34 protein-coding genes (2 of these 34 running past the window's edge) are annotated in these 57,671 nt (G+C 75.5%); 9 read left to right on the forward strand and 25 right to left on the reverse strand.

Features of this window, described 5'->3' with window-relative positions; genetic code table 11:
* From mnmA to Ae717Ps2_RS20895, 6 genes are all read right to left on the reverse strand, one after another.
* Positions 1–929, reverse strand: the 5' portion of a protein-coding gene (mnmA, locus tag Ae717Ps2_RS20870) for a tRNA 2-thiouridine(34) synthase MnmA (RefSeq protein WP_075333795.1). The gene continues 154 nt to the left of window position 1, outside the view; only the first 929 of its 1,083 coding nucleotides appear in the window; the start codon lies at positions 927–929; the stop codon falls past the left edge of the window.
* Between the two features lie 3 nt (positions 930–932).
* Positions 933–2,141, reverse strand: a complete 1,209-nt coding sequence (locus Ae717Ps2_RS20875; RefSeq protein ID WP_075333796.1) for a cysteine desulfurase family protein — start codon at positions 2,139–2,141, stop codon at positions 933–935.
* Between the two features lie 67 nt (positions 2,142–2,208).
* Positions 2,209–3,318: a 1-acyl-sn-glycerol-3-phosphate acyltransferase gene (locus Ae717Ps2_RS20880; RefSeq protein ID WP_075310624.1), complete on the reverse strand. Its 1,110-nt coding sequence runs from the start codon at positions 3,316–3,318 to the stop codon at positions 2,209–2,211.
* Positions 3,315–4,091: a GNAT family N-acetyltransferase gene (locus tag Ae717Ps2_RS20885; protein ID WP_075310622.1), complete on the reverse strand. Its 777-nt coding sequence runs from the start codon at positions 4,089–4,091 to the stop codon at positions 3,315–3,317. The genes Ae717Ps2_RS20880 and Ae717Ps2_RS20885 overlap by 4 nt, the downstream gene beginning before the upstream one ends.
* A gap of 187 nt (positions 4,092–4,278) precedes the next feature.
* Positions 4,279–5,226 (reverse strand): electron transfer flavoprotein subunit alpha/FixB family protein, encoded by a 948-nt coding sequence (locus Ae717Ps2_RS20890; RefSeq protein WP_075333797.1) that lies wholly within the window; start codon positions 5,224–5,226, stop codon positions 4,279–4,281.
* Positions 5,227–5,268: 42 nt separating this feature from the next.
* A complete protein-coding gene (locus Ae717Ps2_RS20895) occupies positions 5,269–6,054 on the reverse strand; it encodes an electron transfer flavoprotein subunit beta/FixA family protein (RefSeq protein ID WP_020626655.1) in 786 nt (261 codons plus the stop codon).
* A gap of 391 nt (positions 6,055–6,445) precedes the next feature.
* On the opposite strand from Ae717Ps2_RS20895, the gene Ae717Ps2_RS20900 reads away from it, so the two are divergent.
* Positions 6,446–6,742, forward strand: coding sequence for a hypothetical protein (locus tag Ae717Ps2_RS20900; RefSeq protein ID WP_075310618.1), 297 nt, complete (start codon positions 6,446–6,448; stop codon positions 6,740–6,742).
* A 7-nt stretch (positions 6,743–6,749) separates the two neighbouring features.
* Here the strand turns inward: Ae717Ps2_RS20900 and Ae717Ps2_RS20905 are convergent, their stop codons facing one another.
* The 4 genes from Ae717Ps2_RS20905 to Ae717Ps2_RS20920 form a co-directional block, all read right to left on the reverse strand.
* On the reverse strand, positions 6,750–8,162 hold the full coding sequence (locus tag Ae717Ps2_RS20905) for an NAD(P)/FAD-dependent oxidoreductase (protein WP_075310616.1): 1,413 nt from the start codon (positions 8,160–8,162) through the stop codon (positions 6,750–6,752).
* A gap of 221 nt (positions 8,163–8,383) precedes the next feature.
* Positions 8,384–9,154 carry an SDR family NAD(P)-dependent oxidoreductase gene (locus tag Ae717Ps2_RS20910; protein ID WP_075310614.1) on the reverse strand — a complete coding sequence of 257 codons (771 nt, stop codon included), beginning with the start codon at positions 9,152–9,154 and terminating at the stop codon, positions 8,384–8,386.
* A gap of 82 nt (positions 9,155–9,236) precedes the next feature.
* Complete coding sequence (locus Ae717Ps2_RS20915) at positions 9,237–11,039, reverse strand: DUF3556 domain-containing protein (protein ID WP_075310612.1); 1,803 nt, start codon at positions 11,037–11,039, stop codon at positions 9,237–9,239.
* A gap of 138 nt (positions 11,040–11,177) precedes the next feature.
* Positions 11,178–12,623 (reverse strand): class I adenylate-forming enzyme family protein, encoded by a 1,446-nt coding sequence (locus Ae717Ps2_RS20920; protein ID WP_075333798.1) that lies wholly within the window; start codon positions 12,621–12,623, stop codon positions 11,178–11,180.
* A 340-nt stretch (positions 12,624–12,963) separates the two neighbouring features.
* Between Ae717Ps2_RS20920 and Ae717Ps2_RS20925 the strand changes: the two genes are divergently transcribed.
* Positions 12,964–14,751 carry an acyl-CoA dehydrogenase gene (locus Ae717Ps2_RS20925; RefSeq protein ID WP_075333799.1) on the forward strand — a complete coding sequence of 596 codons (1,788 nt, stop codon included), beginning with the start codon at positions 12,964–12,966 and terminating at the stop codon, positions 14,749–14,751.
* A gap of 10 nt (positions 14,752–14,761) precedes the next feature.
* Complete coding sequence (locus tag Ae717Ps2_RS20930; RefSeq protein WP_020625246.1) at positions 14,762–15,982, forward strand: helix-turn-helix domain-containing protein; 1,221 nt, start codon at positions 14,762–14,764, stop codon at positions 15,980–15,982.
* 27 nt (positions 15,983–16,009) lie between these two features.
* Here the strand turns inward: Ae717Ps2_RS20930 and Ae717Ps2_RS20935 are convergent, their stop codons facing one another.
* Positions 16,010–16,216 (reverse strand): hypothetical protein, encoded by a 207-nt coding sequence (locus Ae717Ps2_RS20935; protein ID WP_020625245.1) that lies wholly within the window; start codon positions 16,214–16,216, stop codon positions 16,010–16,012.
* Between the two features lie 179 nt (positions 16,217–16,395).
* Complete coding sequence (locus tag Ae717Ps2_RS20940; protein ID WP_020625244.1) at positions 16,396–16,620, reverse strand: hypothetical protein; 225 nt, start codon at positions 16,618–16,620, stop codon at positions 16,396–16,398.
* Positions 16,621–16,772: 152 nt separating this feature from the next.
* Here Ae717Ps2_RS20940 and Ae717Ps2_RS20945 point away from each other — a divergent pair, with 152 nt between their 5' ends.
* The 3 genes from Ae717Ps2_RS20945 to Ae717Ps2_RS20955 all read left to right on the forward strand — a co-directional run bounded on the left by Ae717Ps2_RS20945 (position 16,773) and on the right by Ae717Ps2_RS20955 (position 20,509).
* Positions 16,773–17,522 (forward strand): bifunctional 2-polyprenyl-6-hydroxyphenol methylase/3-demethylubiquinol 3-O-methyltransferase UbiG, encoded by a 750-nt coding sequence (locus Ae717Ps2_RS20945; protein WP_020625243.1) that lies wholly within the window; start codon positions 16,773–16,775, stop codon positions 17,520–17,522.
* Positions 17,519–19,093, forward strand: coding sequence for a glycoside hydrolase family 57 protein (locus Ae717Ps2_RS20950; RefSeq protein WP_020625242.1), 1,575 nt, complete (start codon positions 17,519–17,521; stop codon positions 19,091–19,093). The genes Ae717Ps2_RS20945 and Ae717Ps2_RS20950 overlap by 4 nt, the downstream gene beginning before the upstream one ends.
* A 180-nt stretch (positions 19,094–19,273) precedes the next feature.
* The gene (locus Ae717Ps2_RS20955; RefSeq protein WP_075310606.1) at positions 19,274–20,509 is read left to right on the forward strand and encodes a glycosyltransferase family 4 protein; all 1,236 of its coding nucleotides are present in this window, start codon (positions 19,274–19,276) and stop codon (positions 20,507–20,509) included.
* Between the two features lie 13 nt (positions 20,510–20,522).
* Here the strand turns inward: Ae717Ps2_RS20955 and Ae717Ps2_RS20960 are convergent, their stop codons facing one another.
* A complete protein-coding gene (locus tag Ae717Ps2_RS20960) occupies positions 20,523–21,242 on the reverse strand; it encodes an acyltransferase (protein ID WP_020624509.1) in 720 nt (239 codons plus the stop codon).
* 80 nt (positions 21,243–21,322) lie between these two features.
* On the opposite strand from Ae717Ps2_RS20960, the gene Ae717Ps2_RS20965 reads away from it, so the two are divergent.
* Both Ae717Ps2_RS20965 and Ae717Ps2_RS20970 read left to right on the forward strand, forming a co-directional pair.
* On the forward strand, positions 21,323–21,526 hold the full coding sequence (locus tag Ae717Ps2_RS20965) for a hypothetical protein (protein WP_075310605.1): 204 nt from the start codon (positions 21,323–21,325) through the stop codon (positions 21,524–21,526).
* A 33-nt stretch (positions 21,527–21,559) separates the two neighbouring features.
* Positions 21,560–22,498, forward strand: a complete 939-nt coding sequence (locus tag Ae717Ps2_RS20970; protein ID WP_075310603.1) for a nucleoside hydrolase — start codon at positions 21,560–21,562, stop codon at positions 22,496–22,498.
* A gap of 37 nt (positions 22,499–22,535) precedes the next feature.
* On the opposite strand, the gene Ae717Ps2_RS20975 is transcribed toward Ae717Ps2_RS20970, so the two are convergent.
* The 9 genes from Ae717Ps2_RS20975 to Ae717Ps2_RS21015 all read right to left on the reverse strand — a co-directional run bounded on the left by Ae717Ps2_RS20975 (position 22,536) and on the right by Ae717Ps2_RS21015 (position 32,431).
* A complete protein-coding gene (locus tag Ae717Ps2_RS20975) occupies positions 22,536–24,017 on the reverse strand; it encodes a serine hydrolase (RefSeq protein WP_075333800.1) in 1,482 nt (493 codons plus the stop codon).
* A gap of 11 nt (positions 24,018–24,028) precedes the next feature.
* On the reverse strand, positions 24,029–24,529 hold the full coding sequence (locus Ae717Ps2_RS20980; RefSeq protein ID WP_020624505.1) for a helix-turn-helix transcriptional regulator: 501 nt from the start codon (positions 24,527–24,529) through the stop codon (positions 24,029–24,031).
* Between the two features lie 43 nt (positions 24,530–24,572).
* Positions 24,573–25,187 carry a response regulator transcription factor gene (locus tag Ae717Ps2_RS20985; RefSeq protein WP_075333801.1) on the reverse strand — a complete coding sequence of 205 codons (615 nt, stop codon included), beginning with the start codon at positions 25,185–25,187 and terminating at the stop codon, positions 24,573–24,575.
* 135 nt (positions 25,188–25,322) lie between these two features.
* On the reverse strand, positions 25,323–25,928 hold the full coding sequence (locus Ae717Ps2_RS20990; RefSeq protein ID WP_020624503.1) for a DedA family protein: 606 nt from the start codon (positions 25,926–25,928) through the stop codon (positions 25,323–25,325).
* A 137-nt stretch (positions 25,929–26,065) separates the two neighbouring features.
* On the reverse strand, positions 26,066–26,719 hold the full coding sequence (locus tag Ae717Ps2_RS20995; protein WP_020624502.1) for a response regulator transcription factor: 654 nt from the start codon (positions 26,717–26,719) through the stop codon (positions 26,066–26,068).
* Complete coding sequence (macS, locus tag Ae717Ps2_RS21000) at positions 26,716–27,891, reverse strand: MacS family sensor histidine kinase (protein WP_075310595.1); 1,176 nt, start codon at positions 27,889–27,891, stop codon at positions 26,716–26,718. Before macS ends, Ae717Ps2_RS20995 begins: the two co-directional genes overlap by 4 nt.
* The gene (locus Ae717Ps2_RS21005) at positions 27,888–28,844 is read right to left on the reverse strand and encodes a class I SAM-dependent methyltransferase (RefSeq protein WP_020624500.1); all 957 of its coding nucleotides are present in this window, start codon (positions 28,842–28,844) and stop codon (positions 27,888–27,890) included. The genes macS and Ae717Ps2_RS21005 overlap by 4 nt, the downstream gene beginning before the upstream one ends.
* A 79-nt stretch (positions 28,845–28,923) precedes the next feature.
* A complete protein-coding gene (locus Ae717Ps2_RS21010) occupies positions 28,924–29,703 on the reverse strand; it encodes an enoyl-CoA hydratase/isomerase family protein (RefSeq protein WP_020624499.1) in 780 nt (259 codons plus the stop codon).
* A gap of 10 nt (positions 29,704–29,713) precedes the next feature.
* Entirely contained in the window at positions 29,714–32,431 is a 2,718-nt protein-coding gene (locus Ae717Ps2_RS21015) for a helix-turn-helix transcriptional regulator (RefSeq protein ID WP_075310591.1), read from the reverse strand.
* 223 nt (positions 32,432–32,654) lie between these two features.
* Between Ae717Ps2_RS21015 and Ae717Ps2_RS21020 the strand changes: the two genes are divergently transcribed.
* Positions 32,655–35,315 (forward strand): AAA family ATPase, encoded by a 2,661-nt coding sequence (locus Ae717Ps2_RS21020; RefSeq protein WP_143510424.1) that lies wholly within the window; start codon positions 32,655–32,657, stop codon positions 35,313–35,315.
* Between the two features lie 28 nt (positions 35,316–35,343).
* Here the strand turns inward: Ae717Ps2_RS21020 and Ae717Ps2_RS21025 are convergent, their stop codons facing one another.
* The 3 genes from Ae717Ps2_RS21025 to Ae717Ps2_RS21035 form a co-directional block, all read right to left on the reverse strand.
* Positions 35,344–37,776, reverse strand: coding sequence for a right-handed parallel beta-helix repeat-containing protein (locus Ae717Ps2_RS21025; protein WP_075333803.1), 2,433 nt, complete (start codon positions 37,774–37,776; stop codon positions 35,344–35,346).
* A 154-nt stretch (positions 37,777–37,930) separates the two neighbouring features.
* Positions 37,931–38,539 carry a type VII secretion system-associated protein gene (locus Ae717Ps2_RS37410; protein WP_158071527.1) on the reverse strand — a complete coding sequence of 203 codons (609 nt, stop codon included), beginning with the start codon at positions 38,537–38,539 and terminating at the stop codon, positions 37,931–37,933.
* Between the two features lie 205 nt (positions 38,540–38,744).
* On the reverse strand, positions 38,745–57,671 hold the 3' portion of the coding sequence (locus Ae717Ps2_RS21035) for a toxin glutamine deamidase domain-containing protein (protein ID WP_075333804.1). It continues 10,866 nt past the right edge of the window; only the last 18,927 of its 29,793 coding nucleotides appear in the window; its start codon lies beyond the right edge, outside the window; it ends in the stop codon at positions 38,745–38,747.

Genomic DNA, 57,671 nt, shown 5'->3' on the forward strand with positions numbered 1-57,671 from the left:
GCGGTGCCGCCGTGCGCGCGGACCTGCACGACGCAGCCGAACGGCGCGGCCGGCGCCACGCCCGAGGTCCACACCGGGGTGCGCGCGGTGATCGCGGTGACGTCGAGCGCCGCCTCCGGGCCGACCCGCACGGTGCCGCTGACCGGCTCGATGCCGAGCACGTAGCGGGGACGGCCGTCGGGGGCCGGGCGGTCGATCCCGAGACCCTTGCGCTGCCCGACGGTGAAGCCGTGCACGCCGTCGTGGGTGCCGAGGGTCTCGCCGGTGGCGGCGTCGACCAGGGCACCGGGAGTGCTGCCCAGGCGGTCGGCCAGGAAGCCCTGGGTGTCCCCGGTGGGGATGAAGCAGATGTCGTGGCTGTCGGGCTTGCCGGCGACGCGCAGCCCGAGCCGGGCGGCCTCGGCCCGGATCTGCGGCTTGGGGGTGTCGCCGACCGGGAACATCGCGTGCCGCAGCTGGTCGGCGCGCAGCACGGCCAGCACGTAGGACTGGTCCTTGCCGCCGTCGGCCGAGCGGCGCAGCACCGGTCCGGCCGGGTCGAGCCGGGCGTAGTGACCGGTGCAGACGGCGTCGAAGCCGAGGGCGAGCGCCCGGTCCAGGACCGCCGCGAACTTGATCTTCTCGTTGCACCGCAGGCAGGGGTTCGGCGTCTGGCCGGCGGCGTAGGCGGCGACGAAGTCGTCCACCACGTCGCGGGTGAACTCCTCGGACAGGTCCCAGACGTAGTACGGGATGTCGAGGACGTCCGCGGCGCGGGCGGCGTCGCCCGCGTCCTCCTTGGAACAGCAGCCGCGCGACCCCGACCGCATCGCGTCGCGGGTGCGCGACAGCGCGAGGTGCACACCGACGACGTCGTGCCCGGCGGCGACCGCCCGCGCGGCGGCGACCGCGGAGTCGACGCCACCGCTCATCGCAGCGAGGACCCGCACGGCTCAGCCCGTGACCGACGCGGGGGTGCGACGGCTCGCGTTGCGGGCCCGCTCCACGACCGACCCGATGGCCCCGGCGACCGCGGCCACGTCGGCGGAGGTGCTGGTGTGCCCCAGGGAGAAGCGCAGCGACCCGCGGGCGGTGCACTCGTCGGCGCCCATCGCCAGCAGCACGTGGCTGGGCTGGGCGACGCCCGCGGTGCAGGCCGAACCGGTGGAGCAGTCGATGCCGTGGGCGTCGAGCAGCATGAGCAGGCTGTCGCCCTCGCAGCCGGGGAACGACAGGTGCGCGTTGCCGGGCAGCCTGCCGGGACCGCCGTCGACCCGGGAGTCGGTCGTGTCACCGTTCAGCGCCGCGTCGGGCACCTCGGTGCGCACGACGCGGATCAGCTCGTCGCGCAACCCGGCCAGGTGCACCCGGCGGCGCGGCGCGGCGGCCACCGACTCGACGACGGCCGCCGCCAGTCCGGCCAGCGACGGGACGTCCAGGGTGCCGGAGCGGACGTCGCGCTCCTGGCCGCCGCCGTGCAGCAGCGGGGTGCAGGCGACCTCGCGGCCGAGCAGCAGCGCGCCCGCGCCGTAGGGGCCGCCGAGCTTGTGCCCGGTGAGGGTGAGCGCGTCGGCACCGCTCGCGGCGAAGTCGACGTCGAGGATGCCGACGGCCTGCACGGCGTCGGTGTGGAAGGGCACCCCGAACTCGTGGGCGACGGCGGCGAGCTCGCGCACCGGGTTGACGGTGCCGACCTCGTTGTTGGCCCACATGACCGAGACCAGGGCGTTCCCGTCCGGGTCCTCGGCGAGCGCGGCGCGCAGCGTCTCCGGGTGGACCCGGCCGGTCGCGTCGACCTCGAGCAGCCGCAGCCGGGCACCTTCGTGGGTGGCCAGCCACTCCGCCGCGTCGACGACCGCGTGGTGCTCGACGGCCGAGACCAGCACCCGCGAGCGGCGGGGGTCGGCGGCCCGGCGGGCCCAGAACAGGCCCTTGACCGCGAGGTTGTCGCTCTCGGTGCCGCCGGTGGTGAACACGACCTCGGACGGGCGCGCGCCGACCGCCTCGGCGATCCGCTCACGCCCCTCCTCGACCGCGCGCCGGGCGCGGCGCCCCGACGAGTGCAGCGACGACGCGTTGCCGGTGCGGCCGAGCGCGTCGCTCAGAGCGGCGACGGCGGCGGGCAGCATCGGTGTGGTCGCCGAGTGGTCCAGGTACGTCATCGGCCTCCAGGGTAGACCCCGCCGTGACAGCGGTGCGTGCCGAACCCGTCGTGGACGACCGTCCGTCTCACACGGCCGTGGCGGTCGCGGCGGGGCGCGGGTGACGGACCCGGTCGCGGGCCCGTGCGGCCAGCGCGCGCCGGTCGGTGCGCGGGCCCGGCTCGACGAGCTCGCCGACGGTGACCTCGCAGACCAGTCCGGGCAGCCGGAGCACCCGGCCGACGGTGTCGCCGAGGGTCTGCTCGCCGACGAACGCGGCGGCCGTCGTCGGCCGCCCGTCCGGGGTGGTGATCGCGACGGTGACCGGCCGGACCGGGGCCCCCGCGTCGATCGCGGCCTGGAACGGCGCGCGCCGGTAGTCCCCGGAGATCGCGCCGCACCACGTCGTCGCCTCGGGGAAGACCCCGACCAGCGTGCCACCCCGCAGCGCATCGGCGCAGGTCGCGACGGTGCCGGGCAGCCGGGACAGGCCCTCGCGGTGCACGAACAGGGTGCCGGTGCGGGCCGCGAGCGCACCGATCAGCGGCCAGTCCCTGACCTCCCGCTTGGCGAGCATGGTGACCGGGCCGATCGCGCCGAGCGCCGGGATGTCGATCCACGACGTGTGGTCGGCCACGACCAGCGCGCCCCGCCCGTCCGCGGGCGCCAGCGGTCCGCCGCGCACGACGAGCCGGACCCCGGCGGCGCCGAGCACCGCGCGGTGCAGCGCCCGCAGGACCGGCTCCAGCACGCGGGCACCGCACAGCGCGGCAACCGGGACGGTCGTCGCGGCCACCGCCAGCACCGCGAGCAGCGTCGCGGTGCGGCGGGCCAGGCGCAGCGTGCCGGTCGTCGTGCGCGGGGGCAGGCACTCCTGCGGGGTGCACGGTGACCAGGCCGCCCACGGCCCGCCGGGACGCTGCGACGCGGGCGGTGCCGGCGGGTGCGTGGGGTGGTCGACGACCGGGCGCACCGGGGTCCGCAGGGCGGCACGGGCCGGGTGGTGCGCAGCACCGCGTCGGTCCCCCGTCGCCGGGTCTGCCGGGGTGGGCGAGAGCGCCGGGTCCGCCGGGGTGGGCGGGAGCACCGCGGCCCCGGCGGAGGGGACGACAGCGGAGGCACGACCACGGGGCCGGAAGCGGCGGAGCGGGCGGAGGGGCGCGCCGGCGTCGCCCTCCGGTCCGGCGGCGAGGGTCATGCGCCCGTCACCCCGGCGGCGTCCTCGCCCAGGAAGAAGCGCAGGTAGCGCTGGTCGATGTGGTCCATCCCCAGCAGCACCGGGAAGTCCGCGACGCCGAAGTCCGGGTCGTGCGCGGGCGGCCCGCACACCCAGGTGCCCAGCCGCAGGTAGCCGCGCAGCAGCGGCGGGACCGCGACACCCCGGCCACGCGGGACGTCGGTCGGGTCCCAGGGGCGGAGCGGGACGGTGCGGTACTCGGAGGGGGCGAGGTGCTTGGCGCGGACCCGGTCCCAGACGCCCGCGGCCTGGGCGCCGCCGTCGGCCAGGGAGACGCTGGCGCAGCCGATCAGCCAGCGGTGCCCGGTGAGCAGCATGTAGCGGGCGAGCCCGGCCCACGCCAGCCCGACGACGGCGCCGCCGCGGTGGTCGGGGTGCACGCAGGAGCGCCCGGTCTCGACGATGCCGGACCGCAGCGGGTCGAGGTTGGTGAGGTCGAACTCGCCGTCGGCGTAGAGGCCGCCCGCGGCGCGCGCCCGCTGCGGCGGGAGCATCCGGTAGGTGCCGACGATCTCGCCGGTGGCGTCCTCGCGGACCACGAGGTGGTCGCAGTGGGCGTCGAAGCGGTCGACGTCGCGGCCGGGGACGGCGCTGTCGAGCCGGGCGCCGAGCTCGTCCGCGAACACCCGGTGCCGCAGCGCCTGCGCCGCGGCGACGTCGCCGTCGTCGGTCGTGAGGAGCAGGGAGTACCGCCGGGCCGCGGTCTCCGGGGTCGAGACGATCACCTGGGTCACACCGGGTTGGTACCGGGCGGGTGCGACACCCGGACGGTTCCGCGACGACACGTCGGTGGCATCGGAGTGAACGGTCCCGGACAGGTGTCGTCGCAGGCAGGAGCAGGTGAACGGGCCCCGCACACACGACGACGCCCGGGTGCGCGGGGCACCCGGGCGTCGAGCGTGTGGTGGCGGACCGGGAGGGTCAGCCCTTGCGCTTGGCGACTTCCTCCTGCAGCTGCGGCGCGACCTTGAACAGGTCGCCGACGATGCCGAAGTCGGCGATCTCGAAGATCGGCGCCTCCTCGTCCTTGTTCACCGCGACGATCGTCTTCGACGTCTGCATGCCGGCACGGTGCTGGATCGCGCCGGAGATGCCGAGGGCGATGTAGAGCTGCGGCGAGACCGACTTGCCGGTCTGGCCGACCTGGAACTGCGGCGGGTAGTAGCCGGAGTCCACCGCGGCACGCGAGGCACCGACGGCGGCACCGAGGGAGTCCGCCAGACCCTCGACGACGCTGAAGTCCTCGGCCGAGCCGACACCGCGGCCACCGGAGACGATCACCGTCGCCTCGGTCAGCTCCGGACGCGACCCGCCCTGGATCGGCTCACGGCCGGTCACGGTCGCGGCACGCCCCGACGGCGCCGGGACCTCGACGGTCTCGCGGGCACCCGCACCGGCGGCCGGGGAGATCTCGACCGAGCCCGGGCGCACCGTGATGACCGGGTGCTCGGTGTTGGCCTTCGCCTCGGCGGTGTAGGCACCACCGAAGATCGAGTGCGAGACGCCGTCGGCGGAGACGCCCACGACGTCGGACAGCAGCCCGGAGTTCGTGCGGATCGCCAGGCGGCCTGCGACCTCCTTGCCGTTGCCGGTGGCCGCGAGCAGCACGGCGGCCGGGGAGGCGGAGTTCACCAGCGACTCCAGGACCGTCGTCTCCGGGGAGAGGAAGTCGGTGGAGTCGGTCTCGGCGACGTAGATCTTCTCGGCGCCGTGCTCGGTCAGGCCGTCGGCCAGCTTGTCGGCGGTGCCCGCCGGGCCGACGACGACCGCCGACGGCTCGCCCAGCGCGCGGGCGGCGGTCAGCAGCTCGTAGGTGGTCTTCTTGATGTCGCCGTCGACGTGGTCGACGAGGACCAGAACCTCAGCCATGAATATCTCCTGTGCAGAAGTGGTGTCGGTCGTCGATCAGCGTCAGATCAGCTTCTGGCCGACCAGGAACTCGGCGATCTTCGCGCCGCCGTCGCCCTCGTCGGTGACCTTCTCGCCGGCCTGCTTCGGCGGCTTCGGCGACGCCGACACGACCGAGGTCAGGGCGTTCGCCAGCCCGACCTCGGAGGGGTCGATCCCGGCGCCGGCCAGGTCGAGGGTCTGCACCGGCTTCTTCTTCGCCGCCATGATCCCCTTGAAGGAGGGGTAGCGCGGCTCGTTCGACTTCTCGCCGACCGAGACCACGGCGGGCAGCTCGGCGGTCAGGTGGGTGACGCCCTCGTCGGTCTCCCGCTTGGCCTTCACCGTGGTGCCCTCGACGGACAGCTCGTTGGCGTGGGTCAGCGACGGCACACCGAGCAGCTCGGCGATCATCGCCGGGACCGCACCGATCTGGCCGTCCGAGGCCGAGTTGCCCGCGATGACCAGGTCCCAGCCCTCGACGGTGCCGATCAGCTTGGTCAGCGCCTTCGCGGTCTGCACCGCGCACGAGCCGTGGATCGCGGAGTCCGACAGGTGCACCGCGGAGTCCGCGCCCATCGACAGCGCCTTGCGGATCGCGTCGGTGGCCCGGTCCGGGCCCATGCACACGACGACGACCTCGGAGCCGTCGTTCGCCTCCTTGAGCAGCAGGGCCTGCTCCACGGCGCGCTCGTTGATCTCGTCGATCACCGCCTCGGCACCCTCCCGGTCGAGGGTGTGGTCGGAGTCGGACAGCTTCCGCTCCGAGTAGGTGTCGGCCACCTGCTTCACCAGGGTCACGATCTTCATAGGACCTCTTCGACCTCCTGCCGCGGCGGCCTGCGCCCACGCGCACACCGCGTCGTCCTCTTCGCGATCCGCCCCGTCGGGGTCCGGACCGTCTCGCGTCACCGTGACGGTGCTGCGCCGCGCGCTCTCGCGAGAGCGGGGTGGGCCGCGGCGTCGCGCCCGTCGTAGCCGGTGACTCTGCCACTGGTCGTGCCGTAATGGCACGCCGTGCCACTGTGACGTTCATTGTTACCAACGAGTAGCGCCCCGGCAAACCGGGGTCGGTCGTGACCGTACTCACGCGCGGTTCTCCTCACCTGGTGCACGCACGACGTCACACGCCGTACGCCCTGATCGGGGGTGGGGTTTCGCTACCGTCGACATCTCGCGCACTCGGCAGGAGGGAGCCGTCGTGCAGGTGACGGGGTTCGACGACCGTCTGGGGACCGGCTACGTGCTCAGCACGGGGCCGCACGCCGAATCCGACGTTGCGGGCAGCAGGACGGTGGAGCACGGCGGTATCACCGTCCAGGCCACCGAGGGTCTGGCCGCGATGCTGGAGGACGCGCTGGTCCACCGGCCCACCACCCGTCTGGGGTGGGGCGGGCCGGAGGTGCCGCTGACCCTGGAGGACACGACGCTGCTGGCGTGGCTGCGCCAGGACATCGGCGGGGTGGTGGCCGTCAGCGGGGAGCCCGAGCCCGTCTGAGCCGCCCTCAGCGGCCCAGGTGGGCGAGCGCGCGGCGCGCGGCGTGCGCGCCGCACATCCCGTGCGCACCCGGTCCGGGCGGCGTCGCGGCCGAGCAGAGGAAGTGCCCCGGTGCTCCGGTGTCGTAGGGCTGCACCGTCGTGCGCGGCCCGAGGACCAGCTGTCGCAGGTCCTTGGCGCCGGTGAGGATGTTCCCGCCGACGTAGTTCGGGTTCCCCGCGAACGCGGCCGGGTCGGTGACCAGGGTCCCGACGACCCGCTCCCCGAACCCGGGAGCGAACCGCTCGATCTGCGCGGTGATCGCCGCGGTCGCGTCACCGGTGTACCCGTACGGGACGTGCGCGTAGGCGTAGACCGGGTACACGTCGCCGACCGACCGCGTCGGGTCGGCCAGGTACTGCTGCCCGACCAGTACGAACGGACGCTCCGGCATCCGGCCCGCGTGCACCTCGCGCTCGACGAGCGCGGTCTCCGCGGCCGACCCGGCGACGTGCACGGTCCCGGCCCGCCGCGCCCCGGGGGACGTCCACGGGATCCCGCCCTGCACCGCGTAGTCGACCTTGAACGCGGCCGGGCCGTACCGGAACCGCCGGTAGGCCCGCGCGGCCCGCGGCGGCAGACGGTCGCCGAGCAGCTGCGGGAGCCGGTCGGGGCCGACGTCCCACACCACGACGTCCGGGTCGCCCAGCTCGTCGGCGGAGCGGACGTGCACGCCCGTCTCGATCTTCGCTCCGTGTCCGGCGAGCACCGCGGCCAGCGCGTCGGAGATCGCCCGGGAGCCGCCCTGCGCGACGCCCCAGCCGTAGCGGTGCCCCGCGGTGAGGATGCCCATCCCGATCGCGCTCGACAGCGGGCGGTTCAGCGGCCGGAACGCGTGCGCAGCCGTGCCGAGGAACAGGGCGCGGCCCCGCTCGGTGCGGAACGCCCGTGCCAGCAGCTCGGCCGGCAGGACGGTCGGCGCACCGAAGCGGGCGAGCAGCAGCGGGTGGCCCGGGAATCGCAGCAACGGGCCCAGGAAGTCCTGGGACAGCGCGTCGTAGTTCCGGGACGGGCTGCCGAACAGCGCACGCCACAGCGGCCCGTCGGCGCCCAGGCCCGCCGCGGTGTCGGCGACGGAGCGCAGCAGGACGCCGGCGTCGCCGTCGTCGAGGGGGTGGGCGCAGTCGACCTCGGGCAGGCGCCACCGCAGCCCGTGCCGGTCCAGGCCCAGCTCGGCCAGGACCGGCGAGCCGACCGCCATCGGGTGCACCGCCGAGCAGTGGTCGACGAGCAGGCCGGGCACGATCGCCTCGACCGTGCGGGTGCCACCGCCGATCTCGTCGGCGGCCTCCAGCACGGTGACCTCGACCCCGGCCCTGGCGAGCACGGCGGCGGCGGCGAGACCGTTGGGGCCGGAACCGACGACCGTCGCGGTGCTCATGTGTGTTCTCCCGTTCCAGCGGACCGACAGCAGGTGGTTCCCCCGCCGTCGCAGTTGTACCCGGACCCGGTGGCACAGGACGCCCCGTCCCGGGGACGGCTCACGACCGACCCTGTGTCCCGGCGGTGCGGGGGCCCGGTCGCGACGACGCGGGCGAGCCGATCATCGTGGCGGTCCGCCACACCGCCACGCAGACGCGACGGGGGTTCCCGGGGGCTTCCTCAGAGCAGCGACGCATCGAGTCCGCCGTCCAGGACCAGGCCGCTCCCGGTGCAGAACCGGGACCGCTCGCTGGCGAAGAACAGCGCCGCCTCGGCGACGTCGGCAGGGGTGCCGTAGCCCCCCTGCTTCTGCGCGATGAGACCGTCGAACCCGCCGGCGGGCAGTCCGAGCGCCGCCTCGAACCCCGGCTGCGCCGCCGTCACCAGGTCGGTGTCGATGAAGCCGGGCAGCAGCGCGTTGACCCGCACGCCGTGGGGCCGGAACTCCGTCGCCGCGGTCTTGGTCAGGTTCACGACGGCGGCCTTGGCGGCGGCGTAGTGGCCGATCAGCGGCGAACCGGTGGTCGCGGTGACCGAGGCGAGGGTGACGATCGTGCCGCCGCCCGCGGCGATGATCGCCGGGGCCGCGTAGCGGATCGACAGGAAGACCCCGTCGAGGTTCACCGAGGTGACCGCGCGCCAGGCGGCGAGGTCCATCTCCAGCAGCGGCTCGGGCCGCCCGACGCCGGCGTTGGGCACCATCACGTGCAGTCCGCCGTGCCGTTCGACGGCGTGGGCCACCAGCGCCTGCACCTGCGCCTCGTCGCGCACGTCGCACGCCAGGTACGAGGCGCCCGCGATCCCGTCCGCGACCGACTTCGCGGCGGCCTCGTCGATGTCGGAGACGACGACCGTCGCGCCCTCGGCGCCGAAGCGCTCCGCGATGGCCCGTCCCAGTCCCTTGCCCGCGCCGGTCACGATCGCGACCCGGCCGTTCAGTGCGTCACCCATGGTGCGTTCCTTCTTCGTCGATGGGACGTCGGATGGGTCGGCGGGGCGGGCGGGCGTCGTGCTCCGCCCGCCCCGCCGGGACTCAGACCGCCGGGGCCCCGGCGGTGTCCTCGTCGGCGGCCGACCGCTGCGGGGCACGCCAGGTGACGGTCAGCGGGATGGGCCCGTTCGGCAGCCACGGCTGCTCGTTCACCGCGTCGGCCACGTTCCAGTACCCGCGCTCGACGACGCCGAGCGCCGCGTCGATCAGCTGGTAGTGCTGGACCTTCGCGTGGATCGCCTGCGACTCCACCCAGCAGACGACGAGCTCGCCCGGGGCGAAGCCGACCCGCCGCTGGACCGCGGCGATCATGTGCGCGTCGTGCAGGTGACCGTCGCCGAAGTTGAAGCCGATCAAGGAGTTGCAGGTGAACTCGGCCTCACGCACGGTGCGGGAGTCGAGGTCGTCGAGCCGGGCCGACAGCACCGAGAACAGCCCGCGGCCCTGCGAGTGCATCGACCGCCAGGCGATCGTCTGCTGCATGGTGACCTCCGCGACGGCCGCGGGGTAGCCCATCGCCCGGAGCTGGTCGACCTGGTTCCTGGTCGGCCGGTGCGCGATCGAGTTGAGCTTCTCCTCGGCGCCGGGGGCGAAGGTCCACAGCGCCGACGCCCAGTTCCCGGCGTACTGGCGCATCGACGGGAGGAAGGACACGAGGTCCGGGCGCAGGTTGCCGAGGACCGGGAAGAACGCCAGCGCGGCGACGATCACCAGGGTCAGCGCCGGGGAGGACATGTCGGTGACGCCGAAGCCGTCGCCGTTGGGGAAGCCGAGGAACAGGAACACGGCGAGGTAGCCGAACAGGATGTTCCACTCCAGCGGCACGGCCAGCGGGAACGTCGAGGTGATGAACAGGTGGAACACCACCATGAGGACCACCCCGGCCAGCGTCAGCCAGTAGTTGGTGGAGAACAGCAGCACCAGCGGGGTGATGATCTCGACGGTGGTGCCGCCGACGTGCGCCATGAACGTCGCGAGCTTCGACGGGCGGATGTCGCGCGGGAAGTCCCGGTAGTGGGCCCGCTTGACCCACTTCGACGGGACGCACGGGCTGTTGGACACCATCGGCGGGATCACGTTGGTGAAGTGCCGACCGAACTTGGACACGCCCGCCCCGATCCACACCGCGCAGATCAGCAGCTTCGCCGCGACGATCATGTCGACGAAGGGCAGGACACCGAAGAACACCATCGCCGGCAGGTACTGCTCACCGCGGGAGGCGAGGAAGATCGTCTTGTCGCGCAGGCCGCAGAGGATCAGCAGCACGATCGGCGCGACCATCAGCCATGGCGCGACCAGACCGGAGGTGTTGTCGGGCAGCACCGCCGACAGCGACGCGCTCGGCACGCCGGGCAGCACGACAGCGGTCAGCAGCGAGGCGAGCAGACCCAGGTAGAGCACGACGTCGAGCACCGTGCGGGTGTCGCCGTCGGTCCCCGGGACCGCCTTCCACGGACGCAGCCGGATGGTCCCGGGGCGGGCCCAGAACAGGATGCCACCGGTCATCGGCTTGAACTTGCCCGCGATCGGACCCCAGGAGCCCGCGACGCCGATCGCCTCCAGCAGCACCGTCCACAGCACGAGCTTCTGGTAGACGATGGGCTCGTTCCACCAGCCCGCGACGTCCCAGACCGGGCCGACGCCGGAGGTCCAGGTGATCAGGGTGGTGCCCACGAGCACGTAGAGGACCACCAGCTTGACGACGTAGGTCGTCGGGATCATCTTCGGCGATCCGAAGCCGTACTCCACCCAGTGCAGGGCGAGCGCCTTCGTGCGTTCGAACAGCGGCTTGTCGAGGAAGGTGTCGAGATCGACCGGGGGGAAGTCCCCCGTCTTGAACCCCATTGTTCATCCCCTTTCGGAGGGTGGCATGCGGTAGCCGTCCGCGGGCGTTTCCGGGCAGGTCGGCTCCCCCGCCGGACCGGGGCGGTCCGCGGGAGGTCGGTGTCGTATCGGTGTCGGGTCGTGCCGGGTCGTGCCGGGTCAGCCGGTCGGGACTGCCGCCCGGCGCAGGGTGGGTTTGTCGATCTTGCCGACGGAGTTCTTCGGCAGGGCGTCCACGATCGTGATCCGGGTGGGGATCTTGATCCGGGCCAGTCGCCCCGCGCAGTGCTCGACGAGCTCCTCCGGGCTCGCGACGGCCCCGGGGAGCAGGGCCACGTGGGCGACGGGGACCTCGCCGAGGACCGGGTCGGCGGCACCGACCACGGCGGCCTCGTGCACGGCCGGGTGCGCGTAGAGCGCGTTCTCGATCTCCTTGGGGTAGAGGTTCTCCCCACCTCGGATGATCATGTCCTTGATCCGGTCGACCAGGACCAGGTAGCCGTCGTCGTCGAACCGGCCGACGTCGCCGGTGTGCAGCCAGCCGTCGCGGATCGTCTCGGCGGTGGCCCCGGGCAGGTTCAGGTAGCCGCGCATCACGTTCGGACCGGAGATCACGACCTCGCCCGGGCCGTCGTCGACGAGGGTGCCGTCGGGGCCCATCAGCGCGACGGTCTGTCCTGGGAGCGGCAGTCCGACGGTGCCGGGACGGCGCGGCCCGCCGGGCGGGTTCAGGGTCGAGGCGCAGGTGCCCTCGGAGAGTCCGTACCCCTCCACCAGCGGCACGTCGAACCGGCCCTCGAAACGGGCGATCAGCTCGGCGGGCATGGGCGCCGCCCCGCAGATGACCAGGCGCAGCGAGCTCGTGTCGGCCACCGCGTCGGCGGGCAGGGCGGCGAGCATGGCGTAGATCGCGGGGACCGCGGAGAAGTAGGTGGGCCGGACCCGGGCGACCACGTCGAGGAAGGTCTCCGCCCGGAACCGGCCGGCGATCGTGGTGCGCCCGCCTGCCAGGAGCGGGGACAGGACGGAGACGACGATGCCGTTGACGTGGAACAGCGGCAGGATCAGCAGGCTGTGGTCGGTGTCGTCGAGCCCGATCCCGGCGATGATCATCTCGCACATGGCGCGGACGTTGCGGTGGTCGAGCATGACGCCCTTGGGCCGCCCGGTGGTACCGCTGGTGTAGATCAGCAGGGCCAGCGCGTCGTCGTCGGTGACCGGTTCCGGCGCGGCGGCCGGGTCCCCGGTCAGCTCGGCGACGTCGAGGGTCACCAGCGGCGACGCCGCCCGTTCCCCCACCACGACACGCGCGGCGGAGTCGGTGATCTGGTGCCCCGCCTCGTCGACGGTCAGTGCCGGGTTGACCGGGGTGACGGCGGCCCCGAGCCGCCAGGCCGCGAACAGGGTGACCACGAGCTCGACCCGGTTGGGCAGCACGACCGCGACCACGTCGCCCCGACCGGCCCCCGCGGCGTGCAGGGCGGCGGCAGCACCCGCGACGGCGTCGGCGAACGCCGCGTTGTCGAGCGCGCGGGTCTCGTCGGCGATGCACGGTCCGGTCGGCGCAGCCCGGACGCGATCCTGCGGGAGCACGGCGATGTGCATCGGGGTCCTTCCCCTCGGTGTCGGACACGGCGTCGTCGATCGACCCGCCCAAGGTAGGAGCGCCGTGTGACCGACGCCATGGGCGTGGATCACGAACCCGGCCGGGCCGGTTGTACCGAGGACACAAAGCAGCGCCGAGTTCCTCGCGCTGCACCACTCGGACCGCGATCCTCGTCCGGGACGGACGTGCCGCGGTACCCACGACGATCCCCTCGCCGCGCGGGCCGGCGGTCGGTCACCGGTACGGTCCTGCCGCTCGACGGCGGCCCGTCCCGACCCGCTCACCGCGCCCGACCCGCCGACCCGCCCGATCCGCCGCCCCCGACCCGAAGGAGCCGTCATGGCCGCACCGTCGCAGCTGCTGTCCCGCAGCGACCTGGACTTCCTGCTGCACGACTGGCTCGACGTCACCGCGTTGACCGCCCGTCCGCGGTTCGCCGAGCACTCCCGGGAGACCGTCGACGCCGTCCTCGACGTCTGCGCCGAGATCGCGGCCGAGCGGTTCCGCCCGCACAACAAGCGCAACGACGCCGAGGAACCGCGCTTCGTCGACGGCCGCGTCGAGATGCACCCGGAGGTGGCACCCGCGCTGGCGGCGCTGGCCGGCACCGGCCTGCTCGGTGCCACCGCCGACGCCGACGCGGGCGGCCTGCAGCTCCCCCAGGTCGTGCACACGACGTGCTCGGCGTGGTTCGCGGCGGCGAACATCAGCACCTTCGCCTACGCCATGCTCACCACGGCGAACGCGAACCTGCTGCTCGCGCACGGTTCCCCGGAGCAGGTGGACACCTGGGTGCGGCCGATGCTGGAGGGCCGCTTCCACGGCACGATGTGCCTGTCGGAGACCCAGGCCGGGTCGTCGCTGGCCGACATCACCACCCGCGCCGAGCCCCGCGGCGACGGCACGTACCGGATCACCGGCACCAAGATGTGGATCTCCGGCGGGGACCACGAGCTCGGCGAGAACATCGTCCACCTGGTGCTCGCGAAGATCCCCGGCGGTCCGGCGGGGGTGAAGGGCATCTCGCTGTTCGTGGTGCCGAAGTTCCTGCCCGACGGGGACCGCAACGACGTCGTGCTCGCCGGACTGAACCACAAGATGGGCTACCGCGGCACCACCAACACCGTGCTGAACTTCGGCGAGGGCGCGCACACCCCGGGTGGCGAGCCGGGGGCGGTCGGACACCTCGTCGGCGAGCCGCACACCGGGCTCGCGCAGATGTTCCACATGATGAACGAGGCCCGGGTCGGTGTCGGTGCCGGCGCGGTGGCGCTGGGCTACACCGGCCAGCTCGCCGCGGTGGAGTACGCGCGGAGCCGGCCGCAGGGCCGCCCGGTCGACGCGAAGGACCCGGCGGCGCCGCAGGTCCCGATCGTCGACCACGCCGACGTCCGGCGGATGCTGCTCGCGGGCAAGTCCTACGTGGAGGGTGGGCTGGGCCTGGTCCTGTACTGCGGGCGGCTGCTCGACGACCAGCGCACCGCCGAGGACCCGGCCGACCGCGAGCGGGCCGGGCTGCTGCTCGACGTGCTCACCCCGATCGCGAAGAGCTGGCCGTCGCAGTGGTGCCTGGCGGCCAACGCCCTGGCGATCCAGGTGCACGGCGGCTACGGCTACACCCGCGAGTACGACGTCGAGCAGCACTACCGCGACAACCGGCTCAACCCGATCCACGAGGGCACCCACGGCATCCAGGGCCTGGACCTGCTCGGACGCAAGCTCGCCATGCGCGGCGCCGCCGGGCTCGACGCCCTCGACGCGGTGCTCGCCGCGACCGTCGCACGGGGCCGCGCCGCGGGCGGCGAGGCGGCCGAGCACGCCGACGCGCTCGACGCGGCCCGGGTGCGGCTGGTGGAGGTGACCCGCGCGCTGCACGCCGAACCCGACGTCGCGGCGCGGCTCGCGAACGCCTCGGTGCACCTGGAGGCGACCGGGCACGTCGTCGTCGCGTGGGTGTGGCTGGAGCAGCTGCTCGCCGCCGCCGGCCGCGACGACGACCTGGGCCGGGGCAAGCGGGCCGCCGCCCGGTACTTCTTCCGCTACGAGCTGCCGCGGACCGGGCCCTGGTTCGACCTGCTCGCGTCGCTGGACCGGACCACCGTCGACCTCGATCCGGCCTGGCTCTAGGTTCGTCGTCGTGCCCGCCGACGTCGACGAGGTCGTGGCGGCCGTCGCCCGCGACATCGAGGCCCGGCTGCCCGAGCTGACCACCGAGATGACCGACTGGTTCGTCGGGGTCATCCCGGAGTTCCGGCACGACGAGACGGTCCGGCGGCTGATGGTCGCGAGCACCGCGGCGAACCTGTCGGCGATCGTCGGGATGCTCGCGCACGCCATCCCGATGGAGCAGATCACGGTGCCGCCGGCGGCCGCCGAGTACGCCCGCCGGTTCGCCCAGTACGAGCTGTCGCTGGAGGCGCTGCTGCGCGCCTACCGGCTCGGCGAGCACATGTTCGACCAGTGGGCGATCGACGCGCTGCGCCGGCTGGACCGGCCGGGTCCCGACCCGCTCACCGTCCTGTCCGAGCTGACCGGCCGCACCAACCGCTACATCGACCAGGTCATCGGAGGCCTGATCGACATCTACGAGACCGAGCGACGGCGGTGGAGCACGCGTTCCGGCGCCGACATCGCCGCGCGGGTGCGGATGGTCCTGGAGACCGAACCGCTGAGCGAGGCCGCCGCCCGCGAGCTGCTCGGGATCCCGGTCGGGGGCTGGCACCGGGCCGCGGTGCTGTGGGCGCCCGGGGCGGCGGGCGAGCCGGTCGACGACGCCGTCCTCCAGGCCGGGGCACGGCTGCTCGGCGAGGCGTCGAGCCGACCACCGCTGACCGTGCTCGCCGACAGCCGCACCCTGTGGGCGTGGCACAGCGCGCCCGACGTGCCCCCGCTCGACGTCGCACTGCTGCGGGAGCGGCTGCCGGGGCACCTGCGCCTCGCGCTCGGCGGAGCGGGCCGGGGCCTGGCCGGGTTCCGCGGGTCACTGGCGGAGGCCGTCCGGGCGCGGGCTGTCGCCGAGACCGACGAGGCCCGCCCGGCGGTCACCGACTTCGACGAGGTCGCGGTCGCCGCGCTGCTGACCGACCGGTCCGACGAGCTGCGCCGCTGGGTGGACCGGGTGCTGGCCGGGCTGACCTGCGAGGAGCCGGGCGTGGACCAGCTCCGGGCGACGCTGCGGGTCTTCCTGGCCGAGGGCGGCAGCTACACCCGGGCCGCGGCCCGGCTGCACCTGCACAAGAACACCGTGCACTACCGGGTGCGCAAGGCCGAGGAACTGCTCGGACGCCCGGTCGGGAAGGACCGGCTGCAGGTCGAGGTGGCGCTGCTGGCGGCCTCGCTGCTGCGGGGACGGCTGTAGGACTCAGCCGACGGACGGCTGTAGGGCTCAGCCGACGCGGCGGCCGGGCGGGGGCTCGGCGTCGGCGCGGTCCTCCTCGGGCACGACCATCGACAGCACCTCGCCGAGGGCCTCGTCGTCCATCGCGCGCGGCTCGACCGGCTCGTCACCGAGCACGCCCGACACCACCCAGGAACCGGACCGCCCGGTGATGGTGAGCGACAGCGTCTCGTTCTCGTCCGCCGGGTCGTTCATCCTGGGCTCCTCTCGGCACGACGCCGTGGGCGTCACCCGACCCGCACGGCCGGGGGAAGGGCGGATACCCGTCGGTGGGCCGGCGGTACCCGTCCGGGAGCGATCGCACGGCGACCGGCACGAACCGTGCGCCGACCGCGAACCGGACGTGCGCGACCCGACTGAGGCCCTAGTGCGGCTCAGCCCGGGTGCCGGCGGCCGGGCGCGGGGGCCGGGTACGCGGGGCCGTGCGCGGCCGACGGGGGGACCGGCAGCATCGCCCACAGCATCTCGGCGAGGGCGCCGTCGTCCAACCCCTTGAGCGGCAGCGGTTCCCGGCCGAGCACACCCGACACGAGCCAGGATCCGCTACGGCCGGTGATGGTCAGCGTCACCGTGTCCTCGTCGGTCGCGATGTCGGTCATGGGTCTCCCTCCGTCGTGCCTGGCAGGTCCTGCGTCGGGCTCCACGTCTCCAGACGTCCGCGGTGACGCTGCGTTGCCCCGCGTCGACGAGCGGTAGCGCACGCGAGGGGACCGGTGGGAGGTCTCACCGACGGGCGTGGTGAAGTCGGAGGGTGACCAGCAGCCTGCCCCTCACCGGGGAGCGCACCGTCCCGGGCATCAGCCACGAGAACTACTGGTTCCGCCGCCACGAGGTGGTCTACGCGGCCATCGCCGCCGACTGCTCGGGCGGCGTCGTGCTGGAGGCCGGATGCGGCGAGGGCTACGGCGCCGACCTGCTCGCCGGGACCGCCCGCGCAGTGCTGGCGCTGGACTACGACGTGGCGACCGTCGCCCACGTCCGGGCCCGCTATCCGCGGGTCGGGGTGGCCCGGGCCAACCTGGTGGCGCTGCCGGTGCCCGACGGGAGCGTCGACGTCGTCGTGTCGTTGCAGGTCATCGAGCACCTGTGGGAGCAGGAGCGGTTCCTGCGCGAGTGCCTGCGGGTGCTGCGCCCCGGCGGGCGGCTGATGGTGTCGACACCGAACCGGATCACCTTCTCCCCCGGCCGCGACACCCCGCTCAACCCGTTCCACACCCGCGAGCTCGACCCCCGCGAGCTGGCCGGTCTGGTCACCGACGCCGGGTTCGGCCGGGTCGTGGTGCAGGGGCTGCACCACGGTCCGCGGCTGCGCGAGCTCGACGCCCGCCACGGCGGCCTGATCGAGGCGCAGACCGCGCTGGCGCTGTCCGGGCAGCCGTGGCCGCAGGCGCTGGCCGTCGACGTCGCCGGGGTGCGGTGCTCGGACTTCGTGCTGCGCACCGGCGACCAGGCCGACCTCGACGCCTCGCTCGACCTGCTGGTCACGGCGACCCGGCCGTGAGCGGCACGCCCGTCGGGACGTTCTGCCTGGTCCTGCACTCGCACCTGCCGCTGCTGGCCCGGCACGGCCGGTGGCCCGTCGGCGAGGAGTGGCTCTACCAGTCCTGGGCGCACTCCTACCTGCCCGTCGTCGCGACGCTGCGCGAGCTGGCCGACGAGGGCCGCACCGGACTCGCCACCCTCGGGGTGACGCCGGTCCTGGCCGCCCAGCTCGACGACCCGCACTGCCTGCGCGGGGTGCACGACTGGCTCGGCGGATGGACGCTGCGTGCGCATTCGGCGGCGGGCCGGCTGCCCGACCTGGCCGCGCACGAGCACCGGGTGTCGACGGCGGCGACGGCGGAGTTCGAGCGGCACTGGCGCCACGGCGGGTCGCCCGCGCTGCGCGGGCTGCGCGACTCCGGCGCCGTCGAGCTGCTGGGAGGGCCGGCCGCGCACCCGTTCCAGCCGCTCCTCGACCCGCGGGTCCGTGCGTTCTCGCTGCGCGCCGGGCTCGACGACCACGCACTCCGCCTGGGTGCCCGACCGGCCGGGATCTGGGCGCCCGAGTGCGGCTTCGCGCCCGGGATGGAGCACGACTACGCGGCCGCCGGGGTGCACCGCTTCCTCGTCGACGGCCCCGCGCTGCGCGGTGACACCGCGTTCGCCCGGCCGGTGGGGACCTCCGACGTCGTGTGCGTCGGCCGCGACCTGGAGATCACCTACCGGGTGTGGTCGCCCCGCAAGGGCTACCCCGGCTCGGCCGAGTACCGCGACTTCCACACCTGGGACCACGACTCCGGCCTCAAACCGGCGCGGGTCACCGGACGGCGGGTGCCGACCGGGCGCAAGAAGCCCTACGACCCCGCGCTCGCCGCCCGCGCGGTCTCCCGCGACGCCGACGACTTCGTCGACACCGTCGTCGCGCGGCTGAGGGCACTGCGTGCCGAGCGCGGCCGCCCGGCACTGACCGTCGCCGCGTTCGACACCGAGCTGTTCGGGCACTGGTGGCACGAGGGGCCGGCGTGGCTGGCCGCCGTGCTCCGCCGGCTGCCCGAGGCAGGGGTCGCCGTGCGCACCCTCGGCGACGCCGTCGACGACGGGCTGGTCGGCGATCCGGTCGACCTCCGGGAGTCGTCCTGGGGCTCGGGCAAGGACTGGCGGGTCTGGGCCGGGCCGCAGGTCGCCGACCTGGTCGCGACGAACGCCGCCGTCCAGTCCGACCTGCTCGCCGCCCCGCACCCCGGGCCCGTCCGGGACCCGCTGGCCGACCTGCTCGCCGACCAGGCGTTGCACGCCCTGTCCAGCGACTGGGCGTTCATGGTCAGCAAGGACTCCGCCGCCGGGTACGCCCGCTCACGCGCCGCCCTGCACGCCGGGCGGGTGGCCGAGCTGTCCGGGCTGCTGCGCGCCGGTCGGCGGCGGGCCGCTCGGCGCCGGGTCGCGGCCTGGGTGGACGCGCCGCTGCCGACCTTCGGGCACGTGGACGCGCGGGACCTGAGCGGACACGCCGCTGCCACCCTGCCACCGGCCTCCGGACACGTGGACGCGGGACCTGGAGCGGGTCTGACCGCGAACTCGCTTACCCGGTAAGCGAATACGGCGAGGTGGGTGTCCGTGGGCCACCGACCCCGGGCGCCGGACTCACCACCCCGCCGGGCACCGGGTCCACCGCCCCGCCGGGCGCGGCGGGGGCCGCGGGGTCGCGGGGCCCAGCGCGGTGGACGACGCCCCGGGGGTTACCACCGGTCCGGCGTTTGCCAGGATCGGGCGATGCGGGTGCTGATGGTCAGCTGGGAGTTCCCGCCGGTCGTCGTCGGCGGGCTGGGGCGGCACGTGCACGCGCTGTCCCGTGAGCTCGTCGCGGCCGGGCACGAGGTCGTCGTGCTGTCCCGGGCCCCCACCGGCACCGACGCCGAGACCCATCCGACCCGCGCCGAGACCGTCGACGGGGTCCGGGTACTGCGGGTGGCCGAGGACCCGCCGGAACTCGAGTTCGCCGACGACCTGGTCGCGTGGACGCTCGCGATGGGGCACGCGATGCTGCGCCACGCCCTGACAACGCTGCTGCCGGGCTGGCGGCCGGACGTCGTGCACGCCCACGACTGGCTCGTCGCGCATCCGTCGATCGCGCTCGCCGACGTCCTCGGCGTCCCACTGGTCGCGACCGTGCACGCCACCGAGGCTGGCCGGCACTCCGGCTGGCTGCCGGGCCCGCTGAACCGGCAGGTGCACTCCACCGAGTGGTGGCTCGCCCAGCGTGCGGACGAGGTCATCACCTGCTCCGCCGCGATGCGCACCGAGGTCTCGGCCCTGCACGACCTCGACCCGGCCGCCGTCCACGTGGTGCACAACGGCATCGACCCGCGTCGCTGGCGGTCCCGCGCCGCCGCGGCACCGGCTGGCGACGGGCCGCGGATCGTCTACGTCGGACGCCTGGAGTACGAGAAGGGCGTCCAGGACCTGATCGCGGCGCTGCCCAGGATCCGGCGGCGGCACCGCGGGACCCGGCTGCTCGTCGCGGGGACCGGGACCCAGCAGGACATGCTGGTCGAGCGCGCCGCGCAGCACCGGGTGACGCGCTCGGTGACCTTTCTCGGCCACCTGCCCGACGGCGAGCTGACCGCCCTGCTGCGCGGTGCGGACGCCGTCGTGCTGCCGAGCCGCTACGAGCCGTTCGGGATCGTGGCGCTGGAGGCCGCAGCGGTGGGCGCGACGCTCGTCGCCTCGACCGCGGGCGGGCTCGGCGAGCTGGTCCGCGACGGCGAGACCGGTCTCGGGTTCGCCCCCGGCGACGTCCCCGGGATCGCCGACGCCGTGGACCGCGCGCTCGCCGACCCGGCCGCGGCCCGCCGCCGGGCCCGCGCCGCCCGGGCCCGGCTGCGCACCGACTTCGCCTGGCCGGTGATCGCCGGGCACACCGCGCGCATCTACGCCGGTGCCACCGCGGCCGGGCCGAGGGAGCTCCCCCGCCCGAAGATCCCCACCGGGAACCTGTTCGACACCTGAGCCCGCGGGGTGCTCAGGCCCGGTCCAGCCGGGCCTGCAGGGCCCGATCGGCCTTGCGGGCCATGTCGGCGACGGCGGCACGCTCGGCGGCCGCGGCCTCGTAGTCGGCCCGCCGGTCCCGCACCACCCGCGCCGGGGTCCCGACGGCGATCGACTCCGCGGGGATGTCCCCCCGCGCGACCGCGTGCGCCCCGAGCACGCTCCCCGGGCCGATCCGGGTGCCGCGCAGCACCGAGGTCTTCACCCCGAGCCAGCAGCCCTCGCCGATCCGGACCGGCGACTTCACGATGCCCTGGTCCTTGATCGGGCGCCGGACGTCGTCGGTGCGGTGGTCGAAGTCGGTGACGTAGACCCAGTCGGCGACCAGCGTCGTCGCGCCGATCTCGACGTCGAGGTAGCAGTTGACGGTGTTGTCGCGGCCGAACACGACCTTGTCGCCGATCCGCATCGAGCCCTCGTGGCAGCGCAGGGCGGTGCCGTCGCCGATGTGCACCCACCGGCCGATCTCGAGCCGCCCGAACCCGGGGCGGGCCTCGATCGTGACGTCCTTGCCCAGGAACACCATGCCGCGCAGCACGACGTGCGGGTGCCGCAGCCGCAGCTTCGCCAGCCGCCAGTACCGCCGCAGGTACCAGGGGCCGTACGCGCGGTGGCGCAGGATCCAGCGCAGCGAGGTGAGGCTGAACAGCTTCGCCTGCTCCGGGTCGGCGTCGGGGATCGGCGGACGTCGCACCCGCCAGACACTAGGCGTGTGCACCCCTGCGGCGACGGGTACCTCCCGAGGACCGCGATCCCCACCCGAGAGGCCAGCCCGTGAGCGACCACCGCCAGCCCGACGACGGCACCGACGTCGGTACCGACGAACTGACCTCCGGAGGCGGCGGCACCTCCCGCGTCGACGCCGACAAGGCGGGCAACCCCCGACCCGCCGCGACGACCGACGACTCCGGGGCCACCGGAGCGGCCGCCCGCGAGGTCGACGCCGAGCACGAGGACGAGCCCACCCGGAGCGAGTGACCGCCCCGGCGGGCCGGTCGTAGGCTCGCCGGTGTGCCCCGTCCGTTGATCATCTCGACCGACCCCGGTGTCGACGACGCCGTCGCGCTCGTCCTCGCCCTGCGCAGTCCCGAGGTGGACGTCCGGGCCGTCGTCGCCACGTTCGGCAACGTCGGCCTGGACGCCACGCTGCCCAACGCGGGACGGCTGCTCGCCCTCGCCGGGCGGCCGGACGTCCCCCTGGGGGTCGGGGCCGCCCGCCCGCTGGTGCACCGGCGCGAACAGCGGGCCGGGCACGTGCACGGCTCCGACGGGCTCGGCGGGCGCGCCGCGGCGCTGCCGGAGCCGGTCGCGCCGGTGGCCGGATCCGGGGTCGCGTTGATGGCGCGGGTGCTCGAGGAGGCGACCGAGCCGGTCACGATCGCCTCGATCGGCCCGCTGACCGACACCGCGATCCTGCTGGCCGCCCGTCCCGACCTGGCGGGGCATATCGAGCGGGTCGTCGTCATGGGCGGGGCGATCGGCGGCGGGAACGTCACCGCCGCGGCCGAGTTCAACGTCCACGCCGACCCGGAGGCCGCGCACCGTGTCCTCGCCCAGGACCCCGGCGCGGGCTCCGCGCCGGTCGCGCTGGTGCCGCTGGAGACCACGCTGGGCTGTGCCGCGGGCCCGGAGTGGGTCGCCGCACTGGGCGACGCCGATCCGGTCGGCGCCGAGCTGGCCGCGATGATCGCCCCGTACATGCGGTTCTACCGGGGCCGCTACGGCCGCGACGCCGTCGCCCTGCACGACGCGACGGCACTGCTGGAGTGCGTCGCGCCCGGGTCGCTGACCCCGACGCCCACGGCGCTGACCGTGGAGACCGGCTTCGGGCCTGCCCGTGGGGCGACGGTGCCCGCCGAGCCGGGCACCCGGCCGGTGGACGTGCTGTCCGCGCCCGACGTGCCCGCCGTGCTCGACGCGGCACTGGCCCGGCTCACCGCGCGTCGGTAGCCGGCGCGGGCGCTGCTCCCGCGAGCCTCGCGGGGTCTCAGCCCGCCCACACCGCCACGGCGACCAGCGCCGCCGAGAGCCCGAGCCCCGCCCAGGCCGTGACGGCGCGCCCGGAAGGGCGCAGCGGCAGGTCGCGGCCCCGCAGCACGGCGAGGACCAGCGCGGCCGCGGCCGGGGCGAGCACGAGGCCCCACACCCAGCCCCCGACCGAGGCCCACGGACCCCGGTTCCACAGCAGCACCAGCCCGAACACCGCGGTCAGCAGGCCGTCGGCGATCGGCAGCAGGGCCCCCTCCCGCAACGCGCGGCGCAGCGCGAGCAGCGAGAACAGCGCCGCGGCCGCGACCGGCGCCCAGGCGAGGAGGCCCGCGCCGCCGTCGGACGGAGGTGTGCCGAACAGCAGGGTGCCGGCGACCGGTTCGACCCCGGCGGTGGTGTCGCCGAGCACGACCACGGCCCGGCCGCCGTCGCGGTCGAGGGCGACCATGCTGCTGAACCCGGCGGTGCCGCCGTTGTGCCAGACGTAGGGGTGCCGGGCGCCGTCGGCGCCGGTGGCCTCGCTGGTGACCCAGATCCAGCCGATCGACGTGCCGGGCCCGTCCTGCGCGGTCGGGGTCAGCGCGGCGGTCCCCGGTGCGACGCCGGTGAGCTGGGCCGCGGCCCAGCGTGCGAGGTCCTCGACGGTCGAGAAGGTGGAGCTCCCGGCGGGCAGGTAGCCCTCGCCGACCCAGCGCGGCGCGGGGCGCCCGTTGTCGCGGTGTCCGGGGACCGCGGTGTCCGGGACCTGCGCGTCGGTGGCGGCGAAGGTCGTCGTGGACATGCCGAGGGGGCCGGTGATCCGGTCGGCGACCAGCTGCGGGTAGCCGTCGGCGCCTGCGGCGCGGACGAGCGCCGTCCCCAGCAGCGCGACGCCGAAGTTGGAGTACGTGGGCGGCTGCTGCGGGTCCACCGCGGCGGCGCGGGCGTCGTCGAGGAGCTGCGCGGTGGTCGTGGACGAGTACGGGTTCAGGTTCACCGTCGTGGCCAGGGCCCCGGCGGCGGCGGTCGCGCCCAGCGGCGGCAGCCCGGAGCGGTGCTGGGCGAGCGAGGCGAGGGTGACCGCGCCCGCCGGGGTGCCCGCCAGCTCCGGCAGGGCCCGCTCCAGCGGGGCGTCGGGACGCACCTCGCCGCGGGTCACGGCGTCGGCGAACAACGCGGCGGTGAACGTCTTGGTGACCGAGCCGATCTCGAAGGGTGCCCCGGCGTCGGCGGGGCCGAGCCCGGCGGTGGTGACCGTGGTCGGCGTGACCTCGGCGACGGCGAGCGACCGGTAGCCGTCGTGTCCGCCCGCCGCGGCGCGGACCCGCTCGGCCAGGGCCGGGTCACCGGTGGTCTGCGGGCCGAGCCGCCGGTGCTCCGGGCCGGCGACGGCGCCGACGAGCACCGCCAGCACGGCGGCGACGGCGGCGACAGCGGACACGGCCCCGACGCGGTGCCCGGTCCCGGCGGTCGTCGAGGTGGAGGTGGTGGTGGCGGTCATCGCGGGTCCCCTCATCGGTGCGCGGCCAGGACTGTGACCAGCAGCGGGACGACACGGGCGGCGGGCACCTCGTAGTGGCCGCGGCGGGTCGAGGCCAGCCACCCGGCGGCGACGAGCTGGCGCAGGTGGTGGTGCAGCTGCCCGGTCGTGCCGACCGAGGGTTGCTCCAGCAGCTGCGCGGTGCCGTGCACCCCGCCCAGCACGTGCTGCAGGATCGCCAGCCGTGCGGGGTGGGCGAGCGCGTCGAGGGTGCCGGCGAGCTCGGACCAGTCGGCGTCGAGCAGCGCCTCGCCGGGGCGGGCGTACTGCCAGCGGACCTCACCGGTGCCGGGGACGGCGACGCTTCCCGCCATCAGGACCGCGCCGGGGCTGCGGGCCTCCAGCTCGGTCAGCGCCCAGAGGACGTCGTCCGCGGGCGCCGCGGGGGTGTCCCCGCCGGTCGGACGGAGTGCGTCCTGCAGGTCGGCGACGGCGCGTTCCACGGCACGCAGCCGGGCGTCGAGATCGGTCACACCACGAAAGTACGGAAATACGCAGAAACGTACAAGCGACGGTTCAGGCGAGCCCGTACTCGATGGCGTGCCGGACGAGCGCCGCGCGGCCGGGCACCTCGAACTTGCGCAGCAGCCGCTGCACGTGGTTCTCGACCGTGCGCGGGGACAGCACCAGCCGGGCCGCGATCTGCTTGGCGGTGAGCCCCTCGACCACCAGCCGCAGCACCTCGGACTCGCGCGGGCTGAGCTCCGGAACCGCGTGCGCGGGGGCCGCGACCGACTCCAGGACGACGTCGGCCAGCCCCGGGGAGAACGCGGGCCGCCCGGCAGCGGCCGCGGCGGCGACGGCGGCGAGCTCCCGGGGGTCCGCACTGGTCGCGACGCCGGTCGCGCCGGCCCGGACCGCGTCGAGGACCCGGGCGTGGTCGGCGACCGCACCGGCGACGGCGAGCACGGCGACGGCCGGGACGCGCGCGAGCACCGCGGAGATCACCGCGGGCGCCACGCCCTCCGGGCCGGTCAGGTCGACCAGGACCAGGCCGGGCCGGGCGCGGTCGACCGCGGCCGCGGCCCCCTCGGCGGGCGCGGGCGGCACGTGGGCCACGACCTCGACCCCCGGCGGCACGACCGGCCGCCCCACCGCCACCGCCGAGATCCGCTCGCCGTCCTCGTGCACGTCCTCAGCTCTCCCCGCCCCGTTCGTCCGGACGGCTCAGCTTGCCATGTGCCGCAGCGCAGGAGACCGTCCGAACGGCGCGGGACGCAGGTTCGACGCGAACGGGTCGGGCGCCCGTCGGACCGGCCGGACCGGTCAGACCGCGACGACGGGGCGGCGCAGCCGCAGCAGCGCCCTGGCCGCGGCGGCCACGGACGCGACGAGCGCCGCGAGGACGACCCCGGCGAGCACCGACATCAGCGGGTCGCCGTGCGTGATCGGTCCGACCAGGACACCGATGCCGGTCATCCAGGTGCTCCACACCAGCGCGCTGGCGACGGTCGCGGGCAGGAACGCGCGCAGCGGCAGCCGGACCCGGCCGGCCGCGGACACGCTCGCCAGCCGTCCGCCCGGCAGCAGCCGGGTCGCGACCAGCGCGGTGATCGGCCGTCGGTGCAGGTGGCGGCGGATCCAGGCACCGGTCCCGTCACCGCGACGGGTGGCCCGGACCACGGAGTGGGAGCTGCGTCCGGCGCCGTAGAGCAGCGCGTCGCCGAGCAGGGAGCCGACCACCGCGGCACCGAACAGGGCCACGATCCGCCACCGGTCGCCGTCCGCCAGTGCGGCGGCCGTGGCGCTGAAGAGCACCGGCTCGCTCGGGAGGAACGGGAACGGCCCGTCGCACATCACGGCGACGGCGAGCAGGGGCACCAGCCAGGGGCTCTGGAGCAGGTACCCGATCAGCGCGCTCGGGTCGGTCACAGGCGTCTCCGGGGGTCGCGCGTCGGGGGCTGCTCCGAGTCTGCCGGGTCCCGTGACCTGTTCGTGATGGGGGTGTCCCCCGTTACCGTTTGCCGCCGTTCACCGCGGGGAACCCACCGTGCCGCTCCCGGACGGGCTCAGTCGGCGAGTCCCTGTTCGATCGCGTAGCGGACGAGCTGGCTGCGGTTGTGCAGCTGCAGCTTGCGCAGGGTGTTCTGCACGTGGCTCTCGACGGTCCGGTGCGAGACGACGAGCTTCGCCGCGATCTGCTTGGCCGTCATGCCCTTCGCGACCAGGCGTAGCACCTCGGTCTCCCGCTCGGTGAGCGCCGGGACCGACGGCGCGCCGTCGGCGGGGCGCGGGGCGTCGGCGAGCCGCCGGTACTCCCCCAGCACCAGCCCGGCCAGCCCCGGGGTGAACACGGCGACGCCGTCGGCGGTGCGCCGGATCGCCTCCAGCAGTTCCTCGACCCCGGCCGACTTCACCAGGTAGCCGAGCGCACCGGCCTTGACCGCCTCCAGGACGTCGGCGTGCTCGCCCGACGCGGACAGCACCAGCACCCGGCTGTCCGGGCTCTGCTGTCCGATCGCGGCGATCGCGTCCACGCCGGAGGTCGCGCCCAGGTTGAGGTCCATGAGGATCACGTCAGGCCGCACGGCCGTCGCGATCCGGACCGCGGCGGGCGCGTCCGGGGCCGTCGCGACGACGTCGAGGCCGCGCTCGGCGAGGTCGCGGGCCACGCCCTCGCGCCAGATCGGGTGGTCGTCGACGACCATCACCCGGATGCTCATGTGTCCTCCCTGGGGACCCTGATGACCCATTCGGTTCCGATGTCCGGTCCGGTGTCCAGCGTCAGTGTCCCGCCGATGTCGCCGACGCGGCCACGGATCGAGCGGGACACCCCCATCCGGCCCTGCGCCTCGGCCTCGGCGAGGCGGCCCTCGGGGATGCCGGGGCCGTCGTCGCGGACGCTGACCTCGACCGCCCCGGGCAGCTCCTCGACCAGCACCCAGGCGCGCGCGTCCGGGCCCGCGTGCAGTGCCACGTTCGCGAGCGCGGCCCGCACCGCGCCCTCCACCTCGTCGACGACCGGCCCGCTCAGCTCGACCGGCCGTCCGGGGGCCGAGACGGTGACCCGGTCCGAGGCGAGGATCCGCAGCGCGGCGGCGAGGTCGCGGCGCCCGGACGCGTCGGTGGTCCCCGACCCGGACAGCAGCGCGCGCAGCGCGGTCTCCTGCTCCCCGGCGAGCACACCCAGCTCGGTCGCCCCGCCGCCCAGCTCCGCACCGCGGCGCTGGACGTGCGCCAGCACCTGCAGGACGCCGTCGTGCACGGCCCGGGTGAGCCGCTCGCGTTCGGCGGTCGCGGCCTGTTCGGCGACGAGGCGGCGCAGCCGGGCGGCGGTGCGCTCCAGCACGTGCGCGGCGAACCCGACGGTCAGCCCGGCCAGCAGGAGCAGCTGCATGTCGCCCAGCTCCAGCACCCCGAACCGCTGCTTGGACAGCACCAGCGCCACCGTGATCACGGCGGCGGCGAGCACGCCGCCGGTGATCCGGAACGCGACCGCGCAGGCCAGCACCGCGCCGGAGGTCCAGATCGACCCCATGCCGGGACCACCCTCGTCGAGGTGGGCGACGCGCACGACCAGTGGGGTCGTCGCCATGACCGCGACGCAGACACCGAGGTCGGCCAGGGCCAGCAGGCCGCGGCGGTCCGGGGCGCCGGGCAGCCCACCGAGGTAGCCCCACGACGTCACGGCCGTCCACGCCACCATCACGCCGAGCACGGCGACCGCGGCCAGCGGGCGCTCGTAGCCGGTGCGCAGGTGGTAGAGCGTCACGCCGACGACGGTCAGCAGGGTCAGCAGGCGGTAGGCGATGACGCCGCGCCAGAACGGCTCCAGCGGGTGCTCCACGTCGTCGAGTCTGACGGCGAGGGCGCCCCGGCGGGGCCGAACGCTCATCTCGGCTTCGTCCCGGTGATCAGCGCGTTGTAGAACCAGCTGCGCGGCACGACATGGGTGAGCAGGTGCTCGTCGAGCCAGGACAGCCGCTGCCAGCCGTGGTAGGCGAACATCGCCCAGTTCCACCCGAGTCGCCCGGGCGGGACGGCGGCCTCGAAGGTCCGCACCGGCCAGCCGAGCATGGCCGCGGCGAACTCCTCGGTGTGCGCGGCGACGCCCTCGGCACCGGCCCGGCGGGCGGTGGCCTCCAGCGCGGCCGGGTCGAAGGTGTGGATGTCGACCACGGACTCCAGCGCGGCGGCACGCGAGGACTCGTCGAGCTCGTGCTGCGGGCGGCGCCAGCCCCGCAGCGGGCCGAGCTTGGTCAGCGTGGTGGTGGCCTTCCAGGTCCACTGCCCGAGCGTGCGGGCGTAGGCGTCGCCGACGGTGGTCGGCTCGCCCGCGAACACGAACCGCCCGCCCGGCTCCAGCACCCGCAGGACCTCGCGGAACGCGGCCTCGACGTCGGGGATGTGGTGCAGCACCGCGTGCCCGACGACGAGGTCGAAGCTGTCGTCGGGGAAGGGGATGTGCTCGCCGTCGACGACGGCCCCCTCCACCTCCAGCCCGAGGTGCTCGGCGTTGCGGGTGGCGGCGGCGACCATGCCCGGCGAGAGGTCGGTGACGACGCCGCGGTCGGCGACGCCGGCCTGCATGAGGTTCAGCAGGAAGAACCCGGTGCCGCTGCCCAGCTCCAGGGCGCGCAGGTAGGGGCGGCCGTCCCACGGGGCCGCGGCGCGGAAGCGGCCGACGGCGTAGTCGATGCAGCGCTCGTCGTAGCTGATCGACCACTTCTCGTCGTAGGTGCCCGCCTCCCAGTCGTGGTAGAGCACGTTGGCGAGCTTCGGGTCGTGCCAGGCCGCCTCGACCTGCTCGGCGGTGGCGTGCGGGGTGGGCGCCGGGTCCGAACTCATGAGTAGGAGTTTTGCAGAACGGCGCCGCCGACCCGCTCCCCGCCCGGGCGCGTCGCGCGTCCGGGCGGGGCGGTGCGGCTCAGCGGCCGGTGAAGGTGGCCTTGCCGGGGCCGTTCTCGACGAAGCTGGCCATGCCGGCCTTCGCGTCGTCGGTGGCGAACACGCCCGCGAACAGCTCGGACTCGATGTCCAGGCCGGTGCGCAGGTCGGTGTCGAGGCCGTTGTCGATCGCCTTCTTCGCGGCGGCGTAGGCCAGGGCGGGGCCCGCGGTGAACTGCTGCGCCCACGCAACGGCGCGGGTGTAGACCTCGTCGGCGGGCACGACCTCGTCGACCAGGCCGATCGCCAGGGCCTCGTCGGCCTTGACCATGCGGCCGGTGTAGATCAGGTCCTTGGTGCGGGACGGGCCGATCAGCCGCGCGGCGCGCTGGGTGCCGCCGCCGCCGGGGAAGATGCCGAGCAGGATCTCCGGGAAGCCGAGCTTGACGTTGTCGCCCGCGATGCGGCGGTCCGCACCGAGCACGACCTCCAGGCCGCCGCCGAGGGCGTAGCCGGTCACCGCGGCGACCGTCGGCTTCGGGATGGTGGAGATCGCGCCCAGCCCGGCGGAGAGCTTGCGGGCCTGCGGGGCCATGTCCGAGTAGGACATCGACGCCATCTCCTTGACGTCCGCTCCCGCGGCGAAGGTCTTCTCCCCGCCGTGGACGACGACCGCACGCACGTCGGCGCGGGTGGCGGCTTCGTCGGCCACCTCCAGCAGCTCGCCCTGGATCTGGCGGTTCAGGGCGTTCATCGGCGGGCGGTCGATCCGGATCGTCCCGACGCCGGCGTCCACGGACAGGCTCACGAATTCGGTCACGCAGCGGACTCTAACGGGCCCCGACGCCGGGTTCCCACGGCTCGGGAGCCAGCCCGGTGAGCCGGCCCGCCAGGTGCGCGACGACCAGCTCGCGCCGGTTGCGGCAGCCGGTCTTGCCGAAGAGCCGGGTGAGGTGGTTCTCGACCGTCTTCTCGCTCATCGTGATCCTGGCCGCGATCTGCCGGTTCGAGCGGCCCTCGGTGATGAGCTCGACCAGCTGCATCTCCAGCTCGGACAGCCGCTGCTCGGTGAGCTCGGGGGTCCGCACGGCGATCCCGTACCGCGCCATCGCCCGCCGCACCGAGCGCCGGAGCCGGACCGCCTTCAGGTCGTCGGCGATGGCGAGCGCCTCGTGCAGCAGGGGCTCCGCCTCCTCGGCCCCGACGACGTCGGCGGCCTGCAGGCACGCCTGTGCCAGGTCCGGCAGGCTGCCCCGTTCACGCCACCACGCGACGCCCCGGCGGGCGGCGGCGGGGTCGTCGTGGAGCATCGCCCGGATCAGATCGCCGTACTCCGGGCCGACCGACTCGGGCTCCGCGGCGACCGCCTCCTCGACCGCCTCGCCGATCCGGCGCCGCCACCCGTCGTCGCCGCTGCTGCGGGCGAGCATCGCCAGCCAGTTCAGGACCTCACCGGCGTGCGGCCCCGGGGAGCCGCGCCGCAGCTCGCGGCAGTACACCGCCCAGGTCAGGGGCAGCGCCTCCAGCGGGTTCTCCCCGGTGTAGGCGAGCCGCGCCTGCGCCCACTCCCGCAACGCGGGCACGGCGGTGTCGGTGTCGGTGTCGTCGAGCTCGGGGATCATCTGCGCCCACGCCAGTGCACGCCGTTCCCGGCCCCGGTAGCGATGGACGGCCGCGGCGGCCAGCGCCGCCCACGGCCGGGAGACCAGGTCCGCGGACTCCTGGGTCTGCAGCAGCCGGGCCGCCGACAACGCCCGGTTCCAGCGCCCGTCCCCGTAGGCGATCATCATGCGCTCGAACGCCGCGAACGGGCCCTCGGCCGGCGGCCGGTAGCCGGGTCCCTGCAGCCACCGGAGCAGCGGCACCAGCCGCCGCCGGGAGTACGCGTGCCGGACGTCCGCGGGCACCCGCAGCGAGTCCGCGGACAGGTCCCGCAGCGTCGACACCGGCCCGCCGGGCGCGAGCGGCGCGAAGCCCCGCACCAGCTCACCGATCGAGAGGTGGTCACCGCGCCACCAGCGCTCGCACAGCTCCAGCGGGCAGTAGGGGTCCCCGATCCCGGCCAGGGCCGAGCGGACCGGCGTGCTCACCCGGCGGCCGAGCTGCAGGGCGGCGAGCGCGGCGGCCGCGGTCAGCTCGGTGCGGGAGCCCGTCGTCCGGTACCCACCCTCGTCGACGGCGTCGGCGACGAAGTCGGCCAGCTCGTCGAAGCGGCCCGCGGCCCGGGTCGTGCGGATCAGCTCGGTCTGCACACGACGCCGGCCGTGTCCGGGCCCGGCGTGCCGCCACGCGGACCGGAGACGGGTGATCGCGCGGTCCGGGTCGCTGTCGGCGACGCGGACGGCCTCGTCGTGCAACACGACCGTCAGCCGCTGCTGGGCGGGCCACGCCGTTCCGGCCGCGGCGACGTGGTCGGCGAGTGCGGACAGGTCGTCGCGGCCGCTGAGCTCGACCGTGGACTGCAGCCGGCGGCCGATCCGCACGTGCAGGTCGCGCAGCGCGTCCTCCCCCAGCCCGGCCCGCACCGTGGTCCCCAGCGCCCGGCACAGCGGTGTCAGGCGCCCCCGGAAGTCGCACTCGAGCGCGGACTCCGCGGCGAGGGCGTCGACGACGGCGCCACAGCCCACCGCGGTCCGCCCGGTCGCCCCGGCGACGGCGTCGAGGTCGGCGATCCGGAGCCCGGTGGGGCCCGCCGCGAGGGCGACGAGCTCCTCCGCGACACGACCTGCGGTGCGCACCGCCTCCACCAGGAAGTGCCCGGTCGGGAGCCCGATCGGCGCGCGGTCGTCGCGGAGGCAGAGGTTGCGGTCCACGCGCACGACACGGTCGTCCGCACGCAACGCGGCCAGGGTGGAGATCAGGGTTCCCGGGCACCCGAACAACAGCCCGAGCGCGCCCCGCAGGGCGTCGACGAGTCCCGGGTCGACCGGGCCGCCCGCCGCCCGCCGCAGGATCTCCACCGATGCCTCGTCCGGCAGCATCGGGAGGTCGATGATCTCGTCGGCGACGTCACCGACCTCGGCGACCTGCTCGGTCGGGAGCTGTGCCGTCCGCGTCGCGGCGAGCACGCGGTGCCCGGCGCGTCGGGCCTCCGCGAGCACGAACAGCGGAGCCTCGACGTGGTCGGCGTCGTCGACGGCGACGGTGACCGGGCCCCGGGCGCCGACCGCGGCGAGGAGGCGACCGGTCTCCGCGCGCAGCCGGGAGCGCCCGGCGATCGACTCGTAGGTCTCGGCGGTGGCCAGGTGGCGCACCGACCGCATCGCCCCGGGCAGTTCGAGCCCGGGGTCGAGCTGCTCGAAGGATCGACGGACCGCGGCCAGCAGCGGGCGGACCCCGAACCGGTCCCAGTCCGCGTGGTCCTGGACCGCGTCCACGAACAGGACGGTGGAACCCGACTCGCGCAGCTCGTCACCGATCCGGGTGAGCAGTGCGGTCCGTCCGCTGGAGGTGGGGCCACGGAGGACCGTCAACGACGCCCCTGGAGTGCCGCGCAGAGCGTCCAGCACCTCGTCCCGACCACAGAGCTCGATCCGTTCCCTGCCCACGTCTCCGTCCCTGTCGTGCGGCCCTGTCATGCGGCCCCGCAAGCTGCGACGATCATGACATGTAGCGCGGAACGGTACGATCGACCGACGAGGCACGATCCGCACCGCCGCGACCGGCCCCCGGGAAGACCGGGCACCGGCCCGATGTCCGCTCGTCGTCCGCGGTGCGAGGACTCCCCCGTCCTGTCACGCCGTCGTCGACGACCGCCCTGTGGAGGCACCCTTGCCCGTCCCGGACCTTCCGGACGACGGAACCCGCCCGGCCCTCGTGCACGGACCGCCGGGTATCGGGCGCACCGCCCTGCTCGACCGGCTGGGCGCCGGGATCGGGGACCGCGGCGGCGAGGTCCTGCGCCTGCGCTACACCCCCGACGGTCCGGTGATCGACGGGAGCACGGCCGTCCTCGACCGGGTCCCGCCGACGCTGCTGCACCCGGTCGACGGCGCCCGGCACTCCCCCGCCCTCGCCGCCCGGGTGGCGGCACCGATCGCGATGGTGCTCGACCGGCACCGGCTGACCCTGCTCGTCGACGACCTGCATCGCAGCGATCCCGACTCGGTCGCGGTGCTCGCCGCGCTGGTGCCGTCCCTGGCCGAGGCCGGAGTCCGGGCGGTGTTCACCGTCCAGACCCCGGTCCCGGGGTTCCTGCGTCCCTTCGTCCCGGTGGTCCGTGCGCTGCGTCGCGACGGCGTCCTCGACTCGCACCGGCTGCGGCCGCTCGACCGTGCGCAGATCGCGCGCCTGCTGGCCGAGCAGCTGCGCAGCCGTCCGGCACCCGAGCTGGTCGACCTCGTGCTCGCGCGGACGCGGGGGGTGCCGGAGGCGGTGCTGGACCTGTTGGGAAGCCTCTCGGCGGGAGGCCGGGTGGTGATCTCCGACCGGCACGCCTACCTCGGTCCGGGGCAGGGGCCGACCCCCCGTCCGGACGGGCCGCTGCTGCGCCCGGTGCGTCGCCTGGGACCCGCCATGTGGCCGGTCGCGACCGCCGTCGCCCTGCTCGCGCCGCTCGGGCCCGCACTGCCCCGGCTGCTCGCCGCGAGCCTCGACATCGGCGTCGAGCAGGCCCACGACCACCTCGGCGAGCTCGTCGACGCCGGAGTGCTGCACCGTGGCGGGGCGGACGGCGGCTGGCGCTTCCCGGTCCCGCAGGTGGCGGTCGAGCTCGCCGCCTGTCTGGGCCCCTACGAGCGGCGCTGGGTGGCCGTCACCGCCGTCGTCGCGGTGTGGACGGGCGCCGCCCGCGCCGAGGACCCCGACTACCTCACCGACCGGATCGCCGAGGCGGGCGCGCTGCTGGACACCGGCCGGGCCCGGACCGAGCTGGTCCAGCGGGCCACGATCCGTGCCGCCGACGACCCGGGCCGGACGAAGGCCTGGTGGCTGGCCGCCGCGGAACTGTCCTCCGACCGCGCCGACGAGGCGATGGCCCGCTGGATGTACGCCACCAGCTGCTACCGCACCGGTGACTACGCCACCGCCGTCACGACCATCGAGTCCGTCCTGGATGACCTCGGCGACGTCCTGCCCGAGGAGTGGGTGATCGACGCCGGTGCGACGCTGCTCGGCTCGATGCGCAGCCTCGGCGACATCGAGGGGCTCCGCGCCGTCGCCCACGGCCGCCGCGAACTCCCCGGTGACGTGGCCGCCCGGTCCTCGTGGCGGGCGCTGGCCCTGTTCATGCTCGGCCGGTGGCGGGACGCCCTGGAGCTGCTCGACGAGACACGGTGGGCGTGGCGCGGTCCGGGGGCGAACTCCTACCTCGGGGACACGATCTCGATGATGGCCGAGCTGGGTGCGGGACGTCCGGCGACGTTCGAGACGCTGCTCGCCGACCGCGAACTGTGGCCGAAGGACAACTCCGCCCGTCGGCAACTGGCCTTCGTCCAGGGGCTGGTCACACTCCTGCTCCAGCTCAGCGAGGTCGACCGGGCCCGCCGACTGATGGCGAGCGAGGGGCTGACCCCGGAGATGCTGAGCCTGTCCGACCGGGCCTCGCTGGCGTTCCTGGAGGGCCGGACCACCGAGGCGAAGGACCTGGCCCGCCGCTACCGCGTCGGTGGGCTCGTCGTGGGGCACGACGCGGGCCTGGAGCTGACCCAGCAGCACCACGCCTTCCTGCTGCTGGCCCGGGGCGACATCACCCGGGCCCGGGAGTTCCTGGACGAGGCGATCGCGGCGAAGTCGTCGCTGCGACATCTGCTCGCCGCCCCCCGTGCCCTCGCCGACGTCGCCGTCGGGGACCTCGACGAGGCGATGGACCGGCTGCAGAGCTCGGTCGCCGACGCGGAGGAGCGCGGTGTCCTCATCGGGACCGAGGCGACCCACCTCCAGGTGGCGCGCATCGCCATGGCTCGCGGCGACGCCGACGGCGCACGGCGCGTGGGCGGGGCGCTGGAACGTCTGCACGGGATGCTGGGAACCTCGCGGACGGAGCTGTACCTGCTGCTCGTGCGCTCTTTCGTCGACCGCGACGGGGCGACCGTCGAGAGCTGTCTGCGGCTCGCCCGGGAGCGCGGGATCCCCCTCGAACTGGCGACGGTCATCGGCATGCTGGGCGAGCTCGATCTCGTGGGGCCCGACGACCTGTGGGAGTGCTACGACCTCTTCGGGGAGCTCGGCGCGCTGCTGTGCCGCAGCTGGGTCCGCGGCCTGATGACCCGCGCCGGCGTGACCGTGCCGGGCCGGGCCTCGGTCGTGGCGGAGAACGAGCGGCTGCTGGGCCTGCTGGTGGGGCAGGGCTTCGGCAACCGGACGATCGCCACGATCCTCCAGGTCAGCGAGAAGAGTGTGGAGGGCAGGCTGGGCCGGATGTTCGCGCGCACCGGCTACCGGTCGCGCACCGAGCTCATGACGGCGATGCAGGACCCGGGGTTCTCCGGCTGACCGGTCGAGCCCCGGACCTGCGACGGCCTCAGACGGCGAGTTCGAGGTCATCCACGGTCAGCAGTGTCAGGTCGGCGGGATCCACGGCGCCGCCGGAGCTCAGCCGGGACGCCTGCCGGTCGGCCATCCGCTCGAACACCCGACGGGCGGTGCGCCCGTTGCCGAACGTGCCGTCCTTCGGAATCCGTTCGAAGTAGGCGAGCAGGGCCTGCTCGGCCTCCGGGGCGAGGCGGTAGTCGTGGCGCTCGCACTGGCTGCGCACGATCGTGACCAGCTCGGGGGCGTCGTAGTTGGCGAACTCGATGGTCCGGCTGAAGCGGGACTCCATGCCCGGGTTGGCCTCCAGGAACTGCTGCATCTCCTTCGAGTAGCCGGCGGCGATGACGACGACGTCGTCGCGGTGGTCCTCCATCAGCTTGACCAGGGTGTCGATCGCCTCGCGCCCGAAGTCGGGGCCGGTGCCGCCTCGTCCGCTGGACAGCGTGTAGGCCTCGTCGATGAACAGGACACCGCCCAGCGCGCTGGTGAACGCCTCGGTGGTCTTGATCGCGGTGCCGCCGATGATCTGGGCGACCAGGTCCGCGCGCGCCACCTCGACCAGGTGCCCGGACCGCAGCACCCCGAGGCGGGCGAGGATCTCGCCGTAGAGCCGGGCGACGGTCGTCTTGCCGGTGCCGGGCGCGCCGGCGAACACCAGGTGGCGGGCCATCGGCGGGGCGGACAGCCCGGCGTCGACGCGGCGCTTGGCCATCTTGTTGAGGTTCACCAGCGAGGTGACGTCGGCCTTCACCCCCTCCAGACCGACGAGCGCGTGCAGGGCGTCGAGCGGGTCGTTGGTCGGCCGCCGGGCCGATGTCGCGCCCGGTGCGGGTGCGGCGACCTCCGTGGGGCCGCCGTCGGCCACCGCGGCCTGGCCACCGGACCGGGGCCCCGGCGCGTCCGGGATCCCGTTGGCGAGGCTGGCCAGCCGTTCGACGGTCAGCGACGCCGCGGGGGCCGTGACCCGCAGCCCGGCACCGGCGTTGCCCTGTGCGGTGCAGCCGGTCAGCCGGACCGGTTCGGCCGTGGCGACGACGATCCCGTCCGCTCCCCCGTCGACGGCCCCGCAGCCCTCGAGGGTGCCGCCGGAGCCCGTGCCCAGGCGGAACCCGGCGCCCGGCGCCCCGACGACACGGCAGTGCTGCAGGGTCAGGTCGGCGCCGGTGCCGGCGGTGACGCCGTCGCCGCCGACCGCGGACAGGTCGCCGTCGGCCAGCGACAACGCCGCACCGCCGACGGCCACACCGGACCCGGTGGCGCCGCGCAGGCGCAGCCCGTCGATCTGCGGGCGGGCCCCGTCGGTGACCCGCACCCCGTCGGCGCCCGCGCGTTCGATCTCCACGTTCTCCAGGCGGCCGCGGGCACCACCGGAGACGACCAGGGCACAGGTCCCGGCGTCCAGGACGCGCAGCCGGCGCAGGAACGGGTCGGCGCCGTCGTCGACGACGACACCGGCGCCGGTGTCGCCACTGGTCTCGACGGCGTCGAGCTCGGGGGTGCTGCGCCCGGTCACCCGCAGCCCGTCGCCCTCGGTGGACCCGACGGTGCATCCGGTGGCGGTGCCCGAGGCCCGGCCGGTCCACAGCAGCCCGGCCCCGGTGGCGGCGCGCACGGTCAGCGCGCGCAGCTGCGGGCGGCAGGCCTGGTCGACGTGCACGCCGACGGCGCCGCACGGCCCGATCTCGGCGCCGTCGACCTGCACCGCGGCACTGCTCGCGAAGTACAGCCCGGCCCCGGCGGTGTCGGTGACCCGCAGGTCGGAAGCGGTGAGCGCACCCTCCTGCTCGACGGCGACGGCCGGCTTGCCCGCCGCGGACACCGACGTCCCCGAGAGCGTGAGCCGGCCCCGCTCGTGGACGAACACGCCGTTGCCGGCGGGGTTCTCGATCCGGGTCGCGGCGAGGTCCAGCACGCCGTCGCCGGCCACCACGACCGCGGTGGTGCCGACGTCGGTGATGCGGCACAGCGACACGGTGCTGCCCACCGGGGAGCTGACGACGACCCCCGCGCCCGTCGGGGCGGTCAGCGTGCAGTCGCGGGCGTGCACCGCGCCGTCGTCGCGGGCGAGCACCGCCGACCAGCCCGCGCCGGTGACCGCGCACTCGCTCAGCTGCAGCGCCCCGCTGGTCACCAGCACCGCCGCGACCACCCCCTCGGCGCCCGCCACGGTGATGCCGGACAGCTGCGCGGTCGCCGACGGCGGCCCGGCCAGCACCACCGCGACCCCCTCGCGAGGGGCGATCCGGACGGTGCCCGGGCCCTCCTCGGCGAGGATCGTCACGGCCTGCCGCAGGACGAGGGGCTCGGTGTAGGTTCCCGGCGCCACGCTGATGACGGCACCCTCGGGTGCCGCGGCCACGGCGTCGGCGAGGCTGCGGTGCCCGGTACCGCCCATCGGCGAGACGGCCAGTGCCGCGCTCATCGCGGCACCGGTCCCGTACGGCGTCGCGGCTCCATCGCGCCCCTTCGGCAGAGTCGGTTCCGGCGGTCCTCCCCTGTCTAGTGCGGGCCCCGGCACCGCGGAGCGACGACGGGACCCCACGCGCGCGCCACGGGGGAGATCCCCCGCGAACCGGTCACCCGGTGGGGGCCCCGCCCACGAGCGAGCGCAGCCTCGCGGCCGGGATCAGCGCAGGGGCGGGCGAGTCGGGGTTGACCACGATGTCGACGCCCTCGGTGGGGAGGGCGGCGGCCAGCTCCGCGGCGGTGGTCTCGCGCCAGGACGCGACGCCGGTGACCCGGTCGCGGTGCGCGGCGGCGGTGACGACGGGGACGACTCCCCCGCCGGGTGCCGCCCGGACGACCGCGACGCCGTTCTCGTCGAGAGCGACGCCGAGCCGGGCCTCGACCAGCACCGTGTCGAGCAGCTCCATGGTCTCGTCCTCGGGGCGCAGGCCGTCCTCCCGGTCGAGGGCCAGGATCTGCAGGACGGCGTCGACGGGGTCGGTCGGTGACCCGGGGTCCGACGGGACGTAGTCGGGGTTGCTCTGGAACCCCTCGATCCCGCCGTCGGCGCGCAGGATCCAGGCCCCCACCACCTGGGCCGGCCCGGGATCGGGCTGCCCGGGGGTCGGCCGCCAGCCCGGGTCGATGAGGTAGGCGATCTGGTCCTCGGCCGTGTCGGGGACCTCGGGCTCGGCGGGCCCGCCATCCGGGGTGGGCGTGTGGCCGGGGGAGGTGCTCATGGACAGCGCTCCGTTCGGGGGGCGGTTCGTGGTGTCAGCGGGCGGGCGGCCGGGGCGCTGCCACGCGTGGGTCGGGACGCCCCAGGTCCCGGATCGCGTCCACGTGCCGCGCACCGGGTGCCGTCCTTGCCGTGGGCCACACGCCCGGCCGTCGCGGGGCCGACCGGATCTCCGGCAGGTCCCACATCGACAGCACGGCGGGAGCCTACGGCGTCGGGGGTGTCCGGGCGGACTGACCGCTGTGCCCGGCCCGGACGGCGTCGTCCTCGTGGGCCGACCGGACGGGCTCGCGAGTGGACACGTCGCCGTCGACGTCCCAGCTCGGAACCGCCTCGGAGACCCGGCTCTCGTGAGCCGGCGGGACCGCGGGGCCGGGTGGCACGCCAGGACCGTCGGCGGGGGCGGGGTCACGCGGGGGGTCCCCTCGCATTGGGAGGGGGCTGTCGGAACGGGTGCCGGTCCGGGCCAGCTCGGCGTCGTAGTTCCCCTTGGCCGACCACCAGGCCTCGGCGGCGGCCCGCTCGCGCTCCGCGGCGGCCGACTGGTCGTTCGCGGCGGCATCGGCCCCGGTGCCCCTCTCCGCGGCCCGCAGCTCCGACCGGGCCCGGCCCCACTCCCGGTCCCTGACACCCAGCTGGTGCACCGCGTCCACGAGCGCGGCGGGCAGGCTCTCGCCGCGGTCGGTGCGCCGGACCACGTACCCCTGGTCGAGGTCGACGTCGACGACGCCGGTCCGCCGGCCGGAGCCGAGCGGCACGGACCGGGGCTCGGCGACCACCCTGAACCGGGTCCCGTGCGTGTGGAGGGTGCTGATCGGGCTCACGTCACCCGGCCCGCGTGCGGGGCGTTCGGTGCCGCCCGAGGAGGTCGCGCCGCGCTGCTCGTGCTCGGCCCCGGCCGCGCCCAGCGGCTCCAGGCCCAGCGCCCAGCCCGAGGCCTGGCCGAACGGCTGCCGCCCCTCGGAGTAGGTGTTCGACTCGGGCGGGTGCGGGACCCCGCCGGACACGACGGGCATGGCACCGACGAGGTGCTCGCTGGCGGACCCGTACTCGACGTGCTCCGCGCCGGTCCGGGCGGTGGAGCCACCCAGCCGGATGCGGTCGCTGGCCCCCACCAGCTCGCCGGTGTCGGGGAGCACGGCGTGCAGGGTCAGGTCGAAGCCGGAGCTGGTGGGGACGACCAGGGGCATCCCGTGCTCGAGCTGTTCGCGGGCCGAGGCCGTCAACCGGCTCGGGGTCAGGTCCGCCTGCAGGGCACGGGTGGTCGCCGCGGTGACCGTCCCGCCGCCCTCACGGACGGCCTGCTCGGCGGCCCGGACGAGGTCGCCGGTGTCGCCGGCGAAGTCGACGGCCCGGGCACGGGCGGGATCGGCGGGCAGCGCGGCCGCGTCCGCGGACCGCCAGGCCGCCAGCGCGTCCGGCCGGGCCTCGTCCGCCGACCGGATCGTGGTCCGCGAGGCCGGGACCTGCCGGTGGGCCTGCGGCATACGACCGGCCGGCGTGTCCTCGACCAGGGACCGGAGCTCGACCGTCCGGACCGCGGGGGCAGCGGCGATCCGCTCACCGTGCCGCTCGATCCGCACGTCGAACAGGACCTCTGCACGGTGTGCCGCCAGGACCCCCGACGCCGTCTCCGAGGATTGCCGGGCCGTCGCCCACTCCTCGACCGTCTGCCGGGTCTGGGCCAGCCACTCCCCGACGTAGGCCAGCCCCAGACCGGCCGCGAGGTACGGGGCACCATGTCGAGCGGTACCCGCCTCGGTCGAGGGGACGAACATCCCGCCCGGCACCACGGTCATGATGACCTCGGCCAGGACCCGGCGCAGGGTGCGCGCGGCGGTCCGGGTGAACGTGGAGACCGTCGTCGTCGTGAGCTCGCCGTGGGTCACGCCCAGCGGCTCGGGCGGTGCGAGCAGCTCGGCTCCGACGCGCAGGTCGTAGGTCCGGCCGCTGAGCCGGTCCTCCAACCTCAGCGCGATACCCACCCCGTCGGCCATCGCGTCACGCAACGAGCCCTGCAGGGCCGACAGCAGGGTGTGCGCCTCGCGGTGGCCGTCGTGCGGGGTCGTCACGGCCGAGGACGAGAGCAGTCGTTCGGCCCGCTCCGGCCCGAGCCGGTGCACCAGCTGCTCGCGCAGCAGCGGGAGAGTGTCGCTGAGGTCGACCGGCTGCAGGACGCCGCCCACCCGGTCCGGCGCCGGCAGCGACCGCCCCTCGGGCACCGGTTCGACCGCCGGACGCGACGAGGCGGCCAGGATCGACCCGCCGGGGGTGTGGTCCAGGACCAGCTCCGGCAGGCGGGGCGGTCCGGTCTCCGCGGCGCGGAGGGCGTCCTCCTCCGCCTGCAGGGTCCGGATCGCGTGGAGCTGCTCGTCCGTCACCAGGGCGTGCACTGCTCCCGGCAGCGTGAAGCGCTCCGCGGAGCGTCCCACCGGGGACCGCCCGAACACCTCCCATCGGTCGAGGTTGCCCCGGCGGCTCGCCTCGGCGGCGACGGTGGAGCCCAGGTCGGCCCGGATCAGGTGCAGTGCCCGGGGCTCACCGGAGATCGTGCGTGTGGTCTGCGCGGCAGCACTCTCCCCGTCCCGGAAGGACTGCGAGCCACCCCACAGGCCGATCTCGCCGAGGAACAGGCCGATCGCGTTGCCGGCACCGCCACCGATGGCGCCCGGGTCGCCCGTGGCGAGGTACGCCGGTTCGATCGAGTTCGTCAGCGACCAGCCGCTCCCGGCCTCGCGGGCCAGGACGCTGCCGCCGGTGATCGCCCCCGAGGGCTGCTCCCACACCGTGTCCAGCACCTGAGGTTCGCGGAGGGAGAACGAGACCGCCGCCGCTGCCTGGGTGTCGGCCCGGCGACGCGCCCAGCCGAGCCCGTCCAGGTGCACCGGCCGGGAGAACAGGTGCGGGTCGCCGCGCAGCGCGCTCTGCGAGAGCGCGGTGTCGATCAGGCCGGAGTTCGCTCCGTCGGCGAACCCGAGGGCCGGGTCACCGGAGGCGTCGACGGTCTGGTCGCGCACCGAGGTCCGGACGTGTTCGAGGCCGTGCACCGACAGCAGCCGGATCCCGTCGAGCTCGCGGGACGTGCCCCGGCGCAGCGCCGGGTCCCCGTTCAGCGCGATCCCGGGGAGGGCGGTGCGGTCGGTCGGTACGACGGTGCGCTCCAGCTCGGCGCGCACGGCGGCGGCATCGGACCCGGCGGGCAGTTCGAGCACGACGTCGGCGACGACCGTCCCCGGCGCACGTCCGGCCTCCGCGGCTCCGGGATCGACGATGGTCAGGTCCTGACGGGTCGGGACCCCGAGGCCGGAACCGCCGACGGTGACCCCCCGGACCAGGGCGTTGGGCCGGGACCAGTGGTGCCCGGTGACGGTGTACTCGACCCGGGCCCGGTACCGGTGCAGGGGCTCGGGCACCGGCGCGCCGTCGGCGTCGAGCCGGGGGCCGCGGGCCCCCCCGACGTCGGACCCGGTGGTGTGCCTGATCGTCGTCGAGGTGGAACGGTGGTACCCGAGCTTGCTGTAGAAGGTGGCCAGTGCGAGGTTCCCGGCAAGCTGCGAGTACACCCGGCCGACGACTCCCCCGGTGACCGACCAGCCCCGCTTCGCGGTGTGCTCGCCGCTACCGGTCTCGCCGATCCGCGTGGTCGAGGGGCGCTCCGGGGCGGGGCCCAGGTCGACCAGCTCGCCGTCGAGCCGGGCCGAGACCCGCAGCGCGACGTGGTAGTCGTGGCCGCGGCCGGGTTCGGGGGTGAGCTCGACGGTGAGCGGCCCGTCCACGAGCAGGTCCGGGGTGATGCGGGGCAGCCGGTCCGCCGACACCGCCGCCTCGACCGCGTCCGTGCGGCCGAGTTCGCGCTCGTGGCGGTCGGAGATCCCGCCGCTCAGCCGGGTGTCGTCGAAAGAGGTGGCGAAGGTCGAGTCCCGCCACGACCACCGGTGGTGGCCCGGCAGCAACGCCACCGAGTCCCGCATGATCGCGGCGAGCTTCTCGCTCGTCGCCTGCGGCTCGGGAGACGCCGACGGGCCTCCCGGGAGGCCGTCCGCCGTGGGGAGGACGCCGGTGCCGGCCGCCTCCTCCGGGGTTGTCCAGTGCTGCGCGGTGAGCGCACGGTCGAAGGTGATCGGCGCCTGGCCCGGGAGGCGGGCCTCCAGGTCGTAGACCGTGCGGTAGCGCACGACCGGGCCCGTCCGGTCCTGCGTCGACTCGTGGGTGGTCGTGCGGTCGTGGGCGTGGGAGGTCTCGGCCGAGCGGCCGCCCGCCCCGAGCGGACCGGCCGCCGCGGTGACCAGGCCGACGTCGACGCCCGCTCCGGCCCCGAGTGAGCCCTCGCCCGCCCGGCTCGCCCGGGTGCCGCCGGCGGCCGTCGCGGCGCCCTTCGTCGTGGTGGACCAGCTCGCTCCCTCGATGGTCTCCAGGTACTCGACCTCCCGGGCGACCGCCCGCAGCTGGAGCCTGCGGCCGTGCGAGCTGAACAGCGAGAGCAGCGGGTTGCTCTTGGGGAGCAACGACACCGAGTCCACCCAGCCGGCGCCGCTGCCGGCCTGGCGCGGGCCGACCGCCATCCGTGGCAGCTGCGAGGCGAGGCCGTCCGCGCTCAGCGCCGTCCGCAGCGCACGCAGGGTGTGGGGGTTCGCCGACCCGATGTGCTCGGCCAGCTGTCGCGCCACGTCCGGCGTCCGCTCCGGGGTGGCGGGCAGTGCCGTCCGCTGGTGCCGTCCGGGCGTCGAGGAGTCCAGGTGCGCGCCCTCCACCAACGACGGAGGCAGGGTCGGCGGCAGCGGCACCGTCGTCCCGGTGCTGCGGAGCCCGACAGGCACGGTCATCCCGGCCGAGACCCGGGGGTCACCGGGACGGTCCCCGACCGTCGTCGTCGGGCCGATCGGGTCGCCTGCGGCGTCGACCCTGGTGAGGCTGAAGCGCAGCGGCACCTCGACCGTACGCATGCCCCGGAACCCGGTGCCGCCCTCGGGCCGCTCGGGCAGCGTCACCGAGATCGCGACCTGCTCGGACTCCGAGCGGACGGCCGTGCGGTGCGTCGACGCCCCGGTCGGCAGGGTCACCCCACCGAGGCCGAACAGACCGGGGACCGCCGGGACGAAGAGGAACCAACGGGTCATCGGCGACCGCGACGACGACGTCGCCGCCGAGGAGCCCCGGTGGGACTCACGGGACGCGCCTGCGGGCTCGGGTGAGCCACCGTGGACCGGGGTCGCCGCCGACCAGTCCGGGGCCACGGTGACGAGGACCTTCTCCCGGCCGACCCGCACGATGCGGCCGTCGAGCAGGGCACCCACGTCGTCCCGGACGGCGTGCCGCAGAGAGGCGAGATCGTTGTCGGCGGGCGGGCGCGGCAACAGTGCGGCGGCCACCGTGACGACGTGGTCGACGCCCGTGGTCGGACCGCTCTGGGTCGCTGGGGCCAGGGTGTTGCCCGGGGCGGGGGCGTAGGCCGGCTCGGGCGTGGGAGCAGCTTCGGGTGCGGGGGTGGGTTCCGGGGCGGCGTCGGTGGGCACGACGTCGGTGGGCACGACGTCGGTGGGCACGACGTCGGTGGATACGCCGTCGGTGGATACGCCGTCGGCCGGCGCGGGATCGTGCAGTCGCAGCAGGTTGCCGTCGCGGCCCGTCGCGACGGCCGAGACGACCACGCCGGCGCCCGGCTCCCGCCGCACCGCGGCGACGACGCCGCCGTCGGACGGAGTCAGCACGACCACGGCTCCCCGGCTGTGGATCATCGACACCGTCTCGGTCCGTCCCGTGGCCGGGTCATGCATCCGGACCAGCGCCGAGCTGCCGTCACCGCCGTGGACCAGGCCGTTGTGGACCTGCACCCAGGCGGCGACGCCGGTGCCGATCTCCGCCAGCGGGGCGCCGAACGTCTGCTCGACCGCATCCGCGGCGGGCTCGGCGACGACCTCCCGTGGGCGTCCACGCCACAGGTCGTGCAGCGCCAGGTGCCCGTCGAGACCGCTGCCCGCCAACTCCTCCCACGCCCCACGATGCAGCGCGAACCGGTCCGTCCGGTCGGTGGTGAACGGGAGCAGATCGCGCACCAGGTTGCGCATCTCGGCCAGTGAGACGGTCGCCCGGGCGAGCGTGTCGACGTCGAAGGGGAACGGAGAGGTCCGCCGCCGCCACGCGTCGTAGGCGTCCAGCAACGCCGTGCGGTAGGCCTCGTTCCCGTGGTACGCCGCGCGGTCCCGCGCGGTCGCCGCGGCATCGCCGGACGCGGTCGGGTGGTCCGGGGCGGTCGGCTCCGGACGATCGTCCCGGACGACGGGGAGACCCAGCTCCCTCAGCACGTTCTGGATCGCTGCCCACTGGTGGTTGCCCGGCACCAGCCGATCCCGGGCCGTCGGCGTGGTGACCGACGGAAGCGGCCTGCTCGGCAGCTGTGGCCCGCCGAACAGGGCGTCGAGGCGTGCCAGATCGGCCTCGGTGTACACCAGGATGCCGTCGGGGCCCATCAAGGCGCCGTACGTGACGGTCCCGCCGACGGCCGCGGCGTTCCCGTGCGGGCCGTACCTGTCCGGCAGGCCGAACACGTGGGAGAGCTCGTGCGCCGCGACGGCGGACCCCATCGCCTTCAGGCTGCGGATCTGGTCCAGCTGCCAGCGCTCCTGGTGCGACGTGGGCGACTGCCCGCGAACCCACGGCACGTCCTCCACCACGACGACCTGATGCTCGGGGCGGGTGGGCGAGAGATCGAGACTCAGGTGCAGCTGGTCCCCGCCGGGAAGCCGGTAGCGGTAGTTGAGCAGCTCCAGCTGTTCGACGGCCAACGCAGTGGCCTCGGCGACCGCGGCCGGGCCACCCACCAGCCGCACTGCGGCGGTGAGCTCACGGACGAAGTGCCCGGGGAACACCTCGTAGCGGCGCACCTCCACCGGCGCGAGGTCGGCGAACCGGGAGATGCCGACGTCCCGTTCACCGGGCGGGAGCACCGTGATGGCGTCGGCCCGCACGAGGGTCACCGGTGCCGCGGCCCGCTGGGCGTCCCAGACGACGTCGCGGCGGTGCAGCTGCTCGGAGTCCGCCGCAGGCTCGTGCCCCTGCTGCCACCGGGGGCCGGTGCGGTGCAGCGGCTCCGCGCGCCCGGAGCGGGCGGCCGGAACCGCGTCCACGGGGGGCGCCTCGGGCACCGATGGCCCGGGCACGAACGGTTCCGGCTCGTCGGCCGGGACGGCCCGCACACGGTCGCCCGTGCTGGTGACCCCTACCGCCGTGAGGCGCGCATCGTCGGGGACGACGACGTGCTCGGCGAGGACGACGCCGCCGTCGGACGGAGTCAGTACGAGCACGTCACCCTCGACCTGCAGCAGGGAGAGCGTCTCGACGCGCCCGTCGCCGGGGTGCTCGATCCGGACCAGCCCGGAGCCGCCGTGGCCACCGCCGTGCAGCGCGTCGGCGAACCGGGCCCACGCGTCCGGGCCGGTGCCGATCTCGACCGGCGGGAACCCGAACGTCCGCTCGATCTCGTCCCGGACGTTCCTCCGACCCCGGTCGCTCTCGGTCGGAGCCCGGGTGCCGACCGGATCGGGGGTCGCGGCCGGTGCGGGCGTCGCGCCAGAGTCCGGCGTGGCGCGGGGGCGGCCCCACCAGAGATCGTGCACCGCCAGGTACCCGTCGAGACCGGATCCCCGCAGCTGTCGCCAGATCGGCTCGTGCAGCCCGAACACGGCCGTCGGGTCGTCGGCGAACGGGGGCCGCGGAACGGACCGGTGGTCTGTCCGGGGGAAGACCAACGGCACGCCGTCGGCGCCGGTCCCGACCGCCTCGACCCGGCCCAGGTAGCTCAGGTGGTCGGCGGTGGCCGGGACGACGTCGCCGGTGCGCAGCTCGACGAGCTGCACCGTGCCGCCGTCGTTGAGCAGGTTCCAGTGGGTCGGCCCGATCAGCCGGGGGTGTCCCTCTCCGGTCGGTGGAACGGCGGGGTCGCGCTCGAACGCGCCCCAGACCACCGCGTCGGCGCCCGGCCCGGCGGCCCGGACGGTGTCGATGACCGCGCCGAGCGCGGCCGGACCGGTGCCGACCGCGGTCCACGGAGCGCCGAAGGTCCGTTCCAGAATCCGACGGGTACCGACGGGCCCGGACGGCTCCTCGCGCGGGGCGTGCGGCTGCCCGTGCCAGGCCTCGTGCAGCTCGGCGGCGGCGGTGGGACGGGATCCGGAGTAGGTCCAGGCCAGGTCGTCCACCGTCCGGGGCGCCGACGACGTCGTCGTGGCGGAGCCCACCGCGCCGGGATCGAGGACGACGAACGGCGGCACGGTCGGGCTCTGCGTTCCGGACCCACCGGGTTCGGTCGGGTCGCCGGGGCGATCCCCCTGGGGCAAGGAGGACCCGGCGGGGCCGGACCGGTCCGCCGCGGGGTCCGCGACGGCGGGCTCCGGCCGAGGGGTCGGCTCCGGGGTCGGCTCCGGGGTCGGCGCGGTCTCCGGCACGGCCGAGTGGCTGGGCAGCGGCAGCGGCGCCCGACCGCCGGTGACCGCGGCGGCGCGCACCTCGCGGACGGCGGGCAGACCGTCCGGCCCGACCCGCGTCGCGGTACCGGCCCGCGGATCGACGAGCCACTGGGTGTCCCCGTCCTGGAGCAGCACCCAGATGGCGGGAACCGTGCGCGGTCCCCGGCCGGTCTCCCGGGCGGCTTCCACGACGGCCGAGGCGCCGTGTCCCGCGCCCCGGACGGCCGCGGACACCGCGGCCCACGCGTCCGCGCCCACCCCGACGGTGGTCAGCTCGGTGCCGAGTCCCGCGGCGACGACGTCTTCCGCCACGCGGCCGTGGTCCGAGTCGGGTAGCCGGGGAGTCCCGTGCCAGGTCTCCACGACGGCCACGGCGGCGTCCGCGGGGTCGCCCTGCAGCAGGTGTGCCCAGCGGTCCGGCGTCACGAACGGCTGCGGCCGACCGTCCCGGTCGGTGATCGCGGCGGCGAGACGTCCCTCGGCGGTGTGGCCGTTGCGGTCGGCGTGCTCGACCGCGGCGCGGGCCAGCTCGGTCGGCGACGGCGGTACCGGGAGGCCCTGCTCGCGCCAGCGCTGGTAGATCTCGAACGAGTCGTCCCGGCTGGAGCGCAGCCCACGGCCGTCCAGGGCGACGCGGATGGCGTCCATCTGCGGTCGCGTCGGCGTCTCCGGTGCCCGGAAGGGCTGGTGCACGACCGTCCCGGGGTCTCCCGGGGCCGTGCTCCTCCCCGACCGGGTGGGCGCCGGGGGCTCGTCGTCCTCGGGGATCGTGCCCAGCCGCCGCGCGCGGGGCGGCAGCGGCGCGGGCGCCACCGGACGCTGCTGCACCCACTGGGCGGTGCGGCGGTCCAGCTCGGTCTTGGCCTCGGCCCACTCGCGGGCGGCGTCGGCGTAGCGTTCGCCGGCCACGCGGAGGTCGGTCGCGATGCGGCCGGTCGCCTCACCACGCAGGCTCTCCAGCCGACGGCGGTCCTCCGCGGGCGTGTCCAGCCAGAGCTCGTCGTAGCGGTGCTGGACCGCGACGAGCTCCGTGTCGGCGGCGCGCCAGGCGTCGGCGCGCACCTTCTCGTCGGTCATCGCGGCACGCACCTCGGCCGGCATCGGCCCCAGCAGCGCCTCGGCGTCGCGTTCGCCGATGAACAGGCGCAGGTCCCCGCCCCGGACCGTGCCCGTGATGTCCAGGTCGGCGCGACCGGGCCGGGTGAGGACCGCCCCGACCTCGTAGCGGTAGGAGCCGCCGAGGATGCGGACCGAGCCGCCGAGCTTGGTCTCGTGCTCGCGTCCGGTCAGTGGGAGCTGCATGGACCGGTTGCTGGCCGACGACTGTCCCTGGGCGTCGCCGCGCAGGTCGCCGCGGGACTCGTCGACGGTACGGCCGTCCCCGACCAGGCCACTCCGGACACCGCTGGAGACCTCGCTGTAGGGACCGGCGACCGTCGAGGTCATGGAGTTGGACTCCGCACCGACCCCGAGCTGGGCCGACACGGCCTCGGTGTGCAGCGACTCGGGCACGATGCGCAGCCGCGGCGTCAGCGTGGAGCCGGGCAGGCTCGGGTGCGCGACCGGCGGCAGGTCGGTCGGGCCGTCCAGCAGCAGCGGGATCCAGGGGTCGAGGTACTCGGGGGTGAACATCGCGTCGAGGGCGTGGTGGGCGGGCGCCCCCGGGGCCGTCCAGGCCCGAGGGACGTCCGCGGCCCGCAACGCCTGCTGCAACGCGGTCCGGGCGCGCTGCGCGTCGCCGCGGATGTTGCCGAGGACGGTCTCCGGGTCGACCGCCGCCGCCGGACGCATCTGGTTCGGCGGCGGGACCGCAGGGTCGGGCAGGGTGGACAGGAACGACGCCGGGACCCGCTGACGCAGGGTGAACGGCACCGAGGCCAGCGACGGGGTGGTCGTCCCGTCCCGGGACACCGACAGCTCCAGATGTCCGTCGCGGCCGAGGATCGCGGTCGGGCCGTCGGACCCCAGCCAGCGCCAGCCGCGGTAGGTGTGGGCCGTCGCGTCGGGGCGGTGGCTCGTCGACGACCAGGATGCGCCCCCGGCGGCGAGCCCACCGCCGTAGTGCGGGCTCCCGTCGACGGAGCCCTCCCGGCCCCCCGCGCTGCCACCGATGTCGGCGCTCGGCCCGGACGACACCGCGGTCACACTCATCCGCTGGTCGCTGAGGTACTGCTCGACCTTGGGTGCGTGCCCGTCGTGGACGACCCGCTCCACCCGCGCGGCGTCCGGCGCCGGGTCGGGCACGAACCGCAGGGTCCCGGTCAGGTCGTGGTGGCCGACCACACCGCCGCGGGAGCCGGTGAAGGTCAGGCCGTTGCCGGCCAGGCTGTCCTGCATGCCCTTCAGGTCCGAGGCGGTGAACCCGCGCTGCGGATCGGTGAACCGCTCGGTCACGGTGCGGATGTCGGCCTCCGACAGCACCCCGTCGAAGTGCGCGGGGATCTTCGCCGCCAGGTCGGCGAGGGGTCCGGCGACGCCCTCGTCCATGGCCCAGCCGAGGCCGCCCACCGGCGACGCGGCGCGCAGCCGCGACGGCACCTGCAGCGGCACGTCGGCCGTGTCCGGACGCGGCAGCTCCGGGGGCAGCAGGCCCCAGTCCCGCAGCTGTGCCTCACCCGCGGACACGTAGACCTGCCGGGGCAGGTTCACGTAGCGGGTCGCGGTCCGCTCGGTGGGCGTGCGGAACAGGTCCAGCGCCCGGTTGGTGGCCGTCGTGCGCGCCGTCGCCTTGAACACCCCGTCCATCACGACGACGTAGGAACGGCTGCTGCCCAGGTCGTGGAACGTCTCGCTGGCCCCCGACGTACCGCGCGAGCGGCCCGCCCGGTGCGACGCCCGGTAGCCGCCGTGCACGCCCCCCGATCCGGTCGGGTGCCCGTTCGCGGCGGCGATGTCCTGTGCCGTCAGCGCCGTGTCGTTGGCCTCGACGCCTGCGGTCCCGGTGACGGTGTGCGTGCGGTTGCTGCTGCCCGACGCCAGGCCACCGCTGAAGACGACCTCGCTGCGGGAGCGGTCGACGGGTGGTGCGTGGTCCACCGACAGGATCCGCGGGCGGAACAGCATCAGCTCGCCCTCCCCCGTGCCGCGCTGGTCGAACAGGCGACCCTTGTGCACGAAGACCGGTGTCCCGATCCCCTTCTGCGTCACGGTGCGGTCGTTGGCGATCCGCTCCGGGCCGAAGGTCATGTCGAGGGCGCGGCCGTCGTCGGTGCCGGACCGGGCGAGCACCCCGGCCCCGGTCGTGGCGTCGAAGGCCTGCTCCATCGCCGCGCGGCGGGCGGCCGCCCCGCCGACCCAGGTGAGGATCGTGTCGGGTCGCAGGGTCGGGGCGAGGTTGGTCCTGTTCCGTCCGATCGGGGTCGCCGTCGGTGCGCCCGGCATCGGGACGCGCTGCAGACGCGACGGCGTCCCCGGCTGCAGCATCTCCTCCTTCGGCACGTCGAGGGCGAACGGCTCGGCGACGGGCGGCTCGGCGACGTCGGGCACCGGGGTCCGTTCGACGGCCTGCAGGCCCGGCCGGCCGATGCCGGTGACCCGGCCGAACGCGTTGGTGACGGAGAACCTCTCCGCCGTGACGCGGTAGGTGTTGAGTCCGGTGACGCGGTGCGCGTCGCCGCCGGGGCCTCCGACGCTGCGCCGGCCGGTGACGGTGCCGACCGCGTTCCCGGCGTCGCCGCCGTGGGCGTAGCCGGCACGGGCCGTCCCGCCCAGGTACATCGGGCCGACGTCGAAGCTCAGGCCGAACCGGGCGCCGAAGCCGGCGTCGAACGCGCTGGCCGCGCTCGCCGTGGACTCCGTGCGGTGGCCGGCGCTGCTCTTCGCGGCGACGCCGGCCCGCGGTCCCTCGTCGACGACGCCGGACATCTCCGCGTCGACGCGGACGTGCAGATACTCGGTGTGCCGCACGCCGTCCCGGGCGAACAGCAGGTGCACGCCGCCGTCGTGGAGCTGGTCCGCCGTCGCACCGAGGACGGCGTGGGTGGTCTGGTGGTCGAGCATCCGCCAGCTCTCGCCGAAGCCCTCGACGGTGCCGGCCTTCGACGCGGTGCGGTGTGCCCCGTCGTGGTCGACCAGCGAGGCCATGCCGCCCTCCTCGGAGGCGGCGATCCGCTCGATCCGCTCCCGCAGCCGGGCCGGGGCGTCGCCGAGGGAGTGCACGTGGGCGCGACCGATGCCGCGGCCCGCAGCGAGGTAGGGCGGCAGGGTGTCGGTGCGGGCCGAGCGGGGGGCGTCGCGGATCTCGTCGGGCACCGGGAGACCCGCGTCGCGGGCGTTGTGCGGGTCGTCGGCGAGCAGCGTCTCGACCGGCACCCGCACCGGCGGGGCGGTCTCGCTCGTCGAACCCCAGGCGACCTTCATCTCCAGGTCGAAGTCGACGTCGAAGGCCTGCAGGCGGGTCTGGTCGACGTTGCGCCGGGAGGCGCTGATGTGGTTGGCGGACCACCCGCGGCGGTGGCTCCAGCCCGCACCGACATAGGGACCCAGGTTCAGGAACAGGAACTTCGGGGCGACCCGCCAGCCGCCGCGCAGCTCACCGGACACACCGCGGCCCCGGCTGCGGCCGGACTCGACGCCCCAGTCGATGCGCTGGGACAGCGTCGTCTTGCCGGCGATCGGGCCGCGCCACGACCCGGCCCTGGGGACCAGCCGGGCCATGACGTACGCCGACCGGCCACCGCCCACGCTCAGCTCGTCGGACTTCATCCAGCCGCCGGTCAGCCGCTGGAAGTGGTGGGTGAGGGTGTTGTCGGACAGGAAGTGGGCAAGCCGGTTGTGTCCCGGCGTCCCGGGCCTGACCAGCTCCGGAGGGAGCTGGCCGGCCAGCCGGGCCAGTGCTGCGTCGACGCCGGGGGTGCGGATGTCGAGGACCGTGGCGTTGGACAGTGCGGGGCCGGCGGTGCCGTCGAGCCGGGCGGGGACGCGCCCGCCGGACCGGCGGTCGGCGGTGTCGAACCAGCCGCTCGCGGTGCCGGCGAGGGTACGTGGGCCCGGTCCGACGAGGGCCCCGGTGTCGTCGCGCAGCGTCACGGTGAACCGCACCGGGACGTCGCCGGCCGGGGGGTGCTTGCCGTCGTAGCCGATGTCGACGTTCACGGTCTTGCGTGTGCGGTGGTGCACGGTGTCGCTGCCGCCGAGGGTGACCCCGCCGCCACCGAAGCCGGTGATGGAGCCGCCGGTGCCGACCACCGGGACCGACAGGCCGGAGGTGTGGGCGAGGCCCTCGACGTAGGTGGCGGTGCCCCGGCGGATCTGCTCGGTGCCGTCGGTCGCGGCCGGGGCGTCGGGGCCGCGGACCGGGCCGGGCCGGGCCGGGTCCTGGTCGATCGCGACGACGGCCTCGAAGACGCGGCCCCCGACCCGGACGTCGAACGGCAGGCCGCTGTGCAGCGCCTCCGGCCGGGCACGCAGCATCTCGTCGAGCTGCTCGGCCACCGCCGGTTCCCGACGGCGGTGGCGGCCGGGGACCATCTCGTCGATCAGCTCGGCGACGGCGCGGCGCTGGTCGGCCCCGACGGTCCGCACACGCAGCAGCCGGTCGGGCCCCGGGCCGGCGGTGCGGGTCGCCGATCCCGTCCCGGCGGGCCCGGCGCCGCGCCGGGGGCCGGGGTCCGGGCCCGTCCAGGGGGCCAGGACGTCGTCGTCGAACCGGTAGCGGCCCGACTCCAGGTCGTCGCGCAGCGCGCGCACCGCGTTCGGGTCGCGGGGCGCGTCGAGGTCCACCAGACCCCGGGTCTCCAGGTACCCGTGCAGACGGCCGGCGACGAAGCCGTCCTCGGCCAGGCGCGGGGAGCCCAGCAGCGCACCGAGGAACGGGGACCCGGGCGGGGCGACCATCAACCCGGTGGGCGGCGTTCCCGAGCCGTCGTCGGGGCGGGTGAGCAGGGGGAACAGCGGCTCGCCGTCGGTGAGACCGCGGGGCATCAGCGGCATCACCTCCGGCAGCGGCTCCAGGGTGTCCGGGAGGACACCGGGCTCGGCCCAGATGCCCCCGTCGCGGTGCAGGACGGCGACGGCGACGTCGGCGCCGGCCCGGTCGAGGTCGTCGGTGAGCAGGCGGCTGAGGATGCGGTCCGAGGCGCGGGTTCCGGCGGGGAACTCGGTGGCGACGTCGCGGACGGTGAACCCGCGTCGGTCCAGGCTGACCCGCGCGGTCTCGGTGAGTCGTCCCGCGTCGGTCCAGACGTGCACGGCGGCGGGGTCACCGGTCCGCTGCGCCCACGCGGCCAGCGACCGCAGGCTCCGGGAGTCGAGCCGGCCGTTCAGCAGGGGGACGTGCACCCGGCGCGGGACGTCGGCGAGGTGACGCCCCTGCGGGTCGCCCATCACGGTGCGCCGGACCGGCTGGTCGACGAGCGCCTGCACCCCGCGCGACGGGGGCGGGACGACGCCGTCGGGCGCGTCGACGGCGGACCGGGCGGTGACCCGGACCCCGCCCTCGACGTCGGCGAGCAGGCCGCGCAGGTACACGGCGGCCGCGGTGGCGCGGGCGTGGCCGGTGGCGCGACGGTGCGCGACGTCGTCGCGCGGGCGGCCCGCCCGGTCGGTGTCGGCGTCGCCCAGCTGCCGGCGCACGGCGCCGAGGAGCCGGTCGGCGTGGTGTCCGATGCCGTCGCCGACGAGCTGTAGGCGGGGCGGCGGCAGCCCCAGGGCGCGGGCCAGGCGGGCCCGTTCGCGGACCTGTTCGGCGATGCTCTGCAGCTCGCGTCGGGCGGCGGCGTCCAGGCGGGTGGCGCCGCTGCGGAACGGCACGTCGTGCACCGAGTCCACGGCGGTGACGTCGGAGGTGTCGTGTCCCAGCACCGCGACGCGGTGCTCGGCCGGGGACGCCCCGGGCGACGGCGGCCGCACCGTCCCGGTGGCGACGATCCGGAAGTCGCGCTCCGCGAGCCCGTCGGTCCCGCCGTCGGCGATCCGTGCGCGCAGGCGGGCCCGGGCGATCGCCTCGACCGCGCGGGCCCGGTCGAGGCCGGTCCGCTCCGCAGCGGTGCGGTCGGCCCACGCCCGGGACGCCGACCGGGAGCCGTTGCCGTGCCCGGTCACCGTCAGGGCGGGAGTGGGACGGCCCTCGTTGCGGGCCGCGACGACGTCGTCGATCCACCGGTCGGTGGCGGCCTGCACGGCGACCCGCCCGGTCGGGTCCACGCGGTGGTCACCCTCGCCGAACGCGACGGTGAGCCGGGTCGCGTCGTCGGGCCCGTGAGCGGTGTCGGTGTCGTACGCGGAGTCGGTGTCGTACGCGGAGTCGGTGTCGTACGCGGAGTCGTACGGGTGCTCCGAGCCGGGTGTGCTGTCGCGGTCGCCGGACGGGACCGGGCCCCAGTCGAAGGAGTCCGGCGCGATCGGTTCCCCGTCGGGACCGCGGCGCGCTGCCGGGCTCCCCGCGACCGGCGGTGCGGCGCTCCTGGACCCCGGCAGCGGCAGATCGTGGGTGGGGGCCTGGCGCGCGACCTGGTCGATCCGGGCCAGGTCGGCGTCGGTGAGCAGCGTGCTGCGCCAGTCCGTGCCCATCACGCCGGTCGCGTCGACGGCCCCGCCGAGGACGGCACCGGGGACCCGGTAACGGTCGGGCAGACCCACGCGGTGCAGCAGCTCGTGGAACGTGCGGCCGACCGCGAGTGCGGGGTCGTCGCCGCGCTCGAGGTGCTCCAGCCGCCAGTGCAGCGACGTCGAGTTCGCCCCGGTGTAGTCCGGTTCGGAGGTCACCAGGACGCGGTTCGCGTCGGCACGCGTGGACGGCTCGATGCGCAGGTGCAGCTGGTCGCCGCCGGGCAGCTCGTAGCGGCCGTCGACGTGCTCGCGCAGCGCCTGTGCGGCCAGGTCCGTGGCGCGGGCGACGTGTGCGGGGTCCCCGACCAGGTGCAGCGGCAGGGTCAGCTCGCGCACCCAGCGTCCCGGCTCGACCTCGATCCGGCGTACGTCGACGGTCACCGGGTTGCCCTGCGGGGTCAGGGTGCCGTCCGGCTGCCGCAGCACGCGGACGAGCTCGGTGTGCGCGGTCCCGGACGGCGCGTCGCCGCGGCGTGCCTCCCACTGCGCGGGCAGCAGCGGGTCCGGCAGCTGCGGGGCGGCGGCCGTGGTCCCGTCCGTGTGCCACAACGGGCCCGGCCGCCACGACCGGGTGGGGGCGGGCGGCCCGGTCGTGGTGTCCGGGCCGTCGCCGGGCGGGCCGGTCTCGGGGCGGGCCCCCGCTCCCGGGGAGCTCGCAGCGGCCCCGGACGCGTCGTCGGAGGCGAACCGGATCGGGGCCGCATCCGGATCGGCGCCCACGGCGAACACCCGGCCGGTCCGCGGGATCGAGTCGGGACCGGCGACGGCGGCCGTACCGGTCCGCGGGTCGACGATCCAGACGGTGCCCTCGTGGTTGACCAGGTTCCAGACACGGCGCACCGGCCCGACCCACTCGTCGCGGCCGTAGGAACGACGGGGGTCGGCTGCCGCCGGATAGGCGTGGACGATCGCGTCGGCCCCGTGGCCGGCGTGGCGGACCCGGTCGACGACGGTGGTGAACGCCGCCGGCCCGTCCCCGACCGGGGCCAGCCGGGCACCGAAGGCGTTCTCGACCTCGGCGACGGCCGCCGGGACCCGGGTGGGGTCGGTGCCTGGGGAGACCGTCGGCCTCCCCCGCCAGGTCTCGTGGGCGGCGACCCCGGCGCCGAGGCTCTCGCCGCGCACGGCACGGGCCCAGGTCCCCGGGGCGGCGAACGGCGTCGCCTCGATCGTCTCCTGTACGCGCAGTGCCTCCGCCGCGGCGTAGGCGTTCCGGCTCGCCGCACCGATCTCACGGATGCCGGTCAGCACGTCCTGGCGGCCGGCGAAGGGCGACCCGCCGACGTGCAGGGAGCGCGGCCCCTCCTGGCGCATCTCCCCGACGGCGGCGGGCGGGTCCAGGCGGGGGGTGCCGTTCGCGGCGCGGTTGTGGTCGAGCTCCGGCAGCACCGTGTGGATGCCCAGTGCCTCGTCGGGACCCACCCGGCGCCGGTGCGGGTCGTCGCCGAACCCGCCGTACAACCAGTCGCGCAGGGTCGCGGTGCTCCGCTCGGTGTCGTCTCTCCAGCGTGGCGGGAGCCGTCGGTCGAGCAGGCCGGCGTCGGGGTCACCGCGCCCCTCGCCCGTGTCCACCGCACGGAACGTCGAGGCGAACCGGTCCATCACCGTGGCCGAGTGGCGGCGCAGCCAGGCCGCGCCCTCCGGGCCGGTCCCCTCGACGACGTGGTCGGGGAAGTGCCGCAGGTTGAACGCGGAGAAGTTCTTGGTCAGCGACACCCCGGCATTGGCGTGCAGATGCTGTGCCATGGCCGCGAACTGCAGGTACAGCGCGGCGACGGTGCCGTGCACGGCCGCCCGGGTCGCGGCCCAGGTGTGCGGCGCCCGACCGGCGAACGCCGGGTCCGTCGCCATCTCCTCGGCCAGCCGCCGTCCCAGGTCCAACCCGTCCGCCAGGTGCAGGCGCGCCGCGCGGGCCGGGAACACGTCGACCGCTGCCGGACGACCGGACAACCACGTCAGCAGGTCGGCGAGACCCGCGACGGCGGTCCCGGCGGTGTAGTGGGGCGACACCGCCACGCCGACGCCCCCCGTCGTCGGTTCGACCCGGACGCCGTCGGCATCGGGCGAGAGCCGGTACTCGGGCGAGGGGAAGATGGTGGAGAGCGGCGTGGACCCGGTCATGGCCGCCAGCCGGTTCAGCACCCCGTCCAGGGCCGCCGTGCTCTCCTCGACGGGGATCCGGTCGACGTCGCCGTCGAGGAGGCGAGCCGGCTCGGTGATCAGCTCCAGCGTCATCCCCGCCGGGCCGATCTCGGCCACCGCGGTCAGCGCCGCGGAGCCGGCGAGCTCGTCGCCGGAGGAGACGTACTCCTCGAGGTTGACCAGCCGGTGGCGCAGGAACTCCGCCTCCACACCGATCGCGTGGGCCCCGGGTCCGTCGCCGGCCCGGTCCGGGTTCGCGACGGCCGCGGCCAGCGACCAGTCGCCGCCGCGCGGCATCGGCTCGCCGCGCCCGCGCCACTGCGTGTACGCCTCGCGCACCTCGTCCGGGCCGGACGGGCGGTCGTAGACCTGCAGGGCCCGGCCGATCGCCGCGGCCTGGGCGTCGGTGGGCACCTCGGGCACCGACGGGTGCGGCACGGCCGGGGGCGGCGGCGCATCGCTCGGCGGCGGAGGGGCAGCACGTGTCGGTGCGGGCGGCGGGACGTCCCGGGCCGGCGCAGGGACCGGCGGGGCCGGGCGGTCCGGAGGGGGTGGCGGGGCCGGACGCACGGGCGGGGGCGGGACGGCATCGTCGCGGCCGGTACCGGGGCTCACCCATTCACGGACGCGGCGGTCGAGGTCGGTCTTGGCCCGTGCCCAGGCCCGGGCCGCCTCCTCGAACCGGGTGGCGGCGGCCCGGCGGTCGGCGTCGATCGCCGCGATCTCGGTGGCTCGGTCCCGGGCGAGGGTCGCGCGACCGCGGGGACCGGCGTCGAGCCACAGCTGGTCGTTGCGACGCTGCAGCTCCACCAGGGCGGCGTCGGCGGTCCGCCACTCCCCGGCGCGGGCCTTCTCCTGCTCCATCGCGGTGCGCACCGTCTCGGGCATCGGGCCGAGCAGGTCCGCGGCGTGCCGTTCGGCCAGGAAGAGCTGCATCCCGCGGCCGGTCACCGTCGGCACCGTGAACGTCTGCGGCGCCCG

This window comes from Pseudonocardia sp. Ae717_Ps2, from assembly GCF_001932475.1.
GTDB lineage: Bacteria > Actinomycetota > Actinomycetes > Mycobacteriales > Pseudonocardiaceae > Pseudonocardia.

Excerpts from the sequence above, each read along its gene's own strand:
- Ae717Ps2_RS20940 (WP_020625244.1), bottom strand. The coding sequence starts at position 16,620 with ATGACCGACATCGCGACCGACGAGGACACGGTGACGCTGACCATCACC.
- Ae717Ps2_RS21005 (WP_020624500.1), bottom strand. The coding sequence starts at position 28,844 with ATGAGTTCGGACCCGGCGCCCACCCCGCACGCCACCGCCGAGCAGGTC.
- Ae717Ps2_RS20910 (WP_075310614.1), bottom strand. The coding sequence starts at position 9,154 with ATGGGTGACGCACTGAACGGCCGGGTCGCGATCGTGACCGGCGCGGGC.
- macS (WP_075310595.1), bottom strand. The coding sequence starts at position 27,891 with ATGAGCGTTCGGCCCCGCCGGGGCGCCCTCGCCGTCAGACTCGACGAC.
- Ae717Ps2_RS20955 (WP_075310606.1), top strand. The coding sequence starts at position 19,274 with ATGCGGGTGCTGATGGTCAGCTGGGAGTTCCCGCCGGTCGTCGTCGGC.
- Ae717Ps2_RS20875 (WP_075333796.1), bottom strand. The coding sequence starts at position 2,141 with ATGACGTACCTGGACCACTCGGCGACCACACCGATGCTGCCCGCCGCC.
- Ae717Ps2_RS20925 (WP_075333799.1), top strand. The coding sequence starts at position 12,964 with ATGGCCGCACCGTCGCAGCTGCTGTCCCGCAGCGACCTGGACTTCCTG.
- Ae717Ps2_RS37410 (WP_158071527.1), bottom strand. The coding sequence starts at position 38,539 with ATGAGCACCTCCCCCGGCCACACGCCCACCCCGGATGGCGGGCCCGCC.
- Ae717Ps2_RS20915 (WP_075310612.1), bottom strand. The coding sequence starts at position 11,039 with ATGGGGTTCAAGACGGGGGACTTCCCCCCGGTCGATCTCGACACCTTC.
- Ae717Ps2_RS21025 (WP_075333803.1), bottom strand. The coding sequence starts at position 37,776 with ATGAGCGCGGCACTGGCCGTCTCGCCGATGGGCGGTACCGGGCACCGC.
- Ae717Ps2_RS20905 (WP_075310616.1), bottom strand. The coding sequence starts at position 8,162 with ATGAGCACCGCGACGGTCGTCGGTTCCGGCCCCAACGGTCTCGCCGCC.
- Ae717Ps2_RS20935 (WP_020625245.1), bottom strand. The coding sequence starts at position 16,216 with ATGAACGACCCGGCGGACGAGAACGAGACGCTGTCGCTCACCATCACC.
- Ae717Ps2_RS20920 (WP_075333798.1), bottom strand. The coding sequence starts at position 12,623 with ATGCACATCGCCGTGCTCCCGCAGGATCGCGTCCGGGCTGCGCCGACC.
- Ae717Ps2_RS20975 (WP_075333800.1), bottom strand. The coding sequence starts at position 24,017 with ATGACCGCCACCACCACCTCCACCTCGACGACCGCCGGGACCGGGCAC.
- Ae717Ps2_RS20880 (WP_075310624.1), bottom strand. The coding sequence starts at position 3,318 with ATGACCCTCGCCGCCGGACCGGAGGGCGACGCCGGCGCGCCCCTCCGC.
- Ae717Ps2_RS20890 (WP_075333797.1), bottom strand. The coding sequence starts at position 5,226 with ATGGCTGAGGTTCTGGTCCTCGTCGACCACGTCGACGGCGACATCAAG.
- Ae717Ps2_RS20995 (WP_020624502.1), bottom strand. The coding sequence starts at position 26,719 with ATGAGCATCCGGGTGATGGTCGTCGACGACCACCCGATCTGGCGCGAG.
- Ae717Ps2_RS20895 (WP_020626655.1), bottom strand. The coding sequence starts at position 6,054 with ATGAAGATCGTGACCCTGGTGAAGCAGGTGGCCGACACCTACTCGGAG.